This is a genomic window from Verrucosispora sp. ts21 (assembly GCF_002879555.1).
Classification (GTDB): Bacteria; Actinomycetota; Actinomycetes; order Mycobacteriales; family Micromonosporaceae; genus Micromonospora; species Micromonospora gifhornensis.
On record NZ_PNOZ01000018.1, the window covers coordinates 57,672 to 101,591 of the forward strand.

Annotated in this window: 41 protein-coding genes and 1 pseudogene (1 of these 42 cut by a window edge); 25 read left to right on the forward strand and 17 right to left on the reverse strand. The window is 70.2% G+C overall.

The window, feature by feature from the left end:
* Window positions 1-201, forward strand: the 3' portion of a protein-coding gene (locus C1A38_RS10395; RefSeq protein WP_102657628.1) for a dihydrofolate reductase family protein. The gene continues 348 nt to the left of window position 1, outside the view; the window shows 201 of its 549 coding nt (coding positions 349-549); its start codon lies off the left edge, out of view; its stop codon occupies window positions 199-201.
* A 101-nt stretch (window positions 202-302) separates the two neighbouring features.
* Here the strand turns inward: C1A38_RS10395 and C1A38_RS10400 are convergent, their stop codons facing one another.
* Together C1A38_RS10400 and C1A38_RS10405 are read right to left on the reverse strand one after the other, a co-directional pair.
* Window positions 303-491 carry a DUF397 domain-containing protein gene (locus C1A38_RS10400; protein ID WP_102657629.1) on the reverse strand — a complete coding sequence of 63 codons (189 nt, stop codon included), beginning with the start codon at window positions 489-491 and terminating at the stop codon, window positions 303-305.
* On the reverse strand, window positions 478-1,275 hold the full coding sequence (locus C1A38_RS10405) for a helix-turn-helix domain-containing protein (protein ID WP_102657630.1): 798 nt from the start codon (window positions 1,273-1,275) through the stop codon (window positions 478-480). Before C1A38_RS10405 ends, C1A38_RS10400 begins: the two co-directional genes overlap by 14 nt.
* 406 nt (window positions 1,276-1,681) lie before the next feature.
* Between C1A38_RS10405 and C1A38_RS31745 the strand changes: the two are divergent.
* Window positions 1,682-1,926, forward strand: a pseudogene (locus C1A38_RS31745) (hypothetical protein).
* Here the strand turns inward: C1A38_RS31745 and C1A38_RS10415 are convergent.
* Window positions 1,832-2,410, reverse strand: coding sequence for a hypothetical protein (locus C1A38_RS10415; protein ID WP_102657664.1), 579 nt, complete (start codon window positions 2,408-2,410; stop codon window positions 1,832-1,834). The pseudogene C1A38_RS31745 and the gene C1A38_RS10415 overlap by 95 nt on opposite strands.
* A gap of 70 nt (window positions 2,411-2,480) precedes the next feature.
* Here C1A38_RS10415 and C1A38_RS10420 point away from each other — a divergent pair, with 70 nt between their 5' ends.
* From C1A38_RS10420 to C1A38_RS10445, 6 genes are all read left to right on the forward strand, one after another.
* Window positions 2,481-3,437 carry a LysR family transcriptional regulator gene (locus C1A38_RS10420; RefSeq protein WP_102657631.1) on the forward strand — a complete coding sequence of 319 codons (957 nt, stop codon included), beginning with the start codon at window positions 2,481-2,483 and terminating at the stop codon, window positions 3,435-3,437.
* Window positions 3,434-3,973 (forward strand): RNA 2'-phosphotransferase, encoded by a 540-nt coding sequence (locus tag C1A38_RS10425; protein WP_102657632.1) that lies wholly within the window; start codon window positions 3,434-3,436, stop codon window positions 3,971-3,973. The genes C1A38_RS10420 and C1A38_RS10425 overlap by 4 nt, the downstream gene beginning before the upstream one ends.
* 337 nt (window positions 3,974-4,310) lie before the next feature.
* Window positions 4,311-5,624, forward strand: a complete 1,314-nt coding sequence (locus C1A38_RS10430; RefSeq protein WP_233196756.1) for a CE1 family esterase — start codon at window positions 4,311-4,313, stop codon at window positions 5,622-5,624.
* A gap of 370 nt (window positions 5,625-5,994) precedes the next feature.
* Entirely contained in the window at window positions 5,995-7,146 is a 1,152-nt protein-coding gene (gene argJ, locus C1A38_RS10435; RefSeq protein WP_102657633.1) for a bifunctional glutamate N-acetyltransferase/amino-acid acetyltransferase ArgJ, read from the forward strand.
* A 93-nt stretch (window positions 7,147-7,239) separates the two neighbouring features.
* Window positions 7,240-8,049, forward strand: coding sequence for a TrmH family RNA methyltransferase (locus C1A38_RS10440; protein ID WP_102657634.1), 810 nt, complete (start codon window positions 7,240-7,242; stop codon window positions 8,047-8,049).
* A gap of 50 nt (window positions 8,050-8,099) precedes the next feature.
* Entirely contained in the window at window positions 8,100-9,899 is a 1,800-nt protein-coding gene (locus C1A38_RS10445) for a PucR family transcriptional regulator (protein WP_455565549.1), read from the forward strand.
* A 2-nt stretch (window positions 9,900-9,901) separates the two neighbouring features.
* Here the strand turns inward: C1A38_RS10445 and C1A38_RS10450 are convergent, their stop codons facing one another.
* Complete coding sequence (locus C1A38_RS10450) at window positions 9,902-11,257, reverse strand: MurL-like N-terminal domain-containing (RefSeq protein WP_102657636.1); 1,356 nt, start codon at window positions 11,255-11,257, stop codon at window positions 9,902-9,904.
* An 88-nt stretch (window positions 11,258-11,345) separates the two neighbouring features.
* Between C1A38_RS10450 and murD the strand changes: the two genes are divergently transcribed.
* Window positions 11,346-12,692, forward strand: a complete 1,347-nt coding sequence (gene murD, locus C1A38_RS10455; RefSeq protein WP_102657637.1) for a UDP-N-acetylmuramoyl-L-alanine--D-glutamate ligase — start codon at window positions 11,346-11,348, stop codon at window positions 12,690-12,692.
* 39 nt (window positions 12,693-12,731) lie between these two features.
* Here murD and C1A38_RS10460 read toward each other — a convergent pair whose 3' ends face one another.
* Window positions 12,732-13,823: a hypothetical protein gene (locus tag C1A38_RS10460; RefSeq protein ID WP_233196757.1), complete on the reverse strand. Its 1,092-nt coding sequence runs from the start codon at window positions 13,821-13,823 to the stop codon at window positions 12,732-12,734.
* A 244-nt stretch (window positions 13,824-14,067) separates the two neighbouring features.
* Between C1A38_RS10460 and C1A38_RS10465 the strand changes: the two genes are divergently transcribed.
* Together C1A38_RS10465 and C1A38_RS10470 are read left to right on the forward strand one after the other, a co-directional pair.
* Window positions 14,068-15,375, forward strand: coding sequence for an aspartate aminotransferase family protein (locus tag C1A38_RS10465; protein ID WP_102657667.1), 1,308 nt, complete (start codon window positions 14,068-14,070; stop codon window positions 15,373-15,375).
* A gap of 58 nt (window positions 15,376-15,433) precedes the next feature.
* The gene (locus tag C1A38_RS10470) at window positions 15,434-16,924 is read left to right on the forward strand and encodes a CoA-acylating methylmalonate-semialdehyde dehydrogenase (protein WP_102657638.1); all 1,491 of its coding nucleotides are present in this window, start codon (window positions 15,434-15,436) and stop codon (window positions 16,922-16,924) included.
* On the opposite strand, the gene C1A38_RS10475 is transcribed toward C1A38_RS10470, so the two are convergent.
* Window positions 16,896-18,335, reverse strand: a complete 1,440-nt coding sequence (locus C1A38_RS10475) for an acyltransferase family protein (protein ID WP_102657639.1) — start codon at window positions 18,333-18,335, stop codon at window positions 16,896-16,898. The genes C1A38_RS10470 and C1A38_RS10475 overlap by 29 nt on opposite strands.
* A gap of 40 nt (window positions 18,336-18,375) precedes the next feature.
* Window positions 18,376-19,455 (reverse strand): N-acetylglucosamine kinase, encoded by a 1,080-nt coding sequence (locus C1A38_RS10480; protein ID WP_233196758.1) that lies wholly within the window; start codon window positions 19,453-19,455, stop codon window positions 18,376-18,378.
* Window positions 19,456-19,644: 189 nt separating this feature from the next.
* On the opposite strand from C1A38_RS10480, the gene C1A38_RS10485 reads away from it, so the two are divergent.
* Genes C1A38_RS10485 through C1A38_RS10505 form a run of 5 tightly spaced genes read left to right on the forward strand, consistent with a single transcriptional unit; the run spans window position 19,645 to window position 24,727 of the window.
* Window positions 19,645-20,604 (forward strand): MurR/RpiR family transcriptional regulator, encoded by a 960-nt coding sequence (locus C1A38_RS10485; protein ID WP_102657640.1) that lies wholly within the window; start codon window positions 19,645-19,647, stop codon window positions 20,602-20,604.
* Entirely contained in the window at window positions 20,601-21,350 is a 750-nt protein-coding gene (locus C1A38_RS10490; protein ID WP_102657641.1) for a sugar isomerase domain-containing protein, read from the forward strand. Before C1A38_RS10485 ends, C1A38_RS10490 begins: the two co-directional genes overlap by 4 nt.
* Before the next feature lie 26 nt (window positions 21,351-21,376).
* A complete protein-coding gene (ngcE, locus tag C1A38_RS10495) occupies window positions 21,377-22,783 on the forward strand; it encodes an N-acetylglucosamine/diacetylchitobiose ABC transporter substrate-binding protein (RefSeq protein WP_102657642.1) in 1,407 nt (468 codons plus the stop codon).
* A 35-nt stretch (window positions 22,784-22,818) separates the two neighbouring features.
* Window positions 22,819-23,760 (forward strand): carbohydrate ABC transporter permease, encoded by a 942-nt coding sequence (locus tag C1A38_RS10500; RefSeq protein WP_102657643.1) that lies wholly within the window; start codon window positions 22,819-22,821, stop codon window positions 23,758-23,760.
* A gap of 13 nt (window positions 23,761-23,773) precedes the next feature.
* The gene (locus tag C1A38_RS10505; protein ID WP_102657644.1) at window positions 23,774-24,727 is read left to right on the forward strand and encodes a carbohydrate ABC transporter permease; all 954 of its coding nucleotides are present in this window, start codon (window positions 23,774-23,776) and stop codon (window positions 24,725-24,727) included.
* On the opposite strand, the gene C1A38_RS10510 is transcribed toward C1A38_RS10505, so the two are convergent.
* A complete protein-coding gene (locus C1A38_RS10510; protein ID WP_233196759.1) occupies window positions 24,705-25,415 on the reverse strand; it encodes an ArsR/SmtB family transcription factor in 711 nt (236 codons plus the stop codon). The two genes, C1A38_RS10505 and C1A38_RS10510, sit on opposite strands and share 23 nt — an antisense overlap.
* A gap of 64 nt (window positions 25,416-25,479) precedes the next feature.
* Between C1A38_RS10510 and C1A38_RS10515 the strand changes: the two genes are divergently transcribed.
* The 6 genes from C1A38_RS10515 to C1A38_RS10540 all read left to right on the forward strand — a co-directional run bounded on the left by C1A38_RS10515 (window position 25,480) and on the right by C1A38_RS10540 (window position 30,890).
* Window positions 25,480-26,142 carry a hypothetical protein gene (locus tag C1A38_RS10515; RefSeq protein ID WP_102657646.1) on the forward strand — a complete coding sequence of 221 codons (663 nt, stop codon included), beginning with the start codon at window positions 25,480-25,482 and terminating at the stop codon, window positions 26,140-26,142.
* Complete coding sequence (locus C1A38_RS10520; protein ID WP_102657647.1) at window positions 26,139-26,885, forward strand: isocitrate lyase/PEP mutase family protein; 747 nt, start codon at window positions 26,139-26,141, stop codon at window positions 26,883-26,885. Before C1A38_RS10515 ends, C1A38_RS10520 begins: the two co-directional genes overlap by 4 nt.
* Before the next feature lie 195 nt (window positions 26,886-27,080).
* The gene (locus C1A38_RS10525) at window positions 27,081-27,470 is read left to right on the forward strand and encodes a hypothetical protein (protein ID WP_233196760.1); all 390 of its coding nucleotides are present in this window, start codon (window positions 27,081-27,083) and stop codon (window positions 27,468-27,470) included.
* Between the two features lie 33 nt (window positions 27,471-27,503).
* Window positions 27,504-27,917, forward strand: a complete 414-nt coding sequence (locus tag C1A38_RS10530) for a hypothetical protein (RefSeq protein ID WP_233196761.1) — start codon at window positions 27,504-27,506, stop codon at window positions 27,915-27,917.
* A 67-nt stretch (window positions 27,918-27,984) separates the two neighbouring features.
* Window positions 27,985-29,664 carry a bifunctional 3'-5' exonuclease/DNA polymerase gene (locus tag C1A38_RS10535; RefSeq protein WP_199180169.1) on the forward strand — a complete coding sequence of 560 codons (1,680 nt, stop codon included), beginning with the start codon at window positions 27,985-27,987 and terminating at the stop codon, window positions 29,662-29,664.
* 86 nt (window positions 29,665-29,750) lie between these two features.
* On the forward strand, window positions 29,751-30,890 hold the full coding sequence (locus tag C1A38_RS10540) for a hypothetical protein (RefSeq protein ID WP_102657671.1): 1,140 nt from the start codon (window positions 29,751-29,753) through the stop codon (window positions 30,888-30,890).
* Here the strand turns inward: C1A38_RS10540 and C1A38_RS10545 are convergent.
* Window positions 30,872-31,591, reverse strand: coding sequence for an alpha/beta fold hydrolase (locus C1A38_RS10545; protein ID WP_102657672.1), 720 nt, complete (start codon window positions 31,589-31,591; stop codon window positions 30,872-30,874). The genes C1A38_RS10540 and C1A38_RS10545 overlap by 19 nt on opposite strands.
* Before the next feature lie 289 nt (window positions 31,592-31,880).
* Here C1A38_RS10545 and C1A38_RS10550 point away from each other — a divergent pair, with 289 nt between their 5' ends.
* Entirely contained in the window at window positions 31,881-32,474 is a 594-nt protein-coding gene (locus C1A38_RS10550; protein ID WP_013734826.1) for a nucleotidyltransferase family protein, read from the forward strand.
* Window positions 32,475-32,632: 158 nt separating this feature from the next.
* Here C1A38_RS10550 and C1A38_RS10555 read toward each other — a convergent pair whose 3' ends face one another.
* The 5 genes from C1A38_RS10555 to C1A38_RS10575 all read right to left on the reverse strand — a co-directional run bounded on the left by C1A38_RS10555 (window position 32,633) and on the right by C1A38_RS10575 (window position 39,014).
* Window positions 32,633-34,030, reverse strand: coding sequence for a GH1 family beta-glucosidase (locus tag C1A38_RS10555; RefSeq protein ID WP_102657648.1), 1,398 nt, complete (start codon window positions 34,028-34,030; stop codon window positions 32,633-32,635).
* The gene (gene yicI / locus C1A38_RS10560) at window positions 34,027-36,258 is read right to left on the reverse strand and encodes an alpha-xylosidase (RefSeq protein ID WP_102657649.1); all 2,232 of its coding nucleotides are present in this window, start codon (window positions 36,256-36,258) and stop codon (window positions 34,027-34,029) included. The genes C1A38_RS10555 and yicI overlap by 4 nt, the downstream gene beginning before the upstream one ends.
* A gap of 41 nt (window positions 36,259-36,299) precedes the next feature.
* Window positions 36,300-37,409 (reverse strand): LacI family DNA-binding transcriptional regulator, encoded by a 1,110-nt coding sequence (locus C1A38_RS10565; protein WP_102657650.1) that lies wholly within the window; start codon window positions 37,407-37,409, stop codon window positions 36,300-36,302.
* Window positions 37,410-37,582: 173 nt separating this feature from the next.
* The gene (locus C1A38_RS10570) at window positions 37,583-38,392 is read right to left on the reverse strand and encodes a metal-dependent hydrolase (protein ID WP_102657651.1); all 810 of its coding nucleotides are present in this window, start codon (window positions 38,390-38,392) and stop codon (window positions 37,583-37,585) included.
* Between the two features lie 262 nt (window positions 38,393-38,654).
* The gene (locus tag C1A38_RS10575; RefSeq protein WP_102657673.1) at window positions 38,655-39,014 is read right to left on the reverse strand and encodes a hypothetical protein; all 360 of its coding nucleotides are present in this window, start codon (window positions 39,012-39,014) and stop codon (window positions 38,655-38,657) included.
* Window positions 39,015-39,509: 495 nt separating this feature from the next.
* On the opposite strand from C1A38_RS10575, the gene C1A38_RS30770 reads away from it, so the two are divergent.
* Both C1A38_RS30770 and C1A38_RS10580 read left to right on the forward strand, forming a co-directional pair.
* On the forward strand, window positions 39,510-39,788 hold the full coding sequence (locus C1A38_RS30770) for a CU044_2847 family protein (protein ID WP_233196762.1): 279 nt from the start codon (window positions 39,510-39,512) through the stop codon (window positions 39,786-39,788).
* On the forward strand, window positions 39,788-40,708 hold the full coding sequence (locus C1A38_RS10580) for a pentapeptide repeat-containing protein (protein WP_102657652.1): 921 nt from the start codon (window positions 39,788-39,790) through the stop codon (window positions 40,706-40,708). Before C1A38_RS30770 ends, C1A38_RS10580 begins: the two co-directional genes overlap by 1 nt.
* A gap of 366 nt (window positions 40,709-41,074) precedes the next feature.
* On the opposite strand, the gene C1A38_RS10585 is transcribed toward C1A38_RS10580, so the two are convergent.
* From C1A38_RS10585 to C1A38_RS10600, 3 genes are all read right to left on the reverse strand, one after another.
* Window positions 41,075-41,269, reverse strand: a complete 195-nt coding sequence (locus C1A38_RS10585) for a DUF397 domain-containing protein (protein WP_102657653.1) — start codon at window positions 41,267-41,269, stop codon at window positions 41,075-41,077.
* Window positions 41,270-41,592: 323 nt separating this feature from the next.
* Window positions 41,593-42,531 (reverse strand): aminoglycoside phosphotransferase family protein, encoded by a 939-nt coding sequence (locus C1A38_RS10595; RefSeq protein ID WP_102657654.1) that lies wholly within the window; start codon window positions 42,529-42,531, stop codon window positions 41,593-41,595.
* Window positions 42,532-42,546: 15 nt separating this feature from the next.
* Window positions 42,547-43,809 carry a helix-turn-helix domain-containing protein gene (locus tag C1A38_RS10600; protein ID WP_102657655.1) on the reverse strand — a complete coding sequence of 421 codons (1,263 nt, stop codon included), beginning with the start codon at window positions 43,807-43,809 and terminating at the stop codon, window positions 42,547-42,549.
* Window positions 43,810-43,920 lie beyond the last annotated feature (111 nt).

Consider the following 43,920-nt stretch of genomic DNA (forward strand, 5'->3'; position numbering starts at 1 on the left):
TTCGTCTCCGGCGTGCAGCTTCCACTGGCGTTGGCCGAGCTGGGCTTGATCGACGAGTACGAGTTCGTGGTGCATCCCCGGATCGCGGGGCGCGGACCGCGACTGTTCGAGGGGCTGTCGAGGCACGTCGACCTGAAGCTCGTGAACCGGTTCGAGTTGGCCTCAGGCGCCTCGGTGATGCAGTACGCGCCGACCAGCTGACCCGCGTCACCCATCGCCGCCCACGACGACAGCACCCCGGCCAGGCATCCGTGCCCGGCCGGGTCGGCGGAACGTGGCCGGGTGGTGTGCTCGGCCGAGGGTCAGTGCCGTCTGGCCAGGTCGAGGAACGACCGCCAGGCGGCCGGCTCGAAGGCGAGCACCGGCCCGGCCGGGTCCTTGCTGTCGCGCACCGCCACCACACCCACCAGGTTGTCGGCCACCTCGACACAGTCACCGCCGCTGGTGCCGCTGCGGGTCGCCTTTCGCCAACGGGCGTTACTGAGGTCCATGTTGGCTCTCAACTTCCTTGATCAGGGCTACCGAGAGGTCTTCGGGGAGGGCGACGCCGCGCACGCATTCCCATCTGGCCAGCAGTGTAGACAGGCGGTCCTCAGTGTCGGCGGCCTCGCCGCCGAGCTGGCTCTCCAGGTGTCCGACCCAGGTGCCGTCAGAGAGCCGGGCCAGCAGAACTGGCCCTGACAGGCCGACGTGCAGGCCCGCGCGGGACGGGATGATGTGGATGTGAACGTGCGGCAACTCGGCCACCCGCAGCAGGTGGGCGAGTTGCTCGGCCATGATGGCGTCGGTGCGGCGTAGGGCCGCCTCGTCGGTCACCGCGACGATCTGCGGTGGACGTTCACGCTTGAGGATTTCCTGGCGCTCCATCCGGGCCGCCACCTGCTGCTCGATCTCCTGCTCCGGCCGGGTGTCATCGAAGCGGAGCACCGCGCGGGCGTAGTTCTCGGTCTGGAGCAGGCCGGGAATCAACGTTGGATGAAAGCATCGCAGTTGCTTTGCGGCGCGTTCGGCTTTCAGCCAGGGCATGAACCAGGCGGGCTGGGCGTCCTGCTGGGCGGTGCGCAGGAGGGATTCGAAGAGGCCGCCGGTTTCCAGGATCTCGTCCGCGCGGCGGGCGTACGGCAGGTCGATCGGGCGGGTGCCGGTCTCCACGGCGGAGACGGTGGAGGCCGAGTAGTTGGTGCGCTTGCCGAACTCCTCCTGGTTCATGCCGGCCAGGGCCCGCTGCTTGCGTAACTGGACGCGGATCAGATCCACGCTCTGCTCACCTTCCACCGCACCTCCAGGAGTCTCATCAAGATCGCCAAGGGTTGCCGAGTGGCTGCCAAGATCCACGGAGTGCCACCGTGGTCAGGCTCGATGCGTTCCGAGCGTAGTGCTGCGGTCAGCAGACTGTCACGTAAGCGGATCCGCTCCCATCCAGACAGGGACGGGGCGGGTTCTGCACCGGGGCCGCCCTCGCGCTTCCCCCGCGTCGGGGCGGCCCCGGGGTCTCGTCACTCGCTGTGGGTGCGTTTCTTGCTGCTACCGCGACAAGAAACGTACCCAAACTGTCTTTTGTGGGAGGTCGACCATGCCGGTCGCCGGGGCTCGCTGCCCGACCGCGTCGCTGCCGCGCCGCCACGCCCGCACCCGCCGCCCGACGACGCCACCTGAGGTGGCGGGGGAAGGGGGACCGCCGGTGATCAGTACGCGGTTGCCCACGCCGGGCCGAGGTCCGTACCCGCAACGTCCCGGCGCGGTCGGCTCCGACCCGCCACACACACCGCTGCGTCCGATGTGGTGCTGCCGGGCCTGCGGGCAGCCGTGGCCGTGCGCGACCTCTACCACCTCAACCCGCACGACGGCCCGGACCCGAAGACGCTGTTCGACCGGTTCCTCGCCTGGGGGCGGCCTCGCCGGCGGAGGTCGGAAGTGAGTCGATGACCAGGCGTTCGACGTCGGCCCAGGTGGGTGTGGGGCGACCGTAGTCGGGGACCGGGCGGCGCTGGGGGCCGAAGAAGTACTGGTGGGCGACGGCTCCCCGGATCGCGGCGTGCACCTCGGGATGGTCGTCGACGAAGTGGGTGAGGGCCAGGTCGAGGCAGTGTTGCCGCTTGTCGGCGCGGGCCCGGCAGAACCGTACCTGTGCGGGGTCGACGCCGCTGCGCCGGTGGAAGTCGTGGGCGGCGAGCCAGCGCAGGGTGCGGGCCTGCACGCGCGGGCCGCACTTGGAGACCAGCCAGACCCGGCCGTCGAAGCGGGGGACCAGGCGGGCGATGGTCTGCACCGCACCGGGTACCTCGGGGGTGGCGAGCATGGTCGCCTCGTCGCCGCTGAAGAAGGCGGTGTCGTCGCCGCTCGGGTGGGCGGAGCCGTCGATGATGACCCGGCCGATGTCGATGCCGAGTCGGGGAATGTCCTCGTTCACGTGACCAAGCATCGGGCCGGATGGGCGTACGCAGAACTATTGTTCTGTCGGTGATCTATAGTCCTGGGTTATGGCTGGTCGGGAGTTGCTGGAGGCCGACGCGCTCCGCTGTTTCGCGGTCTTCGCCGAGCACCGCAACTTCACCGCCGCCGCGGCGGCACTGCACATCAGCCAACCCGCCCTGCACGTGAAGATCCGTAAGCTGGCGGCGGCCCTCGACGTCGACCTGTACCAGCGCGACGGACGGCGGCTGACCCTGACCGCCGCCGGTGAACGCCTCGCCGCGTACGCGCTGGACTCGCGGCGGCGGGCCGACGAGTTCCTCCGGGAGCTGCACCACGAGTCGACTCCCACGCTGACCGTCGCGGCCGGTCGGGGCGCGCTGCGCTGGGTGGTCGGCGAGGCGATCCGGCAGATCGGACGGCAGGGCTACCGGGTCCACGTGATCACCGCTGACCGCGATGCCGCGCTCGCAGCCCTGCACGCAGGCCAGGCCGACCTGGCGGTCATCGCCCACGACCCGCCGACGCGGCAGGTCGAGGCGGTCCAGATCGCCGCGTACCGGCAGGTGCTCGTGCTCGACGAGCGGCACCCGCTCGCCGAGCGTCGGCAGGTCCGGCTGCGCGACCTCGACGGCCTCGACCTGGTGGTACCCCCGGCCAACCGGCCGCACCGGCGGGCACTGGACCGGGCGCTGCTCGACGCGGGCGTACGGTGGCAGGCCGCCGCCGAGGTCGACGGCTGGGACCTGCTGGTGCACCTGGCCGGACTGGGCGTCGGGGCCACCGTCGTCAACGGCTGTGTCGGGCTGCCCGACGGTCTGCGCGCCGTGCCCATCGACGGCCTGCCGAAGGTCCGCTACTGGGCCACCTGGCGGCAACCGCGAGCCCATCTGGTCCGCGACTTCCTCAGCCAGTTCCCGCCGCCCGGCGGCACCGGCCGCGCCGGGCTGTCCCCGCCCGTCGACACCGGCCGGTCCGAGGTGTCCCCGCCCGGCGGGACCGACCGGGCCGGTGCGTCCCGATGACCGACCGGCTCACCTCGACCAGCAAGTTCCTGTCGTACGTGCTGCGGCATCGGCCGGACGCGGTCGGGATCACCCTCGACGAGGCGGGCTGGGTGCCGGTGGACGTGCTGCTCGCCGCGTTGGCCCGGCACGGGCGGCCGGTCACCCCCGCGGTGCTCGACCGGCTGGTCGACGGCACCGACAAGCAGCGTTTCGAGGTCCGCGAGGGCCGGATCCGAGCCGCCCAGGGCCACAGCATCCCGGTCGACCTGCAACTCGCGCCGGCGGTGCCCCCGGCGCTGCTCTACCACGGCACGGTGGCCCGATTCCTGCCCGGCATCCGCGTCGACGGGCTCACGGCGGGTGGGCGTACCCATGTGCATCTGTCGTCCGACCTGGACACCGCCGCGCGGGTCGGTGCCCGACGCGGCAGGCCGGTCGTGCTGCGTATCGACGCCGCCGGGATGCACGTCGCCGGCCTCGTCCTCCACCGGGCCGCCAACGGCGTCTGGCTGACCCGCCACGTGCCGCCGCGGTTCATCACCCTGCCGAGCTGACGCCGACTCGGCATCGTCGTGCCTCAGCGCGGCAAGGCATCCATGACCCTTGATATGTTATCGCTCACACGATACCGTCCGAGCGGGAGCCGGGCACACGCTTGACGCGCCCAGAGCCGGTCCGGGATTCCGGCGAGTGGGCGAAACCGCGACGCCGACCGACGGGCGACGCGGATCCCGACCGGGCGCCACCGAATCGATCACGGCCGCCCCGGGGTCCGCAGTGAGCACGTCCGTGTCGGACGGGTACGCGGAGCAGGGCGAGCTCATCGACCACCACCAACGGTGCAGCGGCACCTTCCGCGCGTCCGGTGCGACGCGGAGACGGAGCAACATGATGGTGAGACCCAGATCGATCTTCGGGCCCGCCGCGATCGCGGCGCTGCTCGTGCTGAGCGTGGGCGGAGTGGCGCTGGCCACCGGCCCCACCGCAACGGCGTCGACCACCGACGTCGGCACCCTGGCGGCGACCGCGGGCTGCGGCCGCGCGCCGGGGCTCAACAGCGGCACGCACACGATCCAGAGCAACGGCAAGAGCCGCAGCTACATCCTGCGGATCCCGGCCAACTACGACAACAACCACCCGTACCGGCTGGTGCTCGGCTTCCACTGGCGCGGCGGCTCGGCCGTCGACGTGGACACCGGGCAGACGGTGCAGCGGGACACCTGGTCGTACTACGGACTGCGGCAACTGGCCAACAACACCACCATCTTCGTGGCACCGCAGGGCCTCAACGCCGGCTGGGCCAACTCCGGCGGCGAGGACGTGACCTTCGTCGACGACCTGCTCCGGCAGGTGGAGGCGAACCTCTGCGTGGAGACCACGCAGCGCTTCGCACTCGGCTTCAGCTGGGGCGGCGGGATGAGCTACGCACTGGCCTGCGCCCGACCCAACGTGTTCCGGGCGGTCGCGGTGTACGCCGGTGGCCTGATCAGCGGATGCAGTGGCGGCAACGGTCGGATCGCCTACTTCGGGGCGCACGGCATCCGGGACAACGTCCTCGGCATCTCCGGTGGCCGGTCGCTGCGCGACCGGTTCGTCAACAACAACGGGTGCACCCCGCAGAACCCGCCGGAGCCGGGACAGGGCAGCCTGACCCACCGCACCACCACCTACTCCGGCTGCGCGGCCGGCTACCCGGTGGTGTGGGCCGCCTTCGACGAGGGCCACATCGCCGCACCCCAGGACGGCGCACCCGGTGACAGTGGTTCCCGGACCTGGCTGCCGGCGGAGACCTGGCGGTTCTTCACCCAGTTCGACAGCAGCACCCCGCCGCCGACGGACCCCACCACCCCGCCGCCGACGGATCCGACCACTCCGCCGCCGTCGGGTGGTGCCTGCCGCGTGGCGGTGGCCGTCAACGCCTGGAACAACGGTCTGACCCAGGACCTCACCGTCACCAACACCGGTGGCAGCGCGATCAACGGCTGGTCGCTGGTGTTCACCCTGCCCGGCGGGCAGAACATCACCGGTGGCTGGAACGCCAGCTACTCGCCCACCTCCGGGCAGGTGACCGCCCGCAACGTGTCGTACAACGGCAGCATCGCCCCGGGTGCCTCGGTGAGCATCGGCTTCCAGGCCACCCACACCGGCAACTCGGCGAGACCGTCGTCGTACACGCTCAACGGCGCCACCTGCACCATCGCCTGAGTCACGCGCACACCTGATCGGCGGTCCCCGGCCTCGCGTCAAGCGCGGCCGGGGACCGCCGCCGTGCCGTGGCTCGGCGTGCGCGCAACCCGTGCTGGGCTTGGTGTGCCGCGCAACCCGGGCTGGGCGGGGGGTGCCCCTACAACAACGCCGAAGTTGCTGGGTGCAGGCCGGGTGGATACCGCAACATCGCCGAACTTGTCGGGCTTGGTCCAGCGGTGCGGCCCGTGCGCCCGTGCGGCCCGTGCGGACCGTGCGGCCCGTGCGGCCGTGCGGACCGTGTGGTGGCGTGCGACCGGTAACTGGGGATGCGTGTTTATGCTGAGGAGCGCATACTCTTGCTGCTGAAGTCGATGAGGAGAGTCATCAGGTGGACGTCGCCGCCCCTCGGGGTTTTCGTGCACTGGTCGGCAACGTCGGTCTCCGCGAGGATGGCGACGACTTCACCGCGCTCGTCTCGGACGTGCCGGCGGTCAGCGCGGCGGTCTTCACCCGCTCGCGGTTCGCCGGGCCCAGCGTGCTGCTCAGCCGATCGGCCCGTACGTCGGCGGCGCGTGGAGTGGTGGTGCTCGCCCGCAACGCCAACGTGGCCACCGGCGACGAGGGCATGGCGAACGCCCGGGAGATCCAGGCTACGGTCGCGGCGGCGATCGGGCTGGAGGCGGACGAGCTGCTGATCGCCTCGACCGGCGTGATCGGCCGGCAGTACCCGATGCCCCGGCTGCGCGAGCACCTGGCCGAGCTGCGCTGGCCCTTCCCGCCCGCAGACTTCGACCGGGTGGCTAACGCGATCATGACGACCGACACCCACCCGAAGGTGGTACGGGCACGGTGCGGCGAGGCCACCATCGTCGGTGTCGCCAAGGGCGTCGGCATGATCGAACCGAACATGGCCACCCTGCTGACCTTCTTCTGCACCGACGCCGAGATCGGATCCGACGATCTCGATCGGGTCTTCCGCGCCGTGATCGACCGGACCTTCAACGCGGTGAGCATCGATACCGACACCTCGACAAGTGACACTGCGGCCATCTTCGCCAACGGGCTCGCCGGACCGGTGGACGTCGACGAGTTCGCCGAGTCACTGCGTACCTGTGCCCTCGAACTGGTGCAGATGGTGGCCCGTGACGGTGAGGGGGCCAGCAAGCTGATCGAGGTCCGGGTGACCGGGGCCCGCGACGATGACCAGGCCAAGCGGGTCGGCAAGGCGATCGTGAACTCGCCGCTGGTGAAGACCGCCGTTCATGGCGCGGACCCGAACTGGGGTCGGGTGGCGATGGCGGTGGGCAAGTGCGAGGACGACGACGACATCCGGCCGGATCGGGTTCGCATCGGTTTCGGTGGGCTGGCGGTCTATCCCACGGCGGCGACCGACGAGGTGCTGCGGTTGTTGGAGGAACACCTGCGCCGCGACCACGTGGTGATCGAGGTCGACCTCGGCATCGCCGCCGGCTCGTTCGTCGTCTACGGCTGCGACCTGACCGAGGGGTACATCCGGATCAACGCCGACTACACCACCTGACGGCGCCGAGCCGACGCACCTGTCCGGGGCCGAGCCGACGCACCTGTCCGGGGCCGGGCCGGGGAGCCAGACGCAAGGCGGCAGAATTGCCGGGTGCCTGTGGAGCTGATCACCGAGCCGGACGACGAGCGGATCGCCGACTATCGCGCGCTCACCGACGTGGAGTTGCGCACCCGGTGGGAGCCCCCGCACGGGCTGTTCATCGCCGAAGGGGAGCTGGTGCTGCGCCGGGCGCTGCGCGCCGGCTACCCGGCCCGGTCGTACCTGGTCGACGCCAAACGGGTCGACCAGCTCGCCGACCTGGACACCGGCGACGCCCCGGTGTACGCCGCCACCCCCGACGTGTTGCAGGAAGCCACCGGCTTCCACGTGCATCGGGGGGTGCTCGCCTCGTTCCGCCGCAAGCCGCTGCCCAGCGCCGCCGAGGTGCTGGCCACCGCCCGCCGGGTGGTGATCCTCGAAGACGTCAACAACCACACCAATCTGGGCGCAATTTTCAGGGCGGTCGCCGCGCTCGGGGTGGATGCGGTGCTGCTCTCGCCGTCCTGCGCCGACCCGCTCTACCGGCGCAGCGTACGGGTCAGCATGGGTGAGGTGTTCGCCGTGCCGTACGCGAAACTCGATCCCTGGCCGACGGCGTTGGCGCAGGTACGCGACGCCGGGTTCACCGTGCTGGCGATGACCCCGGCCCCCGACGCGGTACCCGTCCAGCGGCTGACGCCCGCCCAGCGGGCCCGGGCCGCGCTGCTGCTCGGTGCCGAGGGCGCCGGGCTGACCCAGGCCGCGATGGCCGCCAGCGACGTACGGGTGGTGATCCCGATGCGTCGCGGTGTCGACTCGCTGAACGTCGCCGCCGCCACCGCCGTGGCCTGCTGGGAACTGGGCCGCGACGACCCGCTCTGAGCTGACCTGCGATTACCGGCAACGGAATCACGGACGGTAACGTGTCGCGGGTGTTCCCCACCGTCCGTCAGGTCCTGGCGCTTGACCCGGTCCGTCGTGGCGCTCCGCGTCTGGTCGCCGGAGAGGTGGGGTTGGACCGGCCGGTGCGGTGGGTGCACGTGGCCGAGGTGCCCGACATCGCCACCCTGCTCGGCGGTGGCGAACTGGTGCTCACCACCGGCATCGGGTTGCCGGCAGACGATGCCGGGCTGCGGGCGTTCATCGCCGACCTGGCCGGTGTGGGCGTCTCCGGACTGGTGGTCGAACTCGGTCGCCGCTACCACACGGGGGTACCGAAGGTGATGGCCGCCGCCGCCGGGCGGCACGGCCTGCCGCTTGTGGAGTTGCGCCGGGCCACCCCGTTCGTACGGATCACCGAGGCGGTGCACGCCCTGATCGTGGACGCCCAGCTCACCGAGTTGCGGGCGACCGAGGAGATCCACCAGCGGTTCACCGAACTGTCGGTGGAAGGCGCCGAACCGGACGAGGTGATCCGGCAGGCCGCCGAGCTGTCCGGCTGCCCGGTGGTGCTGGAGAACCTGTCCCGCCAGGTGCTCGCCTACGATCCGGCGCGGGAGAACGCCGAACTGCTGCTCGACGGGTGGGAGCAGCACTCGCGGCGGATCCGGCCCACCGGGCGTACGGCGTACGACCCGGACAGCGGCTGGCTGGTCACCATGGTCGGTGCCCGGGGCGAGGACTGGGGCCGGCTGCTGCTGCGCTGGCCGAGCGGCGTCGACCTAGGTTCGGGCGACGCAGACCTCGGTCCCGGCGGCACCGACCCGAGCGGACCGGGCGACGGCGAGTCCGACGGAGCGGGCGACGTGGTGCGTGGCCTCGCCGTGCCGCCGACCCGGCTGACCATCCTGGTGGAGCGGGCCGCGTCGACCCTGGCGCTGGGGCGGCTGATCCGCCGCGACGCCGAAGGGTGGGAACGGCAGATCCACCGCACCCTGCTCACCGCGCTGCTGGACCGCACCCGGCCGGTCGACGAGGTGGCCCTGCGGGCGCGGGCGCTGGGGCTGGTGCTGGACCGCCGACACCTGGTCGGGGTGGTGGTCCGGCATCGCGGCGACGACCCGGCGGACAACGGCACGGCCGCTGACCCGGGTGGTGATCCTGCCCTGGCCGGCGGGGAACCCGGGGCGGCCCGCCTGCGGGACCTGGCCGAGACGGTCGGCCAGGCGCTGCGCGAGGCGAACCTCACCGGCCTGACCAGCGCGGTAGACGACCAGGCGGTCGGGGTGCTGCTGGCGCTCGCCGACGCGGCGGGGGAGGAGCGGGCCCTGACGGCGTTCGCGGCCGCGCTGCGCCGCACCCGCCCCGACAGCCGCCCGCCCGACCCGGCGTCACGCCGCCCCGGCAACCTGATCATCGCCGCCGGCTCGGGGGTGGGCAGCCTGCGGGAGGCGGGACGATCCCTCATCGAGGCCCGGCAGGTCGCCGAAGCGGCCCGGCGGGACCGGCGGGACCTGCCGATCTTCCGGCTGCCGCACGTCGGGCTCGCCGGGCTGCTGCACCTGCTACGCGACGAGCCGCGCCTGCAGACGTTCGTCGAGCGCGAGCTGGGGGCCCTGCTGGCGTACGACGCCCGGCATCCGCGCGAGCAGCTGCTCGGCACCCTGCGCGCGTACCTGGAGCAGGGCCGGAACAAGTCGGCGGCGGCTGCGGCGGCGCACCTGTCCCGACCCGCCTTCTACGAACGGCTGGCCCGCATCGGCCGGATCCTCGACGTCGACCTGGACTCGGTCGACGCCTGCCTCTCCCTGCACGTCGCCCTGCTCGCCCTGGACGCCATCCGCGCCCCCTGACATCACGCGGTGAGCGAGTTCAGGGCCTTGGCGTAGGTGGGCGGCACGTAGGAGGGGCCGCCGCCCGGGGTGAAGGTGTCGGAGGTGGCGGCGGTCTCCCAGGCAGTGTCGGGAAGGGCGGCGACCAGGGCGGTCACCACCGCGGTGTCCCGCCACTCGGGTTGCTGGGCGAGCAGGCTCAGCGCCACCACCGACTCCTCGACCTCGCCGACACACTCGAACGGCTTGTGCCCGTCGACGCCGAGCAGTTCCCGGTAGCCGGGGATCTGGGTGGCATCGGCGAGCAGGTCACCGCCGAAGATGTGGGTGATCCGTTCGCGGGACATGAACGGCGCCAGCGCCAGGAAGACAAACCGGCACTTGGGGCAGTCGCGGCACCAGCGGTCGCTCGCGTCGCGCAGCTTGAAGGCGGCGTTGCAGCTGGTCACCACATCGTCGTACCGGTCGATGGTGGCGAAGAGCCGCGCGATGTGCAGCTCCGACAACGGGCGCAGCAGGGAGAAGTACGGCTCGGTCAGCCCGGCGTGCTCGGCCAGGGCGGCCCGCAGCAGCCCCTCGGCCTCCACCCCCTTGGACCACTGGTGGTTGATCTCGTGACCGTTCCAGATCAGGTTCGGGTCGGACGCCGAGCGCTCGTTGGACATCACCACCGGACCCAGGCCGTGCAGCGCCGCAGTGGCGACCGCGATCAGCGAGTTGATCGCAGTGACCGGGATGTGCCCGTTACGGGCCCCGGCCGCGTTCAGCTCGAACAGCACCGGGTCGAGGCGTCGCCGCGCCGCCAGCGCGGTGAGCCCGGAGGCGGCGTTCACCGCCTTGATCACATGGTTCGGGTTGACCGAGAAGGGCACCGGGTCGAGACCGGCGCGGCGCAACGCCTCCAGGCTGACGATGGAGTCCTTGCCGCCACCGACCGCCGACAGCGGCCGCCGGTCGGAGTTGTCGTACTCGGCGGCGGGGCGTACCCGGCCGTCCGGGATCTGCGGCGTCAACTCCAGCACGTACGGCAACTGGTTGCGGTAGGCGTACTCGGCCAGGCCCTTGGTGTAGACGGCGGTGACGAACTCGGCGGCGGCCGGGCCGAGCGGCGCCGGCAGCACGATTTGCCCCGGCGCGGCGGCCTTGTAGTAGCTGACCCCGGCCACCACGTGCAGCAGCTCCAGGACCCGGCCGAGAGCTGCCACAGCCGCGTCCGACGGTGACTGCTCGGGCACCGGCAGGGTGATCACTTCGGTGAACCGCTGTTCGCCGTCCGGGCCGCTCAGCGCGTAGTCGAACAGCGCCTCGCCGGTGGAGAGGTCGATCGAGTAGGACGGGAAGGTGAACGCGTCCATCCGCGCCAGCTGGGTGTTGGGCACACGCCATACTAGGCCCTGGTTCGTCCGGCCGTGCCCGGCTCCGCCGGACCGCGTACGTGCCCTGCCGTCGTCGCCCCGAGGAGAAGTTGTGCGCCTGTCTGACCTGCGCGGACGTACCGTCGCCGTCTGGGGGGCCGGCCGGGAGGGCCGGGCCGCGGTGATCGCGATCGCCGCCCACGGGCCGGCGGACCTAGTCGCCGTGGACGACAGCGCGAACTTCCTCACCCTGCCGTGGGAGGGGCCGTTGGCCGAGGCCGCCCCGCTGATCACCGGCGAGGAGGGCTTCGAGCGGCTGGCCGCCGCCGACGTGGTGGTCCGCTCGCCGGGCGTGCCGCAGACCCACCCGTGGCTGGTGGAGCTGCGTCGCCGGGGTGCCACGATCACCCAGGGCACCGCGTTGTGGATGGCCGACCACGGTGAGCGCACCGTCGGGGTGACCGGCAGCAAGGGCAAGAGCACCACGTCCAGCCTGATCAGCCACCTGTTGACGGCGATGGACCGGCCCAACGTCTTCGGCGGCAACATCGGCGTACCGACGCTGGACCTGCCGGAGGCGGACCTGTACGTGCTGGAGCTGTCCAGCTACCAGTGCAGCGACCTGACCGACTCGCCCCGGGTGGCGGTGGTGACCGCGTTGTTCCCCGAGCACCTCGACGCGCACGGCGGCGAACGGGAGTACTACCGCGACAAGCTCAACCTGATCGCGTACGGGCCGCGCACGGTGGTGGTCAACGGCGCCGACCCGCGGCTGGCGTTCGAGCTGGGCGACCGGGCGGCGATCCGCGCCGGCACCGCGGAGTCGGTGAACGTGGCCGCCGGCCCGGACGGCGCCCCCTGGTTCCACCTGGTCGACCGGCCGCTGTTCCCCCGGGCGGTGCTGCCGCTGGTCGGCCGGCACAACGAGGGCAACCTCTGCGTCGCCCTGGCGGTGCTCGACGCGCTCGGCGTGGACGTCGTCGGGCGCAAGGACACCCTGGCGGTGGCGGTGGCGGAGTTCCAGGGGCTGGCCCACCGGCTGACCGAGATCGTCGACCCGTCCGGCCTGACCTTCGTCGACGACACCCTGGCCACCAGCCCGTACGCGGCAATCCACGCCATCGACGCGTACGAGGGGCGGCCGTTGACCGTGATCGTCGGCGGCAACGACCGAGGTGTCGACTACACCCCGCTGCGCGAGCACCTGGCGGAGCGGGAGTTGAGCGTCATCGGCATCCCGGACAGCGGCCCGCGCATCATCGAAGCGCTGGCCGGCCTGCCGAAGGTGCGTACCGAACTGGTCGACGACCTCACCGCCGCCGTCCAGTTGGCCCGCCAGGTCACGCCGGCCGGCGGTGTCGTCCTGCTCTCCCCGGCCGCCCCCAGTTACGGCCGCTTCCGCAACTTCGAACACCGCTCCCAGGTCTTCGCCGAAGCCATCCACGCCACCGCCCCGTGACCGGGCCTCTTGAGGACGTCCTGATCCGCTGCCGCGAACCTAATGATCAACCAAGGCGGCGTGCACGGCGCGCAGGGAGCGGATGGCCGAGCGGATCTCCTGCAGGTAGCGGCCGGGGGTGAGGGTGGGCTCGGGCAGCCGGGTCAGGTCGGGCAGCGTGGGGTCGACGCCGACGGTGTCGACCTCGCAGGCGTACGGCAGGGCGAGGGTGCGTAGCGCGTCGCAGTGCTGGAACGGCACGTAGATCGGCGCGGTGACCAGCAGCACCTCGTCGGCGCGAGCCAACTGGGCGTGCTCGGCCCAGAACCGCTGGGTGTCGGCGGTGTGCGCGCGACGGCGTTCCGGCTCGCTCGACGGGGCAGCCAGCACCCGCACCGGCGGCTGCCCGGCCGGCCGATAGGTCCGCGACGACCAGGAGTGGTGCGGGTGGTCGGCATCCAGACCGTCCTCGGCCTCCGGCGCGGACACCGCGAACGCACGCCGTACCGCCGCGTCCAGCGCGTCGACCTCCGTGTCGCAGCCGGTCACCCCGACCTCGGCGAGGGTACGCCGTTCCACCTCGGACAACGGCCGGAAGCTGCCCAGCACCGCCACCTCACCGGCGACGTCCACACCGGTACGCAGCAGATGTCCGGCGTACGCGACCCGGCGCAGGCAGGCGTGCGCCAGTCCGCCCAGCACCACCAGGTGGGCGTACCGGGCGCGGGCCGGTGGCCGGGCGCGGACCAGGCCGAGCGCGTCGGCGCAGTGGTGCACCACCTCGACGGTGGCCGGGTCGAGGGCCGGTTCCCGGGCCTCGGGGCGTTCCCGGCCACCACGGAAGTCCCAGCACCGGGCCGAGAAGTCGTCGAGGCCGGCGAGCACCGCACCGAGATCGCCGCGCGGCCATCGCCCGCCGAAGTGCGCCACCAGCCCGCGCAGCGGGGCACTGTCGACCCAGCCGGCGATACTGTCCACGCGCACGCCACCGCCGGCCCTGCTGGCTCCGGCCGCACCGCCGGCTTTGGTCGCACCGCCGGCCCGAGCGGGCCGGGCGGCCTGCGGCAGGGGCACGGTCGGGGTGCTCGGCGACGCTGGGAACGACTGGTCGGGATCGGTGGTGCCGGGCGACGGAACGGCACACTCAGACACGGATCGGATGCTACCGGCCGGCGGTGTGCCTCCGTCGCAGCAACGAGATGTCGGCCGGGTCGGCAACGGAAAACGCGGCGTAGTGCCCAGAGCGGCCACCGGAAGCGCGGCGATGTGGTCGAAGTACCACGGAAAGCGTTGACGTTGTGTCAGGGAGTGTGGGTCCATCCGCGACACGTTGACTCTTGTCCGGGCAGCGACGGTGGTGAAACCGTGCCGTTACCGCGAACCGAAGGGTGCGACGATGACCTCCGACGACCTGCTGGCTCGACACCGGGCCGTGCTTCCGTCCTGGATGCCGCTCTACTACGCCGATCCGATCGAGGTGGTCTCCGGCGAAGGCCGCCGGGTCACCGACGCGCAGGGCCGCACCTACCTGGACTTCTTCGGCGGGGTGCTGACCAACATGATCGGGTACGACATCGCCGAGATCCGGGAGGCGGTGCAGCGGCAACTGGCCACCGGGATCGTGCACACCTCGACGCTCTACCTGATCCGTCAGCAGGTCGAACTGGCCGAGAAGATCGCCCGACTCTCCGGCATCCCGGACGCGCGGGTCTTCTTCACCAACTCCGGCACCGAGGCCAACGAGGCCGCGCTGCTGATGGCCACCAACTACCGTCGCTCCCACCAGGTCCTCGCGGTCCGCAACAGCTATCACGGCCGGTCGTACGCGACGATGGGCATCACCGGCAACCGGGGCTGGTCGGCCAGCCAGCTCAACCCCCTCCAGGTGGCCTGGCTGCACTCCGGTGAGCGGCTGCGCGGTCTGCTGTCCCGGCTGCCGGAGGCCGACCGGATCGACGCGGCGGTGGAGGACCTGCGGGAGGTGCTGGCCACCCAGACCAGCGGGGACGTGGCCTGCCTGCTGGCCGAGCCGATCCAGGGCGTCGGCGGTTTCGTGCACGGCCCCGACGGTCTCTTCGCGGCCTGGAAGAAGGTCCTCGACGAACACGGCATCCTGCTCGTCTCCGACGAGGTGCAGACCGGTTGGGGGCGTACCGGGGAGCATTTCTGGGGCTACCAGGCGCATGGCGTCACCCCGGACCTGCTCACCTTCGCCAAGGGCATCGGCAACGGCTTCGCCCTGGCCGGTGTGGTCGGTCGGGCCGAGGTGATGGAGGCGGTGCCGGCGATCAGCTTCTCCACCTTCGGCGGTAACCCCATCTCCACCGCCGCCGGCAACGCCGTCCTGGACTACCTGCTCGACCACGACCTCCAGGCCAACGCGGCCCGCACCGGCGCGATCCTCGTCGACGGCCTGCGCGCCGCCGTGGGCGGCCTCGACTGCGTCGCCGAGGTACGCGGCAAGGGCCTGATGCTCGGCGTCGAGTTCGTCCGACCGGGCACCGCCGAACCGGACGCGGCACTGGCCGCCGGCGTCTTCGAGGCGTGCCGGGCCGGTGGCCTGCTGGTCGGCAAGGGTGGCCTCTACGGCAACGTGCTGCGGATGGGGCCGCCGCTGACCCTGACCGAGGACGAGGCCCGTGAGGGTCTGGCCATCCTGGTCGAGGCGATCCGCTCCTGCGCCGCCGAGGCGGTCACCCCGTGAGCGCGAGGAGTGAGCCGGTTCTGCGAGCCCCGCAGTCGCGAACGAAAGGTGGTCCAGCATGAACCTGATCGGGCACTTCGTCGACGGTAAGCGGGTCAGCGGCAGTTCGGCGCGGCGTGGGGACGTCTTCGATCCGGCGACCGGTCGGCGTACCGCGCAGGTGGAGCTGGCCTCCGCCACGGACGTCGCGGTCGCGGTGGAGGCCGCCGAGCGGGCGGCCCGCAGCTGGCGGGACGCCTCGCTGGCCAAGCGGACCGCGGTGCTGTTCGCCTTCCGGGAGCTGGTCCACGCCCGCCGCGACCAGCTCGCCGAGGTGATCACCGCCGAGCACGGCAAGGTGCTCGCCGACGCCGCCGGCGAGGTGCAACGCGGCCTGGAGGTCATCGAGTACGCCTGCGGCATCCCCTCGGCGTTGCGCGGCGGCTACAGCGAGAACGTCTCCACCGAGGTCGACTCGTACAGTCTGCGCCAGCCGCTCGGGGTGGTCGCGGTGATCAGCCCGTTCAACTTCCCGGTGATGGTGCCGCTGTGGTTCGTGCCGGTGGCGGTGGCCGCGGGCAACGCGGTGGTGCTCAAGCCGAGCGAGAAGGACCCGAGCGCGGCCCTGCTGCTGGCCGAATGGTTCGCCGAGGCCGGCCTGCCCGACGGGGTGCTGAACGTGGTCAACGGCGACAAGGAGGCGGTCGACACGCTGCTGGAACACCCGGCGGTCAAGGCGGTGTCGTTCGTCGGCTCCACCCCGGTCGCCCGGTACGTCTACCAGCGCGCCACCATGGCCGGTAAGCGGGTGCAGGCGCTCGGCGGGGCGAAGAACCACATGGTGGTGCTGCCCGACGCCGACCTGGACCTGGCCGCCGACGCGGCGGTCAACGCCGGGTTCGGTTCGGCGGGGGAGCGGTGCATGGCGATCTCCGCGCTGGTGGCGGTGGAGCCGGTCGCCGACGAGTTGGTGGCGCGCATCGCGCAGCGCATGGCCGGACTGCGTACCGGCGACGGTCGGCGCGGCTGCGACATGGGGCCGTTGGTCACCGCCGCGCACGCCGACCGGGTCCGGTCCTATGTGGAGGCAGGCGTGGCCGCCGGTGCGGTGCCGGTGGTCGACGGCCGCGACGTGACGCCCGACGGAGACCCGGACGGCTTCTGGCTCGGCCCCACCCTGTTCGACCACGTCACCCCCGACATGTCGATCTACACCGACGAGATCTTCGGGCCGGTGCTGTCGGTGCTGCGGGTCGCCTCGTACGACGAAGCGGTGGCACTTGTCAACGCCAGCCCGTACGGCAACGGAACGGCGATCTTCACCAACGACGGCGGTGCCGCCCGGCGCTACCAGCACGAGGTGGAGGTCGGCATGGTCGGCGTCAACGTGCCGATCCCGGTGCCGATGGCGTACTACTCGTTCGGCGGCTGGAAGTCCTCGCTCTTCGGTGACCTGCACGCGCACGGCCCGGACGGCGTCGCCTTCTTCACCCGGGGCAAGGTAATCACCAGCCGCTGGCTCGATCCCCGCCACGGCGGGGTCAACCTCGGCTTCCCCACCCAGACCTGAGCAGCCGCAGAGCACCCGCCCCGACCAGGTACGCCACCAGCGCGGCCACCGGCAGGCCGAACGGGTCCGGCGCGGTCTTCGCGGCGACACTGTTGGCCGCCATCGCGTACACGACGGCGGCGTAACCGGCGACGACGGTCGCGCCACGGGCCACCGCCCACCGGCGCGACCGTCCGGCTCCGCTCTCGCGTGGCTCGGGCTGCCGGTCGGTGGTCGGGTGGTCAGTGGGGTGGTGCCGGGTCGTTGTGGAGCGGCCGGTGCGGGCTTCGATCGGGCCGAAGATCGTGACAAGCACGGCCAGCACCGCGCTCAGCATCAGCAGCCAGGGCAGCCGCCAGGCGAACCAGGCTCCCGTACCGGCCTCCGGAGTGGGCAGCACCCCGAGCTTGTCCAACGCGCCCACCAGCAGGATCACCGCACTGAGGTGCCAGAGGAAGACGGTGAGCACGACCGAGTTGACGCCGATCACCGCCTGCCATGGTCGACTGCGGTGCAGCCACCGTTCGGCCCGTTCCCGCAGCAGCAGGATCAGCCCGAGCTGGGCGGTGGTCACGGAGAGCAGCACCACGCTGGGCGGGGCGGCGTTGTCCAGCCGCTCACCCGGCACGTTGATCATGCTCACCGGGTACGGTCCCGGCCCGGTGAGCAGCACCGCGACGGCCAGCCCGCCCGCGATCATCAGCAACGCTGCCCGCCGCGACATCGGCAGACAACGGGTCCGGACCCAGGCGAAGCCCCCTGCCGGATGGCAGTTGCCCCGGCGGGCGTCGTACCAGGCGAAGCCGATCTGGTGGATGGCCAGCCAGCCGAGCAGGTAGTTGGGTAGCGCCAGTTCGGTCGGGCCGAACGCTCGGCCCAGGTCACCCAGCGCGACCAGCAGCGCCAGGGCCACCGGCACCGCCAACCCGAAGCGACGGTGCAGCGCGTACATCACCGGGGCCAGCGGCACCACCGCGAGGTAGGCGGCGAGGAACCACAGCGGGACGGTGGCGAACCAGATCACCGTACGCACCTGACCCGGCTCGGCACCGACCAGCCGGGCGATCAGGGCGCTGCCGGCGAGCACCAGCACCAGTGCGGTGGTCGGGCGTAGCAACCGGGCGCTGCGTCCGAGCAGCCATCCGGTGGCGTCCCCGCCCCGGGCCCGCTGCGATGCGAGGGAGGCGGCGTTGGCGTACCCGCCGACCAGGAAGAACACCGGCATGACCTGGACCAACCAGGTCAGCGGATAGGCCCAGGGCATCGCCGGCAGAGCCGAGTGCCCGTCGGGCCGCCCGTGCGGGCCGTAGTAGATGGTGGCGATCATCCAGTGACCGAAAACGACAAGCACGATCGCCAGGGCGCGGAGCAGATCGAGGTAGCGCTCGCGGTCGGCCGGCGTCCGTGCGGCGAGTCGGGCCAACCGGCGCATGCACCGAGCGTATGCGAGCCGCCATGATCATCCGACAAGGTCACGCTCGATCCTGGATCGAGTGGTTTGCCATCGTCTCCGATACCACTCGATCCCACATCGAGCGTGATCTTGTGTCGCTGTGACGGGTGGTCGGGGCGGTCGCCTCGGGCAGGGTGCGGGCGGCGAGCCAGGCGGCTGCGGCGGCCCCGTCGCCGGCCGTGGTGATCGGTGCGTGCGGCCACTGTCGGCGGGCCTGGGCGTGCACCGAGGCGGCCAGCGGGTTGTCGCCGGTCAGCAGACCACCTCCGAGCACCAGGGCCCGCCTGTCGTCGGGGGGACGGATCTGCCGGACGGTGGCGACCAGCAGGTCGGCGGCCTCGGCGATCAACGCGGTGGCGGTGGCGTCGCCGATCGGCGCGGTGGCGGTGGCGTCGCCGATCAACGTGGGGTCGGCGGCGGCGAGGACGAGTGGGGCGAGGCGGGCCAGTTCCACCGGCGGGCGGCGGGTGACGGTCTGGATGAGGGTGTCCACGGTGGTCCGGGGGTGGGGGGCCACCTCGGCCGAGCCGGTCAGTTCGGTGAGTACGCGTCGGCCGAGGTCGCCGGGGTCGGTGTCGGTGTCGAGGGCGGCGAGCAGTCGGCGTACCGCCTGTCGACCGAGCCAGAAGCCGGAGCCGTCGTCGCCGAGCAGCCAGCCGTGCCCGTCGGCGACGCGGTCCAGCCGCAGGTCGCGTACCTGGGCGGCGACGGCACCGGTGCCGGCGATGAGGATGGTGCCGTCGGGGTCGGCAGTGCCCGAGGCGTACGCGATCAGGGCGTCGCCGTGCACCGCGTACGGACAGCGCAGCCCGGCGGCGGCCCAGGCGTGGTCGACGGCGGCCCGGGCAGCAGGATCGGCGCGCAGTCGGCCGGCTCCGGCCAGCCCGATCACGCCGGCCCGGACGCGGGTCGGGTCGACGTCGGTGAGGGCCTGTCGTAGTGCGATCAGGAGTTGCTCGGCGGCGTGGGCGGCACCGTGGGTGGTGGGGTTGCCGCCGCCGGCTCGGCCGGTGCCGAGGCGGTCACCGTCGAGAGTCACCGCGAGCGCGCGGGTGGACGTACCGCCGACATCGAGACCGACCACGACGCTGCCGGACACTGTCCCACCTCCTTGATCGATGTGCGTTCAGGCTGGTCACGGTCGTTGGCCGGGGCGCTGGGCGCAACTGTCGGGGCCGGAATGTCCCAGGTAACAGTTTGAAAACTTCGCCCATGGTCTTGACATGGAGGTGGCTTTAGTAAGAACTTTTACCACTAACAGTTAACAGTCTTTTCGGAAAGGCGTCCCATGGTTGATCACGAGGCGGACAGCTCCGCGGGCACCGCGGTGGCCGATGCCGACGGGGTCGACCGGCGAGGGGTCGGTGTCGCCTCCGACGGGGTGCTGGCCCGGGTACGGGCCGGAGCCGACGAGCTGACCGGCGCGCTGCGCCGGGTCGCCGAACACGTGCTCAGCGACCCGGAGGCGGCGGCCCGCGCCACCATCGTCGAGCTGGCCGAACGCAGCGGCACCTCACCGGCCACTGTCACCCGGTTCTGCCGGGCGATGGGCTTCGAGGGCTACGCCGACCTGCGGCTGGGCATCGCCGCCGAGACCGGCCGGGCCCGCTCGGCGGGCTGGAGCGTCGACATCGGACGCGAGATCCAGCCGAGCGACCCGCTGGAACGGGTGCTGGAGCAGATCATCGTCGCCGACACCCGCGCCATGCACGACACCGCCGCCCTGCTCGACCTCGGCGAGGTGGAACGGGCCGCGGTCGCCATCGCCGGGGCCAGCCGGGTCAACATCTTCGGTGCCAGCGGCAGCGCTCTGGTGGGCGAGGAGATGCAGTTCAGCCTGCACCGCATCGGGGTGGCCGCGTGGGCGTGGAACGACGTGCACTCCGGGCTCGCCGCCGCCGCGCTGCTGCGGCCGGGCGACGTCGCGCTGGGCATCTCGCACAGCGGCCAGACGCGGGAGGCCATCGAGATGCTCGCCGAGGGCGGCAGCCGAGGGGCGACCACCATCGCGCTTACCGGGTTCCGCCGCTCCCCGCTGGCCGAGCTGGCCGACATCGTGCTGCTCACCGCGAGCCAGGCCACCACCTTCCGCCCGGACGCGCTGTCGGCCCGGCACCCGCAACTGGTGGTGCTGGACCTGCTCTACATCGCGGTCGCCCAACGCACCCACGACCGCGCCCACGCGGCCTTCCGGCGTACCGCCCAGGCCGTCGACGGGCACAAGGCCGCGAGGGGAGCCACCGCATGATCAGTGCCCAGGGGTACGCCGACGCCGTCCGGCCGGTGCTCGACCACATCGTCGACGCCGGTGCCGAACCGCTCGGCCGGGCCGCCGACCTGATCGCCGACAGCCTGCGGGCCGGCGGGGTGCTCCAGGCGTTCGGCGCCGGCCACTCCGAGGCGTTCGCCGCCGAACTGGTGGCCCGGGCCGGCGGGCTGGTCCCCGCCAACCGGCTCAGCCTGCACGACCTGGTCCTGCACGGCGACGCCCCGCGCGACGTGCTCACCGACCCGAAGCTGGAACGCGATCCGGCCGTCGCCCACCAGCTGTACGAGATCGCCGCACCGCAGCCGCAGGACGTGTTCGTGGTGGCGTCCCAGTCCGGCATCAACGGGTCGGTTGTCGAACTGGCCCTGCTGGCCACCGGACGCGGTCACCCCTTGATCGCGGTCACCTCGGTCGAGCACACCGGTCGGGTCGCTCCGCGCCACCCGTCCGGCCGGCGGCTCGTCGAACTCGCCGACGTCGTGCTGGACAACGGCGCGCCGTACGGCGACGCACTGCTGCCGCTCGAGGGCGGCGGCGCGGTCTGTGCGGTCTCCTCGGTCACCTCGGCGCTGCTGGCGCAGCTGCTGACCGCGGAGGTCGTACGACGGTTCCACCAGGTCGGAGAGGTGCCCCCTATCTACCTCTCCGCCAACGTCCCCGGTGGGGACGCGCACAACCTCGCCCTCGAGTCGCGGTACGCCGGGCGTCTCCGGCGCACCGCCTGACCCGACACCCCAAGGAGAGACGAACGATGTCCGTTAACCCCGATCTCGACCGCCGGACCCTGCTGCGCCGCGCGGCGGCCGCGGGTCTCCTGGTAACCCCCGCCGCGGGTCTGCTCAGCGCCTGCGCCGGCAGCACGCCGAGCCCGAGCACCGACAACAACGCCGGGGAGAAGAGCAACGACAACCCGTTCGGCGTGCAGGAGAACAGCGCCGTGAAGGTGGTCATCTTCAACGGCGGTCTCGGTGACCAGTGGGCGCAGGAAGACAAGGCGATCTTCAACGCCAAGCACCCGAGCGTCACTGTCAACATGAGCTCCACCCAGAAGATCAAGACCGAAGAGCAGCCGAAGATGGCGACCACGCCCAGCGACGTCGTGATGAACTCGGGCGCCGACATGATGGACGTCAGCACCCTGATCAACGAGGGCGCCATCGAGCCGCTGGACGACCTGCTCGCCGCCCCGGCCTGGGACAGCCCGGGGACCGTCGCCGACACGCTGCTGCCGGGCACCGTCGCCGACGGCACCTTCCAGGGCAAGTTCTACGTGGTGAACCTCGCCTACACCGTCTGGGGCAACTGGTACAACGCCGCCCTGTTCAGCAAGGAGGGCTGGACCCCGCCGAAGACCTTCGACGAGTTCTTCGCCCTCGCCCCGAAGATCAAGGCCAAGGGCATGGCACCGTACGTCTACGACGCCGTGCACGGCTACTACCCGCGCTGGGCGCTGATGGCCACCATCTGGAAGTCGGCCGGCAAGCAGGCGGTGGTCGACATCGACAACCTGAAGGAGAACGCCTGGCGGGCCGAGGGTGTGCTGCCCGCGCTGGAGCAGTGGGAGAAGCTGGTCAAGGACAAGCTGCTGCTGCCCGGCCGGCTCGACCACACCCAGTCGCAGCAGGCGTGGCTGGACGGCAAGGCCGCCTTCATCCAGGTCGGCACCTGGCTGAAGAACGAGATGGCGGCGACCATCCCGCCCGGCTTCGAGATGAAGATCTCCGACTACTGGGGTCTGGGCGCCACCGACAAGGCCCCCAACGACGTCTACGCCGGTGCCGGCGAGAACATCGTGGTGCCGAGCAAGGCACCGAACAAGGCGGCGGCCAAGGAGTTCCTGCGGGCGGTGCTCTCCAAGGCCGGGTCGGCGAAGTTCGCCGAGCTGACCAAGTCGCTCGCCTCCACCGCCGGCTCCGGCGACAACGTGGACGACCCGACCCTGGCCTCGGCCAACGAGCTGATGAAGAACGCGCCGAAGGACCTGATCTCGACCAAGTTCTGGGACTTCTACGCCGACCTGGACAAGGAGAGCCAGAACCTCTCCCAGGAGCTGATGGCCGGCCGGGTCACCGCCGCGCAGTTCGTCGACAAGATGCAGGCCGCCGCCGACAAGGTCGCCAAGGACTCGTCGATCAAGAAGCAGACCCGCGACGCGTGACATCCGGATCTGACCGAACGAGGAAGTGAGCGGGAATGCGGCACGGTGTTGCGCGTTTCGTCACGGGCTTTCTGGCGCTGCCGGTCGGGCTGTACCTCTTCTACGTGGTGTGGCCCTTCCTGCAGGCGGCCGGGTACTCGCTGACCGACTGGGGAGGCTACTCCGACCGGCAACAGTTCGTCGGGCTGGACAACTACCTCCGGCTGTTCTCCGACGAGCTGATCAGGAAGGCGTTCTGGCACAACGTCTTCTTCCTGGTCACCGTGCCGCTGTTCACCATCGCGCTGGCCCTGTTCCTCGCGTTCCTGCTCAACGTGGGCGGACGCGAGGACAAGGCCGGCATCCGGGGTGTCTTCGGCTCCGGCCTGTACAAGGTGATCTTCTTCTTCCCGCAGGTGCTGTCCCTGGTCGTCATCGCGGTGATGTGGCAACAGATCTACCGCGCGGACGGCCAGGGCCTGATCAACGGCGTACTGATGAAGATCGGTCTGGTCGACGCGGACGACCCGATCACCTTCGTGTACGACCCGGAGCCGTTCCTCGGCGTACCGGCGGTGTTGTGGTGGCTGCTGGTCATCGCGGTCTGGAGCGGCGCCGGCTTCTACATGGTGCTGTTCTCGGCGGCCATGCAGTCCATCCCGAAGGACATCTACGAGGCGGCCATCCTCGACGGTGCGGGCCGCTTCCACACCTTCTTCCGGATCACCCTGCCGCTGCTGCGGGACACCGTCTCGGTGGCCTGGGTCTACCTGGGCTTCATCGCGCTTGACATGTTCGCGCTCGTCTACATCATGACCCCGAGTCAGGGCGGCCCGAACCACGCAAGTGAGATCTTCGCGTCGGTGATCAACTTCAACGCCTTCCAGAAGGGCCAGTTCGGCTACGCCTGCGCGATCGCGGTGGCCCTGGCGATCTTCACGATCCTGCTGGCCGCGTTGCAGCTGCGGATCACCCGTCGTGAGCGCATCGAGTACTGAGGAGACACCGACGATGAGCACGGTGACCCACACCCCGGCCGGGCCCGACCAGGCCCCACCGCCGGACCGTACGCCGGGCCCACGCTCCGCCGTCGGCGGCAGCCGCGCCGGGGCGAAGATCTTCAACGGCTTCTCGCATCTCTTCCTGGCCGTCTGGGCGATCATGGTGGTCTACCCGCTGCTGTGGGTGGTGATGTCGGCGCTCAAGACCGACTCGGAGGTCATCCGCAAGCCGCTGTCGCTGTTCCCCGAGACGCTGCAGTGGGGCAACTTCACCCGGGCCTGGACCGAGGGCCACATCGGCGACTTCTTCCTGAACACGATCCTGGTGCTGACCGGCAGCGTCTTCCTCACCATGCTGCTCGGCTCGATGGCCGCCTACGTGCTGGCCCGCTACGACTTCCCCGGCAACCGGTTGATCTACTACATGTTCCTGTCCGGGCTGACCCTGCCGGTCTACCTGGCCGCGGTGCCGCTGTTCAAGGGCGTCTACAACATGGGCGTGACGCTGCCCTTCCTCGGCCCGAACAGCCACCTGATGCTGATCCTGGTCTACGTGGCCTGGTCGCTGGCGTTCACCGTCTTCTTCATGCATTCGTTCTTCCGGACCCTGCCCGACGCGATCGCCGAGGCGGCCCTGGTCGACGGTGCGTCGCACAGCCGGCTGTTCTTCAGCGTGATGCTGCCGATGGCCAAGCCCGGCCTGATCAGCATCGGCATCTTCAACGTCCTCGGCCAGTGGAACCAGTGGTACCTGCCGACCCTGCTGATGCAGTCGGTGGCCGGCGAACCGAAGAACCAGGTCATCTCCCAGGGCCTGATCGAACTCTCGGTCAACCAGGGCTACAAGTCCGACTGGTCAGGGCTGTTCGCCGGGGTCACCATGGCGATGCTGCCGGTGCTCATCGTCTACATCGTCTTCCAGCGTCAGGTGCAGTCCGGCCTCACCGCGGGGGTGAGCAAGTAACGGTGATGCCCAGGTGGTCGCGGAGCGCGGCGTGCCCCGCAGTGGTGAGCCGTACGGCGCGGCCGGAGCCGATCCGCACCACCCACCGGTTGTCGAGAAACGTCTCGCACAGCTTCGCGCCGGCCAGTCCGCCGAGGTGCTCACGGCGTTCCGTCCAGTCCAGGCAGCCACGCGCCAGCGGTCGGCGGCCCGGCCGTGGCTGCGCCGGGTCCCAGCCGACCAGGTCGGCCAGCCAGGCCAGGCCGGCCGGGGTGAGGGCGAAGCCGCTGCCGCGCTCCAGCAGCCCTCGCCCGCTCATCGCGTCGGTCACCGCCACCCCGAGCCGTCCGGCGAGGTGGTCGTAGCAGGTACGGCCCCGGCGCAGCGCCGCGCTGGCGGTAACCGCCCGCAGGCTGCCGGTACGGGCGGGGCCCGGCTCGGTACGCGCCGCCAGGTCTTCCAACAGTTGCGCCACCGACGCGTCGGCGAGTTGCACGTACCGGTGTCGGCCCTGCCGCCGTTCGACGAGCAGACCGCCGGCGACGAGACGATGCAGGTGTGCGGTGGCGGTGGAAGGCGCGACACCGGTGTGGGCAGCGAGTTCGCCTGCGGTCCACGACCGGCCGTCGAGCAACGCGAGGCAGATCCCCGCACGCGTCTCGTCAGCCAGCAGCGCCGCCAGCCCGGCGAGGTCAGCAGCGGAGGTCACCGGCCAATTGTCGGGTACGACAGTTCGGTGCTTGTCGAAGGGTTCCGGTCGTAGCCTGCGCCGCATGAAGGAGATCCACGGCCGCGAGGCGGCCCTCGCCGTACTGACCAACCCGGCATTCGTGGTGCCACCGGTTCCGCCCGCCTGCGCCGGGGTCGCCTGGCTGCGGGCCACCGTCGGCCGATTCAGCCGGGGCGCCGAGCACGAACGGCGACGGAAGTTGTCGACGGCGATCCTGGACCAGATCTCGCCGGACTCGCTGCGCCGCGCCGGTGCGGTCCACCCGGTGACGGCCCTGGCCCGTCACCTGAATGTCACTGAACCCGTGGTGGAGTTGGTCCGCGACGTGGCGCAGGCCTACCAGCCGGGCACCGGCGACGAGTCGCGGGCGGACGCCGCGGTGGACCGGCTGGTCGCGATCGTCGGTGGGAGGTTCGACGAGCCGACCGCGGCGCGCATCGGTGTGCTCGTGCAGGCGTGCGAGGCCACGGCCGCCCTGATCGACCGGGCCCGGCACCGGCGCGTCGACGACGTGCTGCGCGATGATCCGCCGGTGCCGGCAACCAGGCGGCAGGCGCTGGTCACCAACACCGTGGCGGGCGTGACCATCCACGCCGGTGAGGTGGTCCGGGTACGTCTGGCCGGCGACCTGGCCTTCGGCGCGGGTCCGCGGCGTTGCCCCGGCCGGGCCCATGCTCTCGCGCTGGTGGCCGGAGCACACCGATGAACAGCTTCGCGGCGTTGCATCGCGCCGGTGACCCGCTGGTCCTGCCGAACGTGTGGGACGTGGCGTCGGCCCGCCTTCTGGTCGAGGCCGGGTTTCCCGCGCTCGGCACCACAAGTCTCGGCGTCGCGGCCACCAACGGCCTGCCCGACGGCGTCGGCGCGACCGAGGCCGAGAGCCTGGCGCTCATCCGCCGCCTGGCGGCGCTGCCGGTGCAGCTGACCGCCGACATCGAGACCGGATCGGTCGCCGCGGCGGTCGCGGTGGCCGAGGCCGGCGCGGTGGGGGTGAACGTCGAGGACGCTCTGCGTCCGGCGGCGGAGCACGCGACACTGATCCGCTCGGTGAAGCGGGAGGTGCCGGAGCTGTTCGTCAACGCCCGCACCGACACGCACTGGCAGCGTCCCGGCGATCTGGCCGAGGCAATCAGCCGGGTACGGCGCTACGCCGACGCCGGTGCGGACGGGGTGTTCGTTCCCGGCCTGTCCGAGCCCGCCGACATCGCGGCCGTGGTGGCCGCCGTCGAGGTACCGGTGAACATCCTGTTCCTGCCGGACCGGCACACCGTCGCCGCCCTGGCCGAGTTGGGTGTGCGGCGGATCAGCACCGGCTCCCTGCTGTTCCGGGCGGCCCTGGCCGCCATCGTGGAGACCGCCACCGCCGTCCGCGACGGCCACCCGATCCACCGGAACCTGCCACCGTACGCGCAGGTGAACGCCGGGTCCGGGCTCCGGCCATCTGCTTGATCAACTCCGTCTCGGCGTAGTGGTGGTATCCCGCTCGCGCGGACCCCGCCATTGCGCCGAAACGGTTTCGCAGCCCCGTCTTCGCCCTTCCGCCGTGGGTGAGCGAACCGACATGAGGTTCTTGACTCGTCAATATCTTAACGAGTAAGTTCGATGCCGGTCGATGTTTGTCTCGTGGAAAGTAGGTGAAGCCTCGTGAAGTCCATCGCTAAGTTCTTCGCTGCCGCCGCAGCGGTCGCAGGCGTGCTGGCCGCGGCCCCTCCCGCCTCGGCGGCAGCCGCCGAGTCGGGGTGGGGAAGATATCTGCCCGGAAACTGCCTGCCGGGCACGTTCTGCGGCTGGGCCAACTGGGACCACCCGCCGGAGGGCCCCACCGCGACGCCCTCCCTGGTGACCACCACCGACTGGTCCGGCAGCGTCACGGTGTTCAACTTCTACAACTACACCTCCCGCAACGTCGACATCGACTGGTACCTGCCGGGGACGACCTACGCCGGCACCTTCTGCGCCACCCCCGGCGACGCGGACCTGTACGTCCCGATGACCGTGACGAAGGTCGTCTTCCACACGCGCAACTGCCGGTGAATCCGACACCCATCAATGACAGGTAGGTGAATCGTGCTGAAGACCATGCTCAAGTCCCTCGCTGTCGCCGCGGCTGTCGCAGGCGTGCTGGCCGCCGCCCCTCCCGCCTCGGCGGCCCCCGCCTCTCCCGCCTCGGCGGCAACCGCCCAGACCTCGGACGGAATGTGGCCGGCCGGGAACTGCCCGCAGGGCGTGTTCTGCCTCTGGCCCGAATGGAACGAATGGATGACGCCGGCCCTGACGACCAACACCGACTGGTCCGGCGAGATGCCGGGATACCTGTTCTACAACAACACCTCCCGCAACGTCGACATCACCTTCCGCTGGCAGCATGACTCGCCGTGGGGCCCCTTCACCATCTGCCTCACCCCCGGCAACGGGCAGGACACGTACTGGCCCGGGATCGTGACGAACGTGAAGGTCCACACGCAGCCCTGCGTCTGGTGATCCCTTAGCACCTCCCGGACGGACCGAGACGCGCAAGCGTGTCGGTGGGTACGGGCAGGATGGGGGTGTGCTGGTCGCGGTGGTGGCGGGGGAGGGCGGTGCGGGCGTGCTGTGCCCGCCGCTGCGCGCCGACGGGCAGTGCGCCGGCCCGCCCGAGCCCGTCACCGACCTCGCCGCCGCCGTCGCCGCACGGGAGGCCGCAGACCGCCCCCGCTGGGTCTGGGCCTGCGGCGCGACGCTCTACCCCACCCTGCTGCGCGCCGGAGTCCGGGTCGAGCGCTGCCACGACGTCGAACTGACCGAGGCCCTGCTGCTCGGCCACGCCGGCCGCTGGGGTGAACCGCGTTCCCTGGCGGCGGCCTGGGCCCGGCTGACCGGCGCGCCGGTGCCACCCGATCCGCCACCGCGTGCCCCCGCCCCACCCGGGGCCGGGCAGGCCGCACTCTTCGACGCCGTGCCCGGGCCGCCGGGCCCCGGCATCACCGCGTTGACCCGGGTGTACGCCGACCAACTCGACCGCATCGCGGCCACCGGGCATCCCGGCCGGTTCCGCCTGCTGGTGGCCGCCGAGTCGGCCGGTGCGCTGATCGCCGCCGAGATGGGGGCGGCCGGGCTGCCCTGGCGGGTCGACGTGCACGACGCCGTACTGGCCGAACTGCTGGGGGAACCCTCCCCGGTGGGTGGCCCGCCACGCCGACTGGCGGACCTCACCGCGCGGATCGCCGAGGCGTTCGGCGTACGCCAGGTGCATGCCGATTCCCCGGCCGAGTTGCTGCGGGCGTTCGCCCGCGCCGGCATCGACCTGCCCAACACCCGGTCCTGGGTGCTGCGCGGGGTCGACCACCCGGCGGTGCCGCTGGTCCTGGAATACAAGGAGCTGTACCGGATCTGGACGGCGCACGGGCGGGCCTGGCGGGACGCCTGGGTCCGTGACGGCCGCTTCCAGCCGGAGTACGTGCCCGGCGGAGTGGTGTCCGGGCGGTGGGCCACCCGCGGCGGTGGGGCGTTGCAGATTCCGAAGGTGATCCGCCGGGCGGCGATGGCCGACCCGGGTTGGCGGTTCGTGGTGGCCGACGCGGGCCAACTGGAGCCCCGGGTGCTCGCTGCGGTCTCCGGTGACGCCCGGCTGGCTGCCGCCGGCGCGACAGGCGACCTCTACCAGGCCCTGGCCAGGGACGCGTTCGGCGGCGACCGGGGTCGGGCCAAGCTGGCCCTGCTCGGCGCGATGTACGGGCAGACCGGCGGGGAGGCGGTGCCGGCGCTGGCGGTACTGCGGCGCAACTATCCGACGGCGTTCGGTTACGTCGAGGCGGCGGCGCGTACCGGTGAGGCGGGCGGGTTGGTGCGCTCCTGGCTGGGGCGTACCTGCCCGCCGGGCTCGGCGGGTTTCGCCACCGACGAGGCGGTGGTGGATCCGGACGCGGCCGGTGACCCGCAGTCGCCCCGGGCCCGGGCGGCGCGGTCGCGGGGCCGGTTCACCCGCAACTTCGTCATCCAGGCCACCGCCGCCGAGTGGGCCTCGACGCTGCTGGCGGTGCTCCGCGGCGAACTGGCCGGCACCGAAGCCGAGCTGGTCTTCTTCCAACACGACGAGGTGATCGTGCACTGCCCGGCCGAGCAGGCCGAAGGGGTCGCCGAGGCGGTGCAGCGGGCCGGTCAGCGGGCCACCGCGCTGCTGTTCGGTGACACCCCGGTGCGGTTCCCGCTCGATCTGTCGATCGTCGAGTGCTACGGCGACGCGGCCTGAGCGACCCGACGCACCAGCGCTTTGCGTGTTGTTCATGTCCGGCTGCCAACCTGACCACCGCGATCGACATGGTGAAGGAGGGCGGCATGGCCAGACGCGTGTACCTGCACATCGGTGCGCCGAAGACCGGCAGCACCTACGTGCAGAACGTGCTCTGGAGCAACCGCGACCGGTTGGCGCAGACGGGCATCCTGCTGCCGGGCAGCGCGGTGGCGCAGGACCAGGCGATGGCCGACCTGCGGGCCGCGCCGTGGCGGGACCCCGAGGTGTACTGGACCTGGGACCGGCTGGCCGAGAAGGCCCGGCAGTGGCCCGGCGACGTGATCATCAGCAACGAGGGGTTGGGCGCGGCCACCGGCGAGCAGGCGGCCCGGGCGGTGGCGAGCCTCGGCGCGGGCGAGATCCACGTCATCGTGGTGGAACGTGACCTGTGGCGTACCTTCCCGTCGTTCTGGCAGCAGAGCGTGCGGGCCCGCAGCGGATGGCGTTTCGAGGAGTTCCTGCGGGCGGTCGAAGAGGGCCGGTGCGAGGTCTTCTGGGAGAACCACACCGCGGTACGGATGCTGCGCCGCTGGGGTGACCTGGTGCCCGCACAACGACGACATCTGGTGACCGTGCCGGCACCAGGCGCCCCGCCCGAGGTGCTGTGGCAACGCTTCGCCGGCATCCTCGGCATCGACGACGGACGGTGCGAGCTGACCGCGCCCGCCGCGAACCCGTCACTGGGTGCCGCCGAGATCGAACTGCTGCGCCGGGTCAACCGGAAGCTGGGCGACCGCTACCCGCTGCGCACCCCCTACCGCCGGGTGGTGCACCGCCACCTCGTCGACGCGGTACTCAAACAGCGGGCCGATCAGCAGCGCTTCGGCATCGGCCTGGACCGGGCCGACTGGGTGCTGGACCTGGCCGACGCGCAGATCAAGGAACTGCACGACTACCCCTGCCGGATCGTCGGCGACCTGGACGAACTGCGGCCGGCGAAGCTGACGCCCGCCGGCACTCCGGACGCCGTCGACGACGACCATCTGCTCGATGTCGCCATCGAGACGATCGTCGACCTGCTCGGCCACGCGCAGACCCTCGACGAGCGGGCGGAGCAGCAGCCCGACGACGTCCTCTCCCGGCTGAAGAACCGGGCGACCGGCGGCGTCAAACTCCAGCTGCGGCGCGTCATCCGGGTAGCGGCTCGGACCCGCTGGCACCGCCGCTATCCGCCGCCGTTCTGATTCGTGCCCTGCGCCGCTTTCAGGATCAGATCCGCTATCGCCTCGGGGTGGGTGACCATCGCCAGGTGCGACGACTCGACTTCGATGGTGGTGGCGTGCATCCGTTGCGCCAGGAACCGTTCGAGTTCCGGTGCGGTGGTGCGGTCGAGGGTGGAGATCGAGTAGTAGCAGGGTTTGTCCCGCCAGGCGGCGGTGGTCGTACGGGCCTTGAACAGGTCACCGGCGATCGGCCCCTGCACCGCGTAGAGGGCCCGGGCGCGGGCCTCGTCCACCCCACCGGCGAAGTCGGCGAGGAATGCCTCTTCGCTGAGCTGGGCGAAACCGTCATGGTGGACGAGTCCCGCGTTGGCCGGTGGGGTCGGATACTTGGCGGCGAGCGCGGCGTAGTCCTCGCCGACGTCCGGTGCCCGGGCAGCCACGTAGACCAGCGCGCTGACGTTCGGGTGGTCACCGGCCTCGGTGATGACGGTGCCGGCCCAGGAGTGACCGGCCAGCACCGTCGGACCGTCCTGGCGGTCGAGCGCGCGTCGGGTGGCGGCCACGTCGTCGGCCAACGAGGTCAGCGGATTCTGCACCGCGGTGGCGTTCAACCCGGCCCGCTGCAGGATGGGGATCACGTCGGCCCAGGACGATCCATCGGCGTACGCGCCGTGCACCAGTACGACGTTGCGGGCCGGCTCGGGCGGCGACACGTCACTCACGTCAACCTCCAGGTATCGGGTGGGCGGCGGGCGGTAACCCTTGTCCCGCACTGTCTCCCAGCCCCGTCGACCCGCGGAGCGAATCGCCAAGATTACGAACAGCCGGCACGACGTTGCGCTAGGAGCACGTCGCCGGAGGAGCAATTGGCGAATGATACCCAATTTATGCGATTTGCCCCGCCACCCTCCTTTGGCGCCAGTCGTTGCAATCGGTGTGCGTAGGAAGGGGACGGCCGGGGCCAGGCCGCCCCACGTGGGAGGGAGCCCGGCTCTGAACCGGATCGCAGGAATGATCATCGCCGCGGGGGGTGGTCGCCGCATCGGCGGCCCGGAAGCCCTGCTGCACCAGGACGGTAAACCCCTGGTCGACCAGATGATCGACACGCTGACCGAGGCGGGATGCGGGCCCATCGTGGTCGTTCTCGGTGCCGCGGCCGACCAGGTGCGCGAGACCGCTGACCTGGACCGCGCCACGGTGGTGGTCAACCGCGCGTGGGGAACCGGGGTGGGTTCCTCGATCCGCGCCGGCCTGGCCGGGCTCGACGACGACCGGATCGAGGCAGTCGTGGTGGTGCCGGTCGACATGCCCGGGCTGACCGCCGCGGCGGTGCGCCGGGTGACCGCGCTGCCCTTCCCCGACGTGCTGGTCTGCGCCACCTACAACGGCCTGCGCGGCTACCCCATGCTGTTCGGTCGCCGCCACTGGGCCGGCATCGCCACCCTGGCCAGCGCCGACGTCGGTGCCCGCCCCTACCTGCTGGCCCACAAGGACCAGATCGTCGACATCGCCTGCGACTCCGTGGCCGACGGCAGCCGCGTCGACACCCCCGAACTCATGGCCCTCTACGGCCTCTCCGTCCCCGAACAACGCGTCCCCGCCTAACCCGACCCCGCCCCGCCCGCCCCCAGCCCCGTCGATCTTGCACTTTTGGTCGCCGAGATGGGCGAAATAACACCTTTGCGGGGACAGAAAGTGCAAGATCGACGGGGCTGGGGGTGACGGGGCTCAGGGCGCGGGTGCCCGTGGGGTGGGGGAGGGGGTTAGGGGAGGGTGTTGGTGGTGGTCAGGGTGCGGTACCAGTGGGCGGAGTCTTTCCAGGTGCGTTGCTGGGTGTCGTAGTCGACGTGGATGATGCCGAAGCGGCGGTCGTAGCCGTACGCCCACTCGAAGTTGTCCAGCAGGGACCAGACGAAGTAGCCGCGCACGTCGGCGCCTGCCGTCATCGCGTCGTGGGTGGCGGCGATGTGGCGGCGTAGGTAGTCGACGCGGCGGTCGTCGTGGACGGCGCCGTCGGGGGAGACCTCGTCGTCGAAGGCGGCACCGTTCTCGGTGATCATCAGCGGCAGGTCGGGGTACTCGCGGTGCAGCCGCAGCAGCAGCTCGGTCAACCCGGCCGGCTCGATGTTCCAGCCCATCGCGGTGTGCGGACCGGGCTGCGGCAGGAACTCGACCTGCTCCGAGCCGACCCACGCCGAGTGTGCCGAGCGGCCGTGCCCGTCGGAGTCCGACTTGGTCGACACCCCGTCCCAGGCGCGTACCAGGGTGGTCGAGTAGTAGTTGACCCCGAGCACGTCCAACGGCACCGCTGCGGTGCGCTCGTCGCCGTCGCGGACGAACGACCAGTCGGTGACCCCGGCGGTGTCGGCCAGCAGGTCGGCCGGGTACGCCCCGTCCAGCATCGGGCCGAGGAACGCCCGGTTGGCAAGCGCGTCGATGCGGCGTACCGCGTCGGCGTCGGCGGCCGAGTCCGAAGCCGGCCGGATCACGTGCAGGTTCAACGTCACCGACAGCTGCGCGGCGGGCGCCAGCTCCCGGATCACCCGGCCGGCCAGCCCGTGCGCCAGGTTCAGATGGTGTACGGCGGCAAGCGCCCCGGCCGGCTCGGTGCGCCCCGGCGCGTGCACCCCGGAGGCGTACCCGAGGTACGCCGAGCACCACGGCTCGTTGAACGTGGTCCAGGTGTGCACCCGGTCGCCCAGCGCCCCGACGATCGCCGTGGCGTAGTCCGCGAAGCGCGACGCGGTGTCCCGCGCCGGCCAACCCCCGGCGTCCTCCAACTCCTGCGGCAGGTCCCAGTGGTACAGTGTGGCCACCGGCCGGATGCCCAGCTCCAGCAGCCGGTCCACCAGCCGGGAGTAGAAGTCCACCCCGGCCTGGTTGACCGGGCCGGAGCCGCCGGGCTGCACCCGCGGCCAGGCGATCGAGAACCGGTACGCCCCGACGCCGAGCGCGGCCAACTGGTCGAGGTCGTCGGCCCACCGGTGGTAGTGGTCGGCCGCCACGTCGCCGGTGTCCCCGTTGAGGGTGCGTCCCGGTGTGTGACTGTAGGTGTCCCAGATCGACGGTCCCCGGCCACCCTCCTTCGCCGCCCCCTCGATCTGGTACGCCGCCGTGGCCGTACCCCAGACGAAACCCGGGGGGAAAACCACATCGCTCATGTCGCCACCTCCGTTACCTCGCAGCCGTATCCGGACGACACCCCGGCCACCACCTCGGCGGTGGCCGTCCCGTCCTGGTAGCGCACCTCGAACTCGGTGCCCGGCCCACCGTCGGGCGACGGGATCCGGACCCGGGTGCGTTGCCCCTGCGCCGGGGCGTACAGCCGCAGCTGCACGCCGTCGGCCCACGGGTAGTCGGGTCGGTCGGTGACCGAGCCGAACGGGATGACCGCGCCGGGCCGGGCCAGCACCGGCACGGTGTCGAAGCCGTGTTTCTCGTGCACCCAGCCCGGGCCGGTGACCTGCGCCCCGGTCATCAGGTTCGTCCAGGTGCCCGCCGGTACGTAGTAGGTGACCTGCCCGTCGGCGCTCATCACCGGCGCAACGAGCAGGTCCGGGCCGAGCATGTACTGCCGGTCCAGGTAGGCGGTGGTCGGGTCGTCCGGGAACTCCAGGATCATCGGCCGCATCACCGGTATCCCCTCGCGGTGCGCCTCGTCGGCCGCCGCCGCCAGGTACGGCATCAGGCTCAACTTGAGCCGGGTGAAGCGGCGCAGCACCTCGACCGCCTCGTCGTCGTACGCCCACGGCACCCGGTACGAGCCGGAGCCGTGCAGCCGCGAATGCGAGGAGAGCAGCCCGAAGGCGATCCACCGCTTGAACACCGCAGGATCGGGGGTGCCCTCGAAACCGCCGATGTCGTGGCTCCAGTAGCCGAACCCGGAGGCGGCCAGGGACAGCCCACCGCGCAGCGACTCGGCCATCGCCACGAAGGTGGACTCGCAGTCGCCACCCCAGTGCACCGGGAACTGCTGCCCACCGGCGGTCGCCGAACGGGCGAACACCACCGCCTCACCGGTCCCGCGTTCGGACTCAAGCAACTCGAAGACCGTCTTGTTGTACAGGTAGGAGTAGTAGTTGTGCATCCGCTGCGGGTCGGCGCCGTCGTGCCAGAGCACGTCGGTCGGGATGCGCTCGCCGAAGTCGGTCTTGAAGCAGTCGACACCCATGTCGAGCAGCACCTTGAGCTTGTCGGCGTACCACCGGGCGGCGTCGGGGTTTGTGAAGTCGACGAGCGCCATCCCGGCCTGCCACTTGTCCCACTGCCAGATCGACCCGTCCGGGTTACGGACCAGGTAGCCGGCCTGCCGTCCCTCCTCGAACAGATACGACCGCTGGGCGATGTACGGGTTGATCCAGACGCACACCTTCAGGCCACGCTCGTGCAGCCGACGCAGCATCCCCTCCGGGTCGGGGAAGGTCGCCGGGTCCCAGATGAAGTCGACCCAGTGGAACTGCCGCATCCAGAAGCAGTCGAAGTGGAACACCGACAGCGGCAGGTCCCGCTCGGCCATCCCGTCGATGAACTCGGTGACGGTCTTCTCGTCGTACGACGTGGTGAACGAGGTGGACAGCCACAGCCCGTACGACCAGGCGGGCACCCGGGCCGGGCGACCGGTCAGCGCGGTGTAGCGACGCAGCACCTCCTTCGGGCTGGGACCGTCGATCACGTGATAGGTCAACGACTGCCCCGGCACACTGAACTGGGTCTGCGACACCACCTCGGAACCCACCTCGAACGACACGTGCTCCGGGTGATCCACGAACACCCCGTAGCCGGCGCTGCTGAGATAGAACGGCACATTCTTGTACGCCTGCTCGCTGGCCGTACCCCCGTCGGCGTTCCAGATCTCCACCGTCTGACCGTTCTTGACGTACGCCCCGAAGCGCTCGCCCAGCCCGTAGACGGTCTCGCCGACGCCGAGCGCCAGCCGGTCGTGCACGTACTTCTGACCGTCGGCGTCGGTGACCACGCCGATGCTGCGCTCGGTGGAGGAGGTGACCAGCCGGTCGCCGCGCAGGAAGTCGACCTGCCACGGCCCGGTCAGCGCCACCCGGACGGTCAACTCACCGGTGGTCAACCGCGCACTGAGCCCGGTCACCTCGACCTGCACCGGATGATCCGTGTCCTCGGCGAGGACGAAGCGGGGCTGCTTGGGCAGCCCACCGCTGTGATGCCCGACGGTCACCCCGACCACCCCGGGCGCGGGGGAGAAGAAGCGTACGGTGACCACCGGGCGGTTGAGGGTGTCGCCCCGACCGGTGATCCGGCCGATGGGCGCGAAGACGGTGAACGAGCGTTCGTCGGGCTCCACCGATTCCACCGCGCCGGGCCGCAGCACCGTGACGCCGGGACGCAGTTGCCAGTACCCGTCGGTGAACTTCACTTGTCGGCTCCTGCCTGATGTGTGTCGAGCCCGTTCCTTCGTCAGGGCCGCCGTGCGGTGGCAGCGCTGCGGCGAGCTGCCCTGCTGCCCGGGCCTGGCCGCTGGCGGCCACCGGCGCCCGGGTACGCCGTGCCTGCCGTACGCGGTGGGCCGCTGGATCCGCGGACCTGGAGTGCGCAGGGCAGCAGTTGCTGGTGGATCTCGCGGTGACCGCCGTCGACGTGCCGCAGCAGCGTCTCGATGGCGATGCGGCCCAGCGCCGTCCCGGGCGAGTTCATCGCGGTCAGCGCCGGGGTGGCCAGCTCGGCGACCTGCGGTGAGGTCACCATCGAGATCACCGAGACGTCGTCCGGCACCCGCAGTCCCCGACGGTGCAGCTCGCCGAGCAGCCCGAAGACGGCGCTCTCGTTCATCGCGAGGATCGCGGTCAGATCGGGTGCCTGCCGCAGCGCGGTGGCCAGGGCGGTACGCCCGCCGGCGGCACTGTCCTCGGCGGGAATCATCAGCGGCTCCAGGCCGTGCGCGGCCATCGCGGCGGCGAACGCGTCGCGGGTACGCAACGCCGGGCCGTAGCCCTCGGCGATGGTGCCGGCGGAGTGGTTGACGTAGACGATCCGCCGGTGGCCGAGATCCACCAGGTGACCGACCGCCTCCGCCACCGTCCGATCGAAGTCGATGTCCACGTACGACAATCCGGTGGTGTCGGCGGTACGGCCGATCAGCACCAGCGGCACGTCCAGCTCACGCAGCACGTCCACCCGTGGATCGCGCAGCTGCACCTCCATCAGCAGCGCACCGTCGAACATGCGCTGGCTGGCCAGCCGACGCAACTCGTCGCGGTCGCCGACACCGATGGGCGCGAGCACCAGGTGGTAGCCGGCAGCGCTGGCACCGGCCGCCGCGCCGGTGACGAAGGCGGTCTCGGTGGCCCCCAGGCCGCGCTCGTCCATCGGCAGCAGCAGACCCACGATCCGACTGCGCCGACTGGCCAGCCCGCGCGCCATGGCGTTGGGCTGGTAATCCAGCTCCGCCATGGCGGCGAGCACCTTCTCCCGGGTGGCCTGGGAGATCGGGCGGGCACCGGTCAGCACGTACGACACCGTGCTGACCGACACCTGGGCCAGGCGCGCCACGTCCTGCATGGTCGCCATCGCGGCACCTCCCCGTGGTGAGCCGGCCGCCGTGCGTACGCCGTCGAAGCGGTTAGTCGAAGCGTTTCGACGAACGTATGTGACGAATCCCGTCCCCGTCAATAGGCAGTCACGAATGAAAGGCTGCGCTCGGAGAGGGTCTTGACCAGCGCACGGGTGCCGTCCGGGCCTGCTCAGCCGTCGATGTTGAACTTGTCCAGCAGGGAGGGCGCGAGCAATCCGACGGAGGCCAGAACCGAGATGACGGTCAGTGCGGGGCGGACGATGGCCATCTCGGTGCGCCCGCCGGCCCGCAGAGCGATCTTGTTGGGCAGGCTGATCGGCGTCCACATCCGGCGTTTGATCGGAATCGGCCAGAGGATCGGCACCCCGGCTCTGGTGATCATGTCGCCGATGATGTGCACGAAGGAGCCCACCCCGACCGCCAGGCCGATCATCGGGTACCCCCGATCACCTGGCAGGTTGGCGGCGGTGACCACGGCCCCACCGGCCGAGATCAGGGTGACGATGAGCCAGCCCGCCCGCTCGGCCCACTTGTCGAACAACCCCCGCAGCGCCAGACCGATCATGAAGAACAGGATGCCGACGACCGCCCACTTGCCGAACCTCGCGCACAACGTGGTGGTGCCCCAGCCGACAAGCACGGTGAACGGAATCGTGTGGGTCAGCGTCCGGTGACCGTTGTTGCGCTTCGGATCGCGGCTGAGCTTGGTGGCGTAGTAGACGCCCAGCGAGATCTTCTCCACCACCTCGGCGATGAACAGCGAGAAGACGCCGAAGGTACGGGCCACCGTCGCGCCGCCCTTGTTACGGGTCACCTTGCCGGACAGATCAAGGTCGGGCAGCAACGCCCCACCCGCACAGACGGCGGTGCCCACGGCGAGAGCCAACGGAGACTGCTCGTAGTCGTAGAACTGCTGTAGCGCCCAGGACCCGCTCAGCCATACCGCCGCGCCGGACAGCGCGTGCGACGGTCCCATCATCTCGGTTGCCCTCCCCAGGGATCTTGAGCGCCAAAACTACGTCACTGTAGTTCGCCGCACCGCCGCAGGGGCATCACTGTTATGTCCACAAGGGACAGGATCGGAGCGTCTTCCGGAGACCGGGCCGACCACCAGGGAGTATGGCAGTCAGAGCCGGCTCGCCAGGGCACTGTGTCGGCCATGGGACGCGGCCTGCCGCCCAGGCGCTACCCGAGGAGACCGCACGGTTCTTCCGGCTGCTCGGGGGTTGCACGCGGGCCGGTCAGGCACCGGAATCGACGTGGCCCTGCTTCTCCTCGCCGGTGTCGAAGAACCTCGTCAGGTAGGCCGGCGGATCCAGTTCGCTGACCCGAACCAACGAGAAGACCTCAGCCCCATGCCCCGGCTCCTCAAACAGCCGGTATGCCTGAGCAAGTCCCACAAATTTCATGCCGGGCTGCTCCGCCGCATAACCGAGCGCCTCGCCCTCCGCCAAGGAAATCGCCTCGTCGAATCCCTCGGCGCGCCACAACGTCAGCCGCTCCTCGTACATCCGACTCGCCGAGTCGCCACCCGAGCGAAAGACGCAGCGTACGCAGAACCAGCCAACCTCGCCCTGCGTCTCCTCGTCTGGTCCTGTCACCCACACATCCTCGCGCTCTGGACAGCAGGGCCCGCAGCGAAGCCCATGTCTGCTGGACATGGCCGTACTCAGCCTGCCAACCAGCATCCCAAACTGGAATCACCCAAGTCACCCCACGCCGACGAGATAGCTCGCGACACAGCCTGACCGGAGAGACCATGAACCTGGCCATCTCCACGAGCGGTTGACCCAAGATCGAGTGCAAGCACATGCTGTCAACCTGGCGTCACGTGGGTGGCAGGCGCCGTGGTCGGTCGACTGCTTGGTTGTGCCGACGAGCGGATCGCACGTCGTTGGATCCCGACCAACGCCGGCTCTCGTTCACGTCGTCCGGTAATCGCGAACATGCAAATGCCTGGACGTCCCGTGGGCGGCAGACGAACGTCGATACCCCGCTGCATTGGACCTCTGGTATGAACATGTCGTCGATACTGGCGTCCACAGGACGGAATCGAAAGGCTTGATGTGGGAGAAATTCTCCGCGCAGACGACGGAATGCTCTACGAAGGCGACGACAAAGTCAGCGCTAAGTCCTTCGGCCGTCACGGCAGGCCAATACGATCCGAGACAGATATGGGCCGCGCTGTGGAAGGTGTCGTTCGCGAGGCGCGGCGCGGGCTTGCCATCAGTGGTGTGCGAGCAGGAAGCATCGAGTTTGGCCTAAAGCTAGATGCAGAGGCAGGGTTCGTAATCTCCAGGGGAACTGCTGACGCCAGCATTGTCTTCAAGCTCAACATCGAGGCCGACGGCCCAGCCACTCATCAGGGCATCTGATGTCTGTCGAACGTATGGCCAAGGTAATCGGCGTAGTCGGAGTCGTAATCATCTTCGCCTACTGGTATCCGGCGGACTGGTCCGGCAGTCAGTTCATCCGGGACTTCTACGCGAACACAGCCACGACCCTGCTGAGCATCTCGCTCACGGTGCTCCTCGTGGACCGCCTGTACGCCCGACGAGAAGCCGAATACCAGAAGCAGCAGTTGATCCGCGAAATGGGCTCAAGTGACAAAGGGTTCGCACTTCGTGCGGCGAAAGAGATTAGTGCGCAGGGTTGGCTGACCGATGGTAGCATACGCGACTGCGACCTATCCCAAGCAGCCCTTAGTGGAGCGTTTCTCAACGGCGCTGTCTTCAGTAGGGTGACGTTCGATGGAGCGTTCCTTGATCATGCCAGTATGAAAGGTGCGCGAATATCCGGGGGAACCTATCGTGCAACCCATTTCACCGATGCGGTGATGGACGATCTTGTTGTCGAAGATGGCGCGGACTTTATTGGTGCATACTTAGCGGGAGCCACGTTACGTCACGCACAGCTGGCTGGGGCGACGCTTGAGGAAACGGATTTTTTCCGCAGCGACCTCTCGAATGCGAACCTCACAGGTGCTCGCCTGCGACGCGCAAATCTTGCCGAAGCGGTTCTCGACGGAGCGAACCTCGAACGTGCGAACCTCGCGGACCTCCTGAACTGGGAGCAAATTTCGTCGATGAGGGGAACCCGCATCGCAGCGGTGGAGGAAGCGCCACCCGGATTCCGTGAACATGCGCTGAAACTCGGTGCGATCGGTGGGGCGGCAGACGGCACCGGAAAAATTCCACAGCCCACCCGCTCCGCCGGCGCCACGGTCCCCACAAGGCGCACAGGTCCAGCTGAAACTCAGAGCACAAACACCGACGAGGCCCCTGCTCCTACCTGAGGCTGCCTGCCCGCAGATCCTCGCCCGGCGCAGTGGCCGGGCGCAGTGTCAGTGGTGAGGCTGCGTTGTTTTCGCGGCCGGAGCTGTTGCGATCCTCGCCCGACGCAGTGGCCGGGCGCAGCTACTCATGAGCAGTTATAGCGATCCGGCGATGCGACTTGTGGTCACAGCCAGTCCGCGTTGCCCACCTAATCTACATCTCCCAGTTCGGAACCTCCCTAGGCCAGGGCGCCGTCCCCGGTCCCACGACCCGGTGTCCGCCAATGCTGAACCGACGAGGTTCCGTGCTGGAAATCAATCGGAGATAAGTGCTGGTGGTGGCCGCTGACCCAGCGGCCACCACCAGCTCAGGGATGGGGCTGCGGGTTACGGGGTGGGGGCGCGCAGGCTGGTGGTGAAGATGGTCCAGGAGGTGGGGGAGAAGGTCAGTACGGGGCCGTTGGGGTTCTTGCTGTCGCGGACGCCCACGCCGCCACCGGGCAGCGCGTCGGCGACTTCGACGCAGGCTCCCTGGTTGCCGCTGCGGCTGCTTTTGCGCCACTGGACAGTAGTGTCAGCCACGGGTGAATGCCTCCATTGTTGCGGTTATCAACGTCCTCGACGACTTCTCGTCGAGTGCTCGTGAGGTCACGTCGTCCCCACGCGAGTTTGTACGCTGCTACCTCGGTTGCCTTGTCGAGGTAGAGCGCACCGGTGAGGCTGTCGGCGTAGACCAGCGGAGGTTCCAGCGGTTCCGAGGTGCCGGGCACGGGCGGGAACGTACGTCGCGCGCTGTGGCCTAAAGACTGCATAGCGCGGCGTCCTGACCCGCCGACCGCCGTAAGCCTAGAGCTCGTTGATCCAGACGTGGTCGGGCAGGCCGAGGAGCAGGGCTCGCCGGGTCACTATCGGTAGCGTTGCCACACTGCGGAATTGTCGCCCGTCAGATAGGTACGTAGCCGATGGCCCAGCGTTTGCGCGACTTCGGGCCTGCCGGGAAGCTTGTCCATCACGCTGGTGACGAGTTGGAGTTCGCGCACCTCCCGTAGGAGTGGCCAGGACGGCGACGTTGCGAGGTCGAAGCCGTAGACCTCGGCGAACCTCTCATACGGCTCTTTGGGGTCACCGAAGCGGGTGACGCTGTGCACCAGTGGGACGAGGTCCCACTCGCGTGGCCCGATCGACAGCGAATCGAAGTCACACAAACGACCCGAAAGGACGTTGCCTACGTGAGCGTCGCCGTGCACGACACCGGTCGGCAGTTCCCACGTGGCAGCCGCGACCTGGGGCTCCAAGTCCTTACAGCGCTCGTGGAGTCGTGCCACGAGGTCGTCGAGAGTTAGCCCGACTTCTCTGAGTGCCCACTGTTGTGTGAACAGGAGGTCGTCAGCGGGAAGGCTGGCTAGCCCGGTCAGCCGGCGTCGAGCCGTGGCAACTGGTGACCAACGCGGCAGGAACGACGGCACCTCGGCGATGGCGTGCAGCCTCGCCAGCGGTTCGGCCAGTTCGACGGGATCGGGGCGGCCTGCCGGATGCGGGAGGTAGTGCCAGATTGTGGCCACCCACTCATCCACCACCACCGGTTGCGCGAGGCTGGTATCCAGCTCGACCGCCGGCACCTCGTGCTCCGTGAGTAGCGCCATCGCTCGGACGACGCGCCGTGCCCGCTCCTGTGCCACCTGGCCATGCGAGAGTCGCAGCACTCTGTCGCCGATCCTGTAGACCGCGTTGATCGTGTATCGCATGAGGTGCGCCTCGCCCGAGGCGAGTCCGGCCTGCTGGCGGACGGCGTCGAGTCCCCGCTGAATCTCGTCGGCAGCCTCAGCGGTCAGGGTGGTCGCCATACCCGCCAGGTTAGGTCACGCAGCCACCCGCGCCCGGATGGCTGTCACCACCTCCGACAACTGCTTGTCGCGACGCGCTTCGATGACATCCGCGACATCGCTGAGCCGATCGAGTAGCCGACGGGACCGCACATGTCGCGCAGCATCCAGGACTGCTTGGACGTGGGGCGCAACCTTGTCTTGTTCTCCGAGATGCGCGTACCCCAACGCCATCGTCACGTGGTCAAACGCGCCACTGCGCGACGTCTCGGTTCGCCGCTCCAACGCCCGGCCTGCATGCGTCAGCGCGAGGGCGGCATGTTGCTCGCGGTATTGGGAGTAGCGAGCCAAGGCCGAGTGGACAACCCCTGACATACCCTCCAAGTCGGCTGGCTCGCAGAAGAACCGAGTCCATTGGGGTGCTTGCGCCGTGTCGGCTCTGCCGATTTCGTCGCGAGCGCGTGCAAGTGAGTCGCGCATCGCAGGCGCGTTTCCCGTTCGGGCATGTGCCCAGGCGATGTTCGCGTGCAGGATCGCCACCGAGGTCAGACAGTTCGAGTTCGTGGCAACGATCTGACCGAGCTGGAAAAGGTGCAAGGCTTCAGCGGGGTCGCCTTGGTGGATGCTGACTCGACCGAGCCGATAGTAGGCGTCCGCCATCAGTGTTGAATCACCCGCCTGGTGGGCATAGACGAGGCCTTGCGCTAGGTGGCGGCGTGCCTCCATATGTTCACCCAGATCATGGGACATCCACCCAACAAGATTGTGCAAGTCCGCCAACTCGGCATGCAGCTCCGCAGACAGTTCGGGAGTTTGGCAGCGGCTGCGGGTGAGACAGCGCGCCCACACCAGGTAGCCCAATGCTGAATCGCGACAGGAGCCACCGCCGTATGTGGCATCCAACTCTCGATGACGTTGAGTAATGTCCCGCACGGTGGCTATGGCCTCCGGGCTCACGACCTCCGGCACTGAAACGGGTTGCTCGTCGACCCTGGGGAGCCAAACCTCGACGTTCGGTGAGCCGCCAACGGCGAAGCCGGCCAGTGCAGCAATGAACTGCCTTCGCTGCTCGGGCTCACCCAACGGCAGTGGCTCGGGGCAATGCTGCTCAGTCGATTCTGTCCCGTATCCGAGGCCCATCAAACCGCGCGGAATCTGGAGGCCCTCCGCGATGCGCGCAAGGACGTCGTAAGCCATCACCTGTCGGCCGCGCGTTATTTCGTAGACCTCGGACGCCGCGAATCCAGCAAGATCGGCAATGCGGCGTTGTGTCATGCCGTGACGCCGGTTCAACAGCATGAAGATTTGGCCTACATCTCGACGCGCCAAGGCACTTCGCATCGCCGGTTCATCCCGGCTCTTCGAAGTTAAGCGGGGTTGAGGTGTCCGCGGTGGCGGCGGGTGGTGGCT

What these genes read in the sequence shown, in the direction of transcription:
- C1A38_RS10400 (WP_102657629.1), bottom strand. Translation starts at nt 491, where the DNA reads ATGGACCTCAGTAACGCCCGTTGGCGAAAGGCGACCCGCAGCGGCACC.
- C1A38_RS10420 (WP_102657631.1), top strand. Translation starts at nt 2,481, where the DNA reads ATGGCTGGTCGGGAGTTGCTGGAGGCCGACGCGCTCCGCTGTTTCGCG.
- C1A38_RS10425 (WP_102657632.1), top strand. Translation starts at nt 3,434, where the DNA reads ATGACCGACCGGCTCACCTCGACCAGCAAGTTCCTGTCGTACGTGCTG.
- C1A38_RS10430 (WP_233196756.1), top strand. Translation starts at nt 4,311, where the DNA reads ATGGTGAGACCCAGATCGATCTTCGGGCCCGCCGCGATCGCGGCGCTG.
- C1A38_RS10465 (WP_102657667.1), top strand. Translation starts at nt 14,068, where the DNA reads ATGACCTCCGACGACCTGCTGGCTCGACACCGGGCCGTGCTTCCGTCC.
- C1A38_RS10470 (WP_102657638.1), top strand. Translation starts at nt 15,434, where the DNA reads ATGAACCTGATCGGGCACTTCGTCGACGGTAAGCGGGTCAGCGGCAGT.
- C1A38_RS10475 (WP_102657639.1), bottom strand. Translation starts at nt 18,335, where the DNA reads ATGCGCCGGTTGGCCCGACTCGCCGCACGGACGCCGGCCGACCGCGAG.
- C1A38_RS10485 (WP_102657640.1), top strand. Translation starts at nt 19,645, where the DNA reads ATGGTTGATCACGAGGCGGACAGCTCCGCGGGCACCGCGGTGGCCGAT.
- C1A38_RS10490 (WP_102657641.1), top strand. Translation starts at nt 20,601, where the DNA reads ATGATCAGTGCCCAGGGGTACGCCGACGCCGTCCGGCCGGTGCTCGAC.
- ngcE (WP_102657642.1), top strand. Translation starts at nt 21,377, where the DNA reads ATGTCCGTTAACCCCGATCTCGACCGCCGGACCCTGCTGCGCCGCGCG.
- C1A38_RS10500 (WP_102657643.1), top strand. Translation starts at nt 22,819, where the DNA reads ATGCGGCACGGTGTTGCGCGTTTCGTCACGGGCTTTCTGGCGCTGCCG.
- C1A38_RS10505 (WP_102657644.1), top strand. Translation starts at nt 23,774, where the DNA reads ATGAGCACGGTGACCCACACCCCGGCCGGGCCCGACCAGGCCCCACCG.
- C1A38_RS10515 (WP_102657646.1), top strand. Translation starts at nt 25,480, where the DNA reads ATGAAGGAGATCCACGGCCGCGAGGCGGCCCTCGCCGTACTGACCAAC.
- C1A38_RS10520 (WP_102657647.1), top strand. Translation starts at nt 26,139, where the DNA reads ATGAACAGCTTCGCGGCGTTGCATCGCGCCGGTGACCCGCTGGTCCTG.
- C1A38_RS10540 (WP_102657671.1), top strand. Translation starts at nt 29,751, where the DNA reads ATGGCCAGACGCGTGTACCTGCACATCGGTGCGCCGAAGACCGGCAGC.
- C1A38_RS10550 (WP_013734826.1), top strand. Translation starts at nt 31,881, where the DNA reads ATGATCATCGCCGCGGGGGGTGGTCGCCGCATCGGCGGCCCGGAAGCC.
- C1A38_RS10555 (WP_102657648.1), bottom strand. Translation starts at nt 34,030, where the DNA reads ATGAGCGATGTGGTTTTCCCCCCGGGTTTCGTCTGGGGTACGGCCACG.
- C1A38_RS10565 (WP_102657650.1), bottom strand. Translation starts at nt 37,409, where the DNA reads ATGGCGACCATGCAGGACGTGGCGCGCCTGGCCCAGGTGTCGGTCAGC.
- C1A38_RS10570 (WP_102657651.1), bottom strand. Translation starts at nt 38,392, where the DNA reads ATGATGGGACCGTCGCACGCGCTGTCCGGCGCGGCGGTATGGCTGAGC.
- C1A38_RS30770 (WP_233196762.1), top strand. Translation starts at nt 39,510, where the DNA reads ATGCTCTACGAAGGCGACGACAAAGTCAGCGCTAAGTCCTTCGGCCGT.
- C1A38_RS10580 (WP_102657652.1), top strand. Translation starts at nt 39,788, where the DNA reads ATGTCTGTCGAACGTATGGCCAAGGTAATCGGCGTAGTCGGAGTCGTA.
- C1A38_RS10595 (WP_102657654.1), bottom strand. Translation starts at nt 42,531, where the DNA reads ATGGCGACCACCCTGACCGCTGAGGCTGCCGACGAGATTCAGCGGGGA.
- C1A38_RS10600 (WP_102657655.1), bottom strand. Translation starts at nt 43,809, where the DNA reads ATGCTGTTGAACCGGCGTCACGGCATGACACAACGCCGCATTGCCGAT.